The organism is Lactobacillus sp. ESL0260, from assembly GCF_003692935.1.
Classification (GTDB): domain Bacteria; phylum Bacillota; class Bacilli; order Lactobacillales; family Lactobacillaceae; genus Lactobacillus; species Lactobacillus melliventris.
Genome location: NZ_REHO01000007.1, coordinates 57,672 through 115,342, shown reverse-complemented (window position 1 = coordinate 115,342; position 57,671 = coordinate 57,672). Strand labels below are relative to the sequence as shown.

General features: G+C 35.4%; 61 protein-coding genes, 1 tRNA gene, 2 pseudogenes and 1 other annotated feature (2 of these 65 cut by a window edge). Of the genes and pseudogenes, 18 read left to right on the top strand and 46 right to left on the bottom strand.

Annotated features, from left to right (window positions below; all coding sequences use genetic code 11):
- Positions 1-170 carry the 5' end (the start) of a GTP pyrophosphokinase family protein gene (locus F5ESL0260_RS03240; RefSeq protein ID WP_122025831.1) on the bottom strand. Its footprint begins 460 nt before the window's first position, so only the first 170 of its 630 coding nucleotides appear in the window; it begins with the start codon at positions 168-170; its stop codon lies off the left edge, out of view.
- A gap of 337 nt (positions 171-507) precedes the next feature.
- Here F5ESL0260_RS03240 and F5ESL0260_RS03235 point away from each other — a divergent pair, with 337 nt between their 5' ends.
- Positions 508-1,131, top strand: a complete 624-nt coding sequence (locus F5ESL0260_RS03235) for a CYTH domain-containing protein (protein ID WP_122025830.1) — start codon at positions 508-510, stop codon at positions 1,129-1,131.
- A 71-nt stretch (positions 1,132-1,202) separates the two neighbouring features.
- A complete protein-coding gene (locus F5ESL0260_RS03230) occupies positions 1,203-1,823 on the top strand; it encodes a DsbA family protein (RefSeq protein ID WP_122025829.1) in 621 nt (206 codons plus the stop codon).
- Here F5ESL0260_RS03230 and F5ESL0260_RS03225 read toward each other — a convergent pair.
- The 6 genes from F5ESL0260_RS03225 to F5ESL0260_RS03200 all read right to left on the bottom strand — a co-directional run bounded on the left by F5ESL0260_RS03225 (position 1,809) and on the right by F5ESL0260_RS03200 (position 6,444).
- A complete protein-coding gene (locus F5ESL0260_RS03225; RefSeq protein ID WP_122025828.1) occupies positions 1,809-2,651 on the bottom strand; it encodes a competence protein CoiA in 843 nt (280 codons plus the stop codon). The two genes, F5ESL0260_RS03230 and F5ESL0260_RS03225, sit on opposite strands and share 15 nt — an antisense overlap.
- A 74-nt stretch (positions 2,652-2,725) precedes the next feature.
- Positions 2,726-3,448, bottom strand: a complete 723-nt coding sequence (locus F5ESL0260_RS03220) for an adaptor protein MecA (RefSeq protein ID WP_122025827.1) — start codon at positions 3,446-3,448, stop codon at positions 2,726-2,728.
- Positions 3,449-3,554: 106 nt separating this feature from the next.
- On the bottom strand, positions 3,555-3,953 hold the full coding sequence (gene spxA, locus F5ESL0260_RS03215; RefSeq protein WP_046324575.1) for a transcriptional regulator SpxA: 399 nt from the start codon (positions 3,951-3,953) through the stop codon (positions 3,555-3,557).
- Positions 3,954-4,148: 195 nt separating this feature from the next.
- Positions 4,149-5,882 carry a phosphoenolpyruvate--protein phosphotransferase gene (ptsP, locus tag F5ESL0260_RS03210; protein ID WP_122025826.1) on the bottom strand — a complete coding sequence of 578 codons (1,734 nt, stop codon included), beginning with the start codon at positions 5,880-5,882 and terminating at the stop codon, positions 4,149-4,151.
- Complete coding sequence (locus F5ESL0260_RS03205) at positions 5,882-6,148, bottom strand: phosphocarrier protein HPr (RefSeq protein WP_110445835.1); 267 nt, start codon at positions 6,146-6,148, stop codon at positions 5,882-5,884. The genes ptsP and F5ESL0260_RS03205 overlap by 1 nt, the downstream gene beginning before the upstream one ends.
- A 113-nt stretch (positions 6,149-6,261) precedes the next feature.
- Positions 6,262-6,444: a hypothetical protein gene (locus tag F5ESL0260_RS03200; RefSeq protein WP_046324572.1), complete on the bottom strand. Its 183-nt coding sequence runs from the start codon at positions 6,442-6,444 to the stop codon at positions 6,262-6,264.
- A 169-nt stretch (positions 6,445-6,613) separates the two neighbouring features.
- On the opposite strand from F5ESL0260_RS03200, the gene F5ESL0260_RS03195 reads away from it, so the two are divergent.
- Both F5ESL0260_RS03195 and F5ESL0260_RS03190 read left to right on the top strand, forming a co-directional pair.
- Positions 6,614-8,818, top strand: a complete 2,205-nt coding sequence (locus tag F5ESL0260_RS03195) for an ATP-dependent Clp protease ATP-binding subunit (RefSeq protein WP_122025825.1) — start codon at positions 6,614-6,616, stop codon at positions 8,816-8,818.
- Positions 8,819-8,943: 125 nt separating this feature from the next.
- Positions 8,944-9,225 (top strand): DUF1827 family protein, encoded by a 282-nt coding sequence (locus F5ESL0260_RS03190; protein WP_110445832.1) that lies wholly within the window; start codon positions 8,944-8,946, stop codon positions 9,223-9,225.
- A gap of 35 nt (positions 9,226-9,260) precedes the next feature.
- On the opposite strand, the gene F5ESL0260_RS03185 is transcribed toward F5ESL0260_RS03190, so the two are convergent.
- Both F5ESL0260_RS03185 and F5ESL0260_RS03180 read right to left on the bottom strand, forming a co-directional pair.
- Positions 9,261-10,832 carry a peptide chain release factor 3 gene (locus tag F5ESL0260_RS03185; protein ID WP_122025824.1) on the bottom strand — a complete coding sequence of 524 codons (1,572 nt, stop codon included), beginning with the start codon at positions 10,830-10,832 and terminating at the stop codon, positions 9,261-9,263.
- Entirely contained in the window at positions 10,832-11,704 is an 873-nt protein-coding gene (locus F5ESL0260_RS03180; protein ID WP_046324568.1) for a hemolysin family protein, read from the bottom strand. The genes F5ESL0260_RS03185 and F5ESL0260_RS03180 overlap by 1 nt, the downstream gene beginning before the upstream one ends.
- A 99-nt stretch (positions 11,705-11,803) precedes the next feature.
- On the opposite strand from F5ESL0260_RS03180, the gene F5ESL0260_RS03175 reads away from it, so the two are divergent.
- Positions 11,804-12,265 carry a hypothetical protein gene (locus F5ESL0260_RS03175; protein WP_046324567.1) on the top strand — a complete coding sequence of 154 codons (462 nt, stop codon included), beginning with the start codon at positions 11,804-11,806 and terminating at the stop codon, positions 12,263-12,265.
- A 4-nt stretch (positions 12,266-12,269) separates the two neighbouring features.
- Here the strand turns inward: F5ESL0260_RS03175 and F5ESL0260_RS03170 are convergent, their stop codons facing one another.
- Positions 12,270-12,749, bottom strand: a complete 480-nt coding sequence (locus tag F5ESL0260_RS03170) for a hypothetical protein (RefSeq protein ID WP_110445830.1) — start codon at positions 12,747-12,749, stop codon at positions 12,270-12,272.
- A gap of 8 nt (positions 12,750-12,757) precedes the next feature.
- Entirely contained in the window at positions 12,758-13,573 is an 816-nt protein-coding gene (recX, locus tag F5ESL0260_RS03165) for a recombination regulator RecX (protein WP_046325186.1), read from the bottom strand.
- Positions 13,574-13,696: 123 nt separating this feature from the next.
- On the opposite strand from recX, the gene rlmD (F5ESL0260_RS03160) reads away from it, so the two are divergent.
- On the top strand, positions 13,697-15,073 hold the full coding sequence (gene rlmD / locus F5ESL0260_RS03160; RefSeq protein WP_122025823.1) for a 23S rRNA (uracil(1939)-C(5))-methyltransferase RlmD: 1,377 nt from the start codon (positions 13,697-13,699) through the stop codon (positions 15,071-15,073).
- A gap of 238 nt (positions 15,074-15,311) precedes the next feature.
- Here the strand turns inward: rlmD (F5ESL0260_RS03160) and F5ESL0260_RS03155 are convergent, their stop codons facing one another.
- On the bottom strand, positions 15,312-16,268 hold the full coding sequence (locus F5ESL0260_RS03155) for an alpha/beta hydrolase (protein ID WP_122025822.1): 957 nt from the start codon (positions 16,266-16,268) through the stop codon (positions 15,312-15,314).
- Positions 16,269-16,341: 73 nt separating this feature from the next.
- On the opposite strand from F5ESL0260_RS03155, the gene F5ESL0260_RS03150 reads away from it, so the two are divergent.
- Complete coding sequence (locus F5ESL0260_RS03150; RefSeq protein ID WP_122025821.1) at positions 16,342-16,626, top strand: hypothetical protein; 285 nt, start codon at positions 16,342-16,344, stop codon at positions 16,624-16,626.
- Positions 16,627-16,662: 36 nt separating this feature from the next.
- On the opposite strand, the gene F5ESL0260_RS03145 is transcribed toward F5ESL0260_RS03150, so the two are convergent.
- From F5ESL0260_RS03145 to map, 6 genes are all read right to left on the bottom strand, one after another.
- Positions 16,663-17,826, bottom strand: a complete 1,164-nt coding sequence (locus F5ESL0260_RS03145; protein ID WP_122025820.1) for a hydroxymethylglutaryl-CoA synthase — start codon at positions 17,824-17,826, stop codon at positions 16,663-16,665.
- Positions 17,810-19,036 (bottom strand): hydroxymethylglutaryl-CoA reductase, degradative, encoded by a 1,227-nt coding sequence (locus F5ESL0260_RS03140; protein ID WP_122025819.1) that lies wholly within the window; start codon positions 19,034-19,036, stop codon positions 17,810-17,812. Before F5ESL0260_RS03140 ends, F5ESL0260_RS03145 begins: the two co-directional genes overlap by 17 nt.
- The gene (locus F5ESL0260_RS03135) at positions 19,037-20,185 is read right to left on the bottom strand and encodes a thiolase family protein (protein ID WP_122025818.1); all 1,149 of its coding nucleotides are present in this window, start codon (positions 20,183-20,185) and stop codon (positions 19,037-19,039) included.
- Between the two features lie 147 nt (positions 20,186-20,332).
- Positions 20,333-21,226 carry a UTP--glucose-1-phosphate uridylyltransferase GalU gene (galU, locus tag F5ESL0260_RS03130; RefSeq protein WP_122025817.1) on the bottom strand — a complete coding sequence of 298 codons (894 nt, stop codon included), beginning with the start codon at positions 21,224-21,226 and terminating at the stop codon, positions 20,333-20,335.
- Positions 21,227-21,290: 64 nt separating this feature from the next.
- Complete coding sequence (locus F5ESL0260_RS03125; RefSeq protein ID WP_046324558.1) at positions 21,291-22,208, bottom strand: YihY/virulence factor BrkB family protein; 918 nt, start codon at positions 22,206-22,208, stop codon at positions 21,291-21,293.
- A gap of 5 nt (positions 22,209-22,213) precedes the next feature.
- Positions 22,214-23,041, bottom strand: coding sequence for a type I methionyl aminopeptidase (gene map / locus F5ESL0260_RS03120; RefSeq protein WP_046324557.1), 828 nt, complete (start codon positions 23,039-23,041; stop codon positions 22,214-22,216).
- Between the two features lie 137 nt (positions 23,042-23,178).
- On the opposite strand from map, the gene F5ESL0260_RS03115 reads away from it, so the two are divergent.
- Positions 23,179-23,625: a flavodoxin gene (locus tag F5ESL0260_RS03115; RefSeq protein WP_122025863.1), complete on the top strand. Its 447-nt coding sequence runs from the start codon at positions 23,179-23,181 to the stop codon at positions 23,623-23,625.
- Complete coding sequence (locus F5ESL0260_RS03110) at positions 23,618-24,163, top strand: GtrA family protein (protein WP_199700500.1); 546 nt, start codon at positions 23,618-23,620, stop codon at positions 24,161-24,163. The genes F5ESL0260_RS03115 and F5ESL0260_RS03110 overlap by 8 nt, the downstream gene beginning before the upstream one ends.
- Positions 24,164-24,186: 23 nt before the next feature.
- On the opposite strand, the gene wecB is transcribed toward F5ESL0260_RS03110, so the two are convergent.
- Positions 24,187-25,329, bottom strand: coding sequence for a non-hydrolyzing UDP-N-acetylglucosamine 2-epimerase (gene wecB, locus F5ESL0260_RS03105; RefSeq protein ID WP_110445821.1), 1,143 nt, complete (start codon positions 25,327-25,329; stop codon positions 24,187-24,189).
- Between the two features lie 570 nt (positions 25,330-25,899).
- Between wecB and F5ESL0260_RS09520 the strand changes: the two genes are divergently transcribed.
- The 6 genes from F5ESL0260_RS09520 (at position 25,900) to F5ESL0260_RS03075 (ending at position 30,575) form a co-directional block, all read left to right on the top strand.
- The gene (locus tag F5ESL0260_RS09520) at positions 25,900-26,253 is read left to right on the top strand and encodes a CAT RNA binding domain-containing protein (RefSeq protein ID WP_233557706.1); all 354 of its coding nucleotides are present in this window, start codon (positions 25,900-25,902) and stop codon (positions 26,251-26,253) included.
- Entirely contained in the window at positions 26,240-26,755 is a 516-nt protein-coding gene (locus tag F5ESL0260_RS09515) for a PRD domain-containing protein (protein ID WP_233557705.1), read from the top strand. The genes F5ESL0260_RS09520 and F5ESL0260_RS09515 overlap by 14 nt, the downstream gene beginning before the upstream one ends.
- Before the next feature lie 105 nt (positions 26,756-26,860).
- On the top strand, positions 26,861-28,429 hold the full coding sequence (locus F5ESL0260_RS03090; RefSeq protein ID WP_199700499.1) for a PTS transporter subunit EIIC: 1,569 nt from the start codon (positions 26,861-26,863) through the stop codon (positions 28,427-28,429).
- 11 nt (positions 28,430-28,440) lie between these two features.
- Positions 28,441-29,634, top strand: coding sequence for a MalY/PatB family protein (locus tag F5ESL0260_RS03085; protein WP_122025815.1), 1,194 nt, complete (start codon positions 28,441-28,443; stop codon positions 29,632-29,634).
- Entirely contained in the window at positions 29,609-30,133 is a 525-nt protein-coding gene (locus tag F5ESL0260_RS03080; protein WP_122025814.1) for a PTS glucose transporter subunit IIA, read from the top strand. Before F5ESL0260_RS03085 ends, F5ESL0260_RS03080 begins: the two co-directional genes overlap by 26 nt.
- A gap of 205 nt (positions 30,134-30,338) precedes the next feature.
- A complete protein-coding gene (locus tag F5ESL0260_RS03075; RefSeq protein WP_046324549.1) occupies positions 30,339-30,575 on the top strand; it encodes a DUF2188 domain-containing protein in 237 nt (78 codons plus the stop codon).
- Positions 30,576-30,884: 309 nt separating this feature from the next.
- Here F5ESL0260_RS03075 and F5ESL0260_RS03070 read toward each other — a convergent pair.
- The 13 genes and pseudogenes from F5ESL0260_RS03070 to F5ESL0260_RS03010 all read right to left on the bottom strand — a co-directional run bounded on the left by F5ESL0260_RS03070 (position 30,885) and on the right by F5ESL0260_RS03010 (position 41,421).
- A tRNA-Arg gene (locus tag F5ESL0260_RS03070) sits at positions 30,885-30,957 on the bottom strand.
- 53 nt (positions 30,958-31,010) lie between these two features.
- Positions 31,011-32,339, bottom strand: coding sequence for a PTS sugar transporter subunit IIC (locus F5ESL0260_RS03065; RefSeq protein WP_122025813.1), 1,329 nt, complete (start codon positions 32,337-32,339; stop codon positions 31,011-31,013).
- 2 nt (positions 32,340-32,341) lie between these two features.
- Positions 32,342-33,571 (bottom strand): DEAD/DEAH box helicase, encoded by a 1,230-nt coding sequence (locus tag F5ESL0260_RS03060; protein ID WP_122025812.1) that lies wholly within the window; start codon positions 33,569-33,571, stop codon positions 32,342-32,344.
- A complete protein-coding gene (locus tag F5ESL0260_RS03055) occupies positions 33,568-34,275 on the bottom strand; it encodes a GH25 family lysozyme (protein ID WP_110445816.1) in 708 nt (235 codons plus the stop codon). The genes F5ESL0260_RS03060 and F5ESL0260_RS03055 overlap by 4 nt, the downstream gene beginning before the upstream one ends.
- A 135-nt stretch (positions 34,276-34,410) precedes the next feature.
- Positions 34,411-35,412: an NAD(P)-dependent oxidoreductase gene (locus F5ESL0260_RS03050; protein WP_122025811.1), complete on the bottom strand. Its 1,002-nt coding sequence runs from the start codon at positions 35,410-35,412 to the stop codon at positions 34,411-34,413.
- A 110-nt stretch (positions 35,413-35,522) separates the two neighbouring features.
- Positions 35,523-35,666, bottom strand: a pseudogene (locus F5ESL0260_RS03045) (pyridoxamine 5'-phosphate oxidase family protein); the annotation flags it as partial.
- A 92-nt stretch (positions 35,667-35,758) separates the two neighbouring features.
- On the bottom strand, positions 35,759-36,943 hold the full coding sequence (locus F5ESL0260_RS03040; RefSeq protein WP_122025810.1) for an amidohydrolase family protein: 1,185 nt from the start codon (positions 36,941-36,943) through the stop codon (positions 35,759-35,761).
- 48 nt (positions 36,944-36,991) lie between these two features.
- Positions 36,992-37,231: a binding site (T-box leader), on the bottom strand.
- 968 nt (positions 37,232-38,199) lie between these two features.
- Entirely contained in the window at positions 38,200-38,685 is a 486-nt protein-coding gene (locus F5ESL0260_RS03035; protein WP_122025809.1) for a prolyl-tRNA synthetase associated domain-containing protein, read from the bottom strand.
- 41 nt (positions 38,686-38,726) lie between these two features.
- Positions 38,727-38,867, bottom strand: coding sequence for a type II toxin-antitoxin system YafQ family toxin (locus F5ESL0260_RS09610; RefSeq protein WP_122025808.1), 141 nt, complete (start codon positions 38,865-38,867; stop codon positions 38,727-38,729).
- Between the two features lie 4 nt (positions 38,868-38,871).
- On the bottom strand, positions 38,872-39,051 hold the full coding sequence (locus F5ESL0260_RS03025; RefSeq protein ID WP_122025807.1) for a hypothetical protein: 180 nt from the start codon (positions 39,049-39,051) through the stop codon (positions 38,872-38,874).
- Positions 39,048-39,329: a hypothetical protein gene (locus tag F5ESL0260_RS03020; protein ID WP_122025806.1), complete on the bottom strand. Its 282-nt coding sequence runs from the start codon at positions 39,327-39,329 to the stop codon at positions 39,048-39,050. Before F5ESL0260_RS03020 ends, F5ESL0260_RS03025 begins: the two co-directional genes overlap by 4 nt.
- Before the next feature lie 54 nt (positions 39,330-39,383).
- Positions 39,384-40,268: a restriction endonuclease gene (locus F5ESL0260_RS03015; RefSeq protein WP_122025805.1), complete on the bottom strand. Its 885-nt coding sequence runs from the start codon at positions 40,266-40,268 to the stop codon at positions 39,384-39,386.
- A gap of 31 nt (positions 40,269-40,299) precedes the next feature.
- Positions 40,300-41,421: a DNA adenine methylase gene (locus F5ESL0260_RS03010; protein ID WP_122025804.1), complete on the bottom strand. Its 1,122-nt coding sequence runs from the start codon at positions 41,419-41,421 to the stop codon at positions 40,300-40,302.
- 573 nt (positions 41,422-41,994) lie between these two features.
- Here F5ESL0260_RS03010 and F5ESL0260_RS03005 point away from each other — a divergent pair.
- Both F5ESL0260_RS03005 and F5ESL0260_RS03000 read left to right on the top strand, forming a co-directional pair.
- Complete coding sequence (locus F5ESL0260_RS03005; RefSeq protein WP_122025803.1) at positions 41,995-42,429, top strand: LytTR family DNA-binding domain-containing protein; 435 nt, start codon at positions 41,995-41,997, stop codon at positions 42,427-42,429.
- On the top strand, positions 42,426-42,884 hold the full coding sequence (locus F5ESL0260_RS03000) for a DUF3021 domain-containing protein (protein WP_233557704.1): 459 nt from the start codon (positions 42,426-42,428) through the stop codon (positions 42,882-42,884). Before F5ESL0260_RS03005 ends, F5ESL0260_RS03000 begins: the two co-directional genes overlap by 4 nt.
- A 115-nt stretch (positions 42,885-42,999) precedes the next feature.
- On the opposite strand, the gene F5ESL0260_RS02995 is transcribed toward F5ESL0260_RS03000, so the two are convergent.
- From F5ESL0260_RS02995 to rlmD (F5ESL0260_RS02960), 8 genes and pseudogenes are all read right to left on the bottom strand, one after another.
- Positions 43,000-43,434: a hypothetical protein gene (locus F5ESL0260_RS02995; protein ID WP_233557703.1), complete on the bottom strand. Its 435-nt coding sequence runs from the start codon at positions 43,432-43,434 to the stop codon at positions 43,000-43,002.
- Between the two features lie 293 nt (positions 43,435-43,727).
- Complete coding sequence (locus F5ESL0260_RS02990; RefSeq protein ID WP_122025802.1) at positions 43,728-44,510, bottom strand: DUF3883 domain-containing protein; 783 nt, start codon at positions 44,508-44,510, stop codon at positions 43,728-43,730.
- Positions 44,511-44,963: 453 nt separating this feature from the next.
- Positions 44,964-45,330 (bottom strand): annotated as a pseudogene (locus tag F5ESL0260_RS02985) (TIGR02328 family protein).
- A complete protein-coding gene (locus F5ESL0260_RS02980; protein ID WP_122025801.1) occupies positions 45,327-45,707 on the bottom strand; it encodes a YbgA family protein in 381 nt (126 codons plus the stop codon). Before F5ESL0260_RS02980 ends, F5ESL0260_RS02985 begins: the two are co-directional and overlap by 4 nt.
- A gap of 592 nt (positions 45,708-46,299) precedes the next feature.
- Positions 46,300-47,874 (bottom strand): SIR2 family protein, encoded by a 1,575-nt coding sequence (locus F5ESL0260_RS02975; RefSeq protein ID WP_122025800.1) that lies wholly within the window; start codon positions 47,872-47,874, stop codon positions 46,300-46,302.
- 708 nt (positions 47,875-48,582) lie between these two features.
- Complete coding sequence (locus F5ESL0260_RS02970) at positions 48,583-48,912, bottom strand: type II toxin-antitoxin system PemK/MazF family toxin (protein ID WP_122025799.1); 330 nt, start codon at positions 48,910-48,912, stop codon at positions 48,583-48,585.
- Complete coding sequence (locus tag F5ESL0260_RS02965) at positions 48,912-49,178, bottom strand: AbrB/MazE/SpoVT family DNA-binding domain-containing protein (RefSeq protein ID WP_122025798.1); 267 nt, start codon at positions 49,176-49,178, stop codon at positions 48,912-48,914. The genes F5ESL0260_RS02970 and F5ESL0260_RS02965 overlap by 1 nt, the downstream gene beginning before the upstream one ends.
- A 369-nt stretch (positions 49,179-49,547) precedes the next feature.
- Positions 49,548-50,900 carry a 23S rRNA (uracil(1939)-C(5))-methyltransferase RlmD gene (rlmD, locus tag F5ESL0260_RS02960; RefSeq protein WP_122025797.1) on the bottom strand — a complete coding sequence of 451 codons (1,353 nt, stop codon included), beginning with the start codon at positions 50,898-50,900 and terminating at the stop codon, positions 49,548-49,550.
- A gap of 173 nt (positions 50,901-51,073) precedes the next feature.
- Between rlmD (F5ESL0260_RS02960) and F5ESL0260_RS02955 the strand changes: the two genes are divergently transcribed.
- Entirely contained in the window at positions 51,074-51,784 is a 711-nt protein-coding gene (locus F5ESL0260_RS02955) for a Bax inhibitor-1/YccA family protein (RefSeq protein ID WP_122025796.1), read from the top strand.
- 67 nt (positions 51,785-51,851) lie between these two features.
- Here F5ESL0260_RS02955 and F5ESL0260_RS02950 read toward each other — a convergent pair whose 3' ends face one another.
- The 6 genes in view from F5ESL0260_RS02950 to ligA are tightly spaced (at most 30 nt apart) and all read right to left on the bottom strand, a layout consistent with a single transcriptional unit that may run on beyond the window.
- Positions 51,852-52,772, bottom strand: coding sequence for a diacylglycerol kinase family lipid kinase (locus F5ESL0260_RS02950; RefSeq protein WP_046324530.1), 921 nt, complete (start codon positions 52,770-52,772; stop codon positions 51,852-51,854).
- Positions 52,773-52,802: 30 nt separating this feature from the next.
- A complete protein-coding gene (gatB, locus tag F5ESL0260_RS02945) occupies positions 52,803-54,233 on the bottom strand; it encodes an Asp-tRNA(Asn)/Glu-tRNA(Gln) amidotransferase subunit GatB (RefSeq protein WP_034977233.1) in 1,431 nt (476 codons plus the stop codon).
- Positions 54,234-54,236: 3 nt separating this feature from the next.
- Entirely contained in the window at positions 54,237-55,676 is a 1,440-nt protein-coding gene (gene gatA, locus F5ESL0260_RS02940; protein ID WP_122025795.1) for an Asp-tRNA(Asn)/Glu-tRNA(Gln) amidotransferase subunit GatA, read from the bottom strand.
- Positions 55,676-55,978, bottom strand: a complete 303-nt coding sequence (gene gatC / locus F5ESL0260_RS02935; RefSeq protein WP_110445796.1) for an Asp-tRNA(Asn)/Glu-tRNA(Gln) amidotransferase subunit GatC — start codon at positions 55,976-55,978, stop codon at positions 55,676-55,678. The genes gatA and gatC overlap by 1 nt, the downstream gene beginning before the upstream one ends.
- A gap of 14 nt (positions 55,979-55,992) precedes the next feature.
- Positions 55,993-57,132 carry a CamS family sex pheromone protein gene (locus tag F5ESL0260_RS02930; protein WP_122025860.1) on the bottom strand — a complete coding sequence of 380 codons (1,140 nt, stop codon included), beginning with the start codon at positions 57,130-57,132 and terminating at the stop codon, positions 55,993-55,995.
- A gap of 13 nt (positions 57,133-57,145) precedes the next feature.
- Positions 57,146-57,671, bottom strand: partial view of an NAD-dependent DNA ligase LigA gene (ligA, locus tag F5ESL0260_RS02925; RefSeq protein ID WP_122025794.1) — the end only. Its footprint extends 1,487 nt past the window's final position; 526 of the gene's 2,013 nt are visible here — the last part of the coding sequence; its start codon lies beyond the right edge, outside the window — the gene reads right to left on this strand; its stop codon occupies positions 57,146-57,148.

The following is a 57,671-nucleotide window of genomic DNA, read 5'->3' as shown; positions in this document are numbered from 1 at the left end:
TGCATCTTTTCTTTAATTGAGTCGACAGTTTTAACCCTGCCAACTACAAATTCTATTGGGGAATGTTCCCCTTTCGTTAAAAAACTTTGTCTTAAAGAACGAAATTTCACTTTCAATTCTCGGACGGCCTCTTCATAAGGCCATAAAAAATTATCCCAATCATTATTCATAGAAATAACCCTTTCTCAAACAGCATATCCATTTTAACATAAATTATATGATAGCAATTTCATATGGCTAATAGCTTTAATAAAAGAAGCCGTTTTTTTCGATACAGCATATATAATCCCTTGTTTGATAAAGTTTTTTCTTGCATATTAAAGCTTTTAAGATTATGATAATTTTATTAATTCAGTATAGCCTATATCTTGATAGTTTTGCTGTCTTTTCTATAATTACGCAGAAACAGCAATTTTGACAATATGTCAATAAAAAAACTATACTTTCTTAATTAGTAGCATGGAACAAAAAGTAAATTCTATCACTGAATTTGGATGGGGAATTATTATGTCGAAGAATAATGAAATTGAAGCAAAAATTATCCTGCCAAAGACAATCTATCACAAGCTTTGCCATGATTTTGCTCCAAAAAGCTGTTTTAAACAGGAAAATTATTATTTTGATACCAAAGATGGTTTGCTAAAACAAAATCAGATCAGTTGCCGCATTCGTCTTTTTGCTGATCATGCAGAACAAACACTTAAAGTTCCAAATAATGATCCCGTGCAGCACCAGTTTCATGAAGCAATCGAAATTAATGATGAGCTAAAACTAGCTGAAGCTAAAGCGCTGGTAAAAAAGGGGAGCAAAAATTTGCCAATCACTTTTAAATATACCATAGGAGACTACCTAAGCGAGCACTTTTCAGACCAATTAAAGCTCAACTTGCAAACTTTCAGTAAAACTAAGCGTATTTTAGCAAATGGTCCTGAAAATTGTGAATTAACATTTGATGATAGTACCTATCCTGACAACTATGAGGACTTTGAAATAGAGATTGAAAATCCTCATCCCCAATTAATTGCCCAAGTTCTGTTAGACTTAAAAAAGAAATATCATTTTACGCAAAATTCTGCTAATACTAATCAAGCAAAAATTGCACGCGCTTACAAGCATCGTGATAAAATATAGTCTAATGAGTAAATTTCTAAAAAGGATAGATAATTAGATTTACAAATAATCAGTATTGGAGGAGTCTGATCATGTTCGAAATTTTTCTCTTTGTCAATCCCGTTGGCATTTACTGCTATAACACAGAAGTTTTAATTCAAGATGCAATCGCTGAGCTTAATATCAACTCTTCTTTTAACTTCGTTCCTATCATTAATTCAAAAGTTATCAAAGAAGATATTATCAGAAGAAAAAAGAGCGGCCAAAGAATACTAGATATCCCGCAGTACACAATTGCTTCATTTCAAGCTTTACGAAATTACCATGCAATTAAGTTCGAATATGGCAACAAAAAGGCTCGAGCCTATCTAGTTGCTTTACAACAAGCTATCAGTGGTGATTTTAATAAATATTCTGAGCAATTACCGCGAAAAATTGCTCAAAATTTAAATTTAAATTTTGATCGTATTACAGATCGCAGGATTGCTCCTTATGTAGATAATTCCATTCGCCAAGATAAGGAACTTGCCCATCAGTTTAATGTTTGTAACATTCCTACAACTATTATTTTTAATGAAAGCGGCAATTACAGTGGAGTAATGCTTGAAGGGATTTTGGCTCATGATAAGTTGATTCGACTTTTTAAAAATACTGGTTGTATTACAAAGGAAGACCAAGATTATTATCCTGCTAGGCACTTACGCCTGATCTAAAAATTTACTTGCATTATCTGGCGAATTAATTTTACGAAAATTGCTAAATACCCAAGGCGGCAAATCATCAATGGTTTGCCGTCTTTTATATAAGTTATTTGCAATCTTCATGCCATTAAGACTTTTTTGCATAAGCTGCATTTTTAGATATTGTTTTTGTTTTGCCGAATCAATATGGTATTTCCGTAAAGCTGGCCTAAAGTGCCACAGCTTTTTTAGTCCCTTGGCATTTATAGTAAAATTCTGTTTCTGCCAATGAATTTTATTAGTCAGCGGCTCAAGCAAAACGTTATATTTCAAACTGATAACTAGCTTATCAGGATTAATTTCCAAATAATAATCATGCCAAGGTTTATTCCTTCGAAAAAAGATAAGTTGCGATTTTTTGATGTATTGTCCTAAAAAATGTCTCTTTCCCACTATCCAGATATCTTTCACGCCTATTTGCCGATATAAAAGATGACGATGACGAAATTCAGATTTGTTGAGCGGAGCACATTGAATTTCAAATGCTAAATTTGGGCTTGCTAAGATATCAGCGCGTAATTGACCATTAGCTAATTGAACCTCCATCTGTGCGTTAAAATGGGCTGCTCTTAAAGCTGTGGTCAATAAGCTTTTACTTTGTGCATGCTCTTTATTTTCTCCACTTAAATTAACTTCACTCGGGATATGCTTAAAATAGGGTGTTTTACTATTATTTATCAGCTGGACTTCTCGATAACACTGAGGACAAAAATATTGCCTTTTTATATTCTTTTCACTTTCACTTATCCGAGCTTCTGCTACAGCTAAAACTAAAACATTATTCAACAATGCCGCGTACATAATCATCACCTAATAATAAGTACGCAAAAGGGGCAGGATTTTACCTGCCCCCTTTTATTTTGCTATCTGGCATTTCAATTAATATCACTAAAATAATCTTGCAGCTTCTCTAAAGCTTCATGCGCTATCAAACATTTGCCATTAATGCGCACACGAGCCATTTCACTAGCTTTAACTTTAATACCATATTCATTTGCAATGGCCCATGCATCTGCCGGCTTTATTTCCAAGTAATCTTGATCAGTAAAGATTAACTCTAAGTAAAATTTACCGCGTTCAAAATAAAGACTGGAAGCCAAATCGTCTGCTTGAAGACTATCAGCCAGTTCAACTACCTGATTGAGGTCATTAAAACTATATGCCTGCTTTTTTTGCAGTTTCCAAAACTCTTTCTTCACCTTGGGGTGACCAGAAATTGCAGAACCAGTTGATTCGTCTTTATCACTTTCATCTTCCTCAGGCTCTAAGTCGAGAAAAGACTTGCGAACATCATTCGTCTTTTTATTATTGTCAGTAAAATTATTATCAAATAACTGGGCCAGGTTATTCTGATCTTTGGCCGTAACTTTAGTGATGAGTAAATCAAGCCCACCATTATTAGGCATTACTTGAAAAGTAACAGGTGCATCTTGACTAAAAGAATGATCTGTATCAATTTCATCTAAAATTGAATAAAAGAAATGCTGGATTTTATTTTTATCACCCAGTAAATCCAAAACTTTAAGACCACGATTTGCTAATTCTTGTTTACCTATTCTCACGCGAATCGTATTTTTGTTTATATGATCTACTTGCATGAGTTCTCACCTCCATCAGATGCTTTGTTCTATTGTAGCGTACTTTACTCATAAAATAAAAGCGTTAGTTTAAAAAACCAACGCTTTTATTTTAAACTTACCTGATTTATAAGTCAGCTATCTTTTGCATTTCTTCAAGTTCGAGACGGCGTACTTTTCTAGGTAAAAAGCGCCTAATCTCATCTTCATTATATCCAACCTGTAAACGACGGTCATCCATAATAATAGGACGTCTTAACAAACTTGGATTCTTTTCTACCAGATCAAGCAATTGATCAATTGACATGTCATCCAGATTAACTTTAAGTTGCTGAAATGCTCTTGAACGAGTTGAAATAATTTCTTCGGTACCATTTTCAGTCATGCGCAAAATTTGCAACAATTCATCTTTTGTTAACGGTTCAGAAAAAATATTTCTTTCCTTAAAAGGAATGTCGTGCTTCTTTAACCAGGCCTTCGCTTTACGACAAGATGTACAGCTTGGAGAGATATATAAATTTACCATATATTTCACGCTCCCTTAATTAGTATCTATATAATTATATCATACTACTTCCTTTTTGTAAGTAGTTTTTTCAACTAATTTTATTATTATAGTATCTTTTAAACGTGAATATTCTGTGAACTTTTTATCAAGAAAAAATAAAGAAATAAAAAAGAATACATAATTTTTTGCTAATGTATCCTTTTTTTATTATTATTAGTTATTTACTTTCTTCATTAAGTCACTAACCAATTTCTCATTTTCTTCAGCAGTTTCTGAAACATAACAAGCTTTATTGGCTAATTCCTTAATATCTGCAGTATTGAGCTTCTTCATTAAGCTTCTAATACGCAAAATTGAAGTTGCACTCATTGAGTACTCGTCTAAGCCCATTGAAAGCAAAATTGGAAACATGGTACTGTCTCCGGCAGCTTCGCCGCACATGCCACACCAAATGTTGTTTTCATGTGCTGCATCAATCGTGTGCTTAATTAAACGCAAAACAGATGGGTTTGCCGGTTGATAAAGGTAAGAAACATTATCATTGCCCCTATCAGCGGCCATTGTATATTGAATTAAGTCATTAGTACCAATTGAGAAGAAATCAACTTCTTTAGCAAATTGATCAGCTAAAACTGCAGCAGCTGGAACTTCAATCATCATTCCCACTTCTAAGTTTGTACCAATCTTAACGCCCTTTTTAACTAATTGCTCTTTTTCTTCACCCAAAATTGCTTTAGCCTTGCGCAACTCATTCAGAGTACCAATCATTGGGAACATAATGCCTAACTTGCCATAAGCTGATGCACGCAATAAAGCACGAAGCTGTGTCCGGAAAATCTGTTCATTTTGCAGTGAGAGTCTAATGGCACGCACACCCAAGAATGGGTTCATTTCTTCTGGTAAATCCCAATAATCAAGGTGCTTGTCACCACCAATATCCATGGTTCTGATAATTACCTGCTTACCATGCATACCTTCAATGACTTCTTTATAGGCTTCAAATTGCTCATCCTCAGTTGGGAAGTCCTTTGAATCCATATATAAGAATTCGGTTCTGTAAAGACCAACAGCTTCAGCACCATTATCGTTTACACCCTTCATGTCATTTGGTGTACCAATATTAGCAGCAATTGTAAACTTTTTACCGTCTGCAGTAACTGAAGGCTCGTTCTTTAATTTTTCCCACTCAGCTTTTTGTTGCAAAAAGTCAGAACTCTTCTGTTTATATTCAGCAACTTGACTGTCAGTAGGCTTAACAACTACATCACCGCTTAGACCGTCAACAGCAATCGTGTCGCCGTTTTCAACATCCTTGGTAATTGAATCAGTACCTACAACTGCTGGCAATTCAAGTGAACGTGCCATAATAGCAGAATGCGCAGTTCTTCCACCGATATCAGTAACAAAACCCTTAACAAATTTTTTGTTAAGTTGGGCAGTGTCACTAGGAGTTAAGTCATGAGCAACCACAATCACTTCGTGATCAATTGAAGCTGGGTTTGGTAATTCCTTGCCCAACAAGTGAGCCATAATTCTCTTAGAAACATCACGCACATCAGCAGCACGCTGCTGCATATAAGTGTTATCAGTCATTCCTTCAAAAATACTGATAAACTTTTGGGCAGTTTCGTCAAGTGCAGCTTCACTGTTAACTTTTTGCTCCTTGATTTCGTTTTCAATGGCACCAGTAAATTCAGGATCGTTCAAGATCATAAGGTGAGCTTCAAAGACTTGAGCTTCGTCTTCACCTAAACTCTTCTTTGCACTATCACGAATTTTTTCAACTTCAGCAGTCGATACTGAAATTGCCTTCTTATAGCGTGCTAATTCACTTTCAACGTCGTTAACAGTGGATTTTGAAAATGAAAGATCAGGTTCAACCAAGAGATAAGCTGGTGCTACAGCAATACCATCACTAGCAGCAATTCCTTTTAATGTCTTGGTCATTATTCAGCTAAGCCCTCTTTTTTCATAGTCTCTGAAATAGCGTTAATTGCATCTTTTTCGTCGTCACCATTAGCACTGATAGTAACATCAGCATTTTTGCCAACACCAAGTGACATAACGCCCATAATTGACTTTAAATTAACTGACTTGCCATTGTACTCCAAATTGATATCTGAACCAAATTTAGAAGCAGCTTGTACTAGCAATGTAGCTGGACGAGCATGAATACCTGTTTCTGCAACAACATGAAAATCGCGTTTTTCCATTATATATATCTCCTTTGAATTCAAAAAATCAAACCGGTAATAAATACCTATTCGCCTACTTAGACTATCATTTTTTTGTGAATTAGACAACATAAATGTAACAGTTTACATCATTAAACTTCAGATTTTGATTTTGAATAAATTATTTTACCACCTCGCAATGCTTTCCCTGTAATATTTTGCCTTTTTTCAAAAGACCTCAATGCTGCTTGAAATTCAAAAGCATTTTTTGGCTCAACTTCATAGTGATCGAGTTCGCCATTCGCTAATTGCACCAGAATTTTTTGAAAATCCAAAATTATCACCACTTTTTAGTCAATCTTGTTTATGCAATCATCTGATATTGCACCCATATTTTATCATATAAGCGTTACTTACAAATAATAAGATTCAGGTTTTAGCACTTGATTATTGCGAGTGCTAATTATATAATTTAGTAAACTGATATGAAAGGCGGTAATACAATTGCTTTGTCAAAACTGTCAAAAACGACCAGCTTCCATTCATCTTTTTGCAAAGGTTAACGGACAAAGTCGTGAAATTAATTTGTGTGGACAATGTTATCAACAACTTAAACAACAAGGAAATATTAATATGAACAATGATAATAACGACTTCTTTGGTGATTTCAGCGACCTGTTTAATTACAACGGCAATGCGGGAAATCCAGGTGACCCCAGGATGGGCAATGGGAATCCAGGAAACGTCAATAACGGCAACAATGGTGCCGGGGGCGGACGCTCACTGCTTGATCAGTATGGAACCGATCTAACCGCTCTAGCAAGAAAAGGGAAAATTGACCCAGTTATTGGCCGCGATAAAGAAATTGCTCGTGTCATTGAAATTCTAAATCGCAGAACAAAGAACAACCCTGTTCTAATTGGTGAAGCCGGTGTTGGTAAAACAGCTGTAGTCGAAGGCTTGGCCCAGCAGATTGTCGATGGCTCGGTACCTGCCAAGCTGCAAGATAAAAGAATAATATCACTAAATGTAGTTTCTTTAGTTCAAGGTACAGGTATTCGTGGTCAATTTGAACAACGAATGCAGCAATTACTTAAAGAAGTACAAGGCCATGATGATATCATCCTCTTTATCGATGAAATTCACGAAATCGTTGGTGCAGGCAATGCCGAAGGTGGAATGGATGCAGGCAACATTATTAAACCCGCTCTTGCTCGTGGTGACCTGCAACTCGTTGGTGCTACCACATTAAAAGAATACCGGGAAATTGAAAAAGACTCTGCTCTGGCAAGAAGATTCCAGCCCGTTGATGTTAAAGAACCTTCTGTTGCAGAAACAATCCGTATTTTAAAGGGTATTCAAAAGCGCTACGAAGATTATCACCATGTTCATTATACTGATGATGCTATCAAGGCAGCAGCAGAATTATCTGAGCGCTACATTCAAGACCGCTTTTTACCTGATAAAGCCATTGACTTGTTAGATGAAGCAGGTTCAAGAATGAACCTGACAATTCCTTATGTCGACAAGGAAAAAATGAAGGAACGAATTGATGCGGCTCAGAAATTAAAACAAGAATCCCTCAAAAATGAAGATTATGAAAAAGCTGCATACTACCGTGACCAAATCGAAAAATATAACAAGATGAAGGATCAAAAGGTTGATCCGGACAAATCTCCTATTATTACCAGCAAGATCATGAACAAGATTGTTGAAGAAAAAACCGGCATCCCTGTTGGTGATTTACAAAAGCAAGAAGAAAACCAGTTACAAAACTTGGCACCAAATCTTAAAGCGCATGTTATCGGTCAAGACAAAGCCGTTGACAAGTTGGCACGGGCAATTCGCCGGAATCGGATCGGTTTTAACAAATCTGGTAGACCAATCGGCTCCTTCCTCTTTGTAGGACCTACTGGTGTAGGTAAAACCGAATTAGCTAAACAACTGGCTCGGCAAATGTTTGGTTCAGAAAATGCCTTAATTCGCTTCGATATGTCAGAATATATGGAATCATATTCTGTTTCCAAGTTAATTGGTTCAGCACCTGGTTACGTCGGTTATGAAGAAGCCGGACAACTAACAGAACGAGTAAGACGTCATCCATACAGTTTGATTTTACTTGACGAAATTGAAAAAGCTGATCCAGCTGTTATGAATCTTTTCTTACAGATTTTAGATGATGGCCGCTTAACTGATTCTCAAGGTAGAACTGTATCATTCAAGGATACGATTATCATCATGACCTCTAATGCTGGTCAAGGCATTAAGAACACCAGTGTTGGTTTCACTGCTGAAAATTCTGCAGATCAACCAGATTCCGCCAGAAGTTCAATGAGTCAATTCTTTAAGCCAGAGTTTTTAAACCGGTTGGATGATGTGATTGAATTCAACGAACTGACTAAGGATGACTTAATAAAAATTGTTAATTTAATGCTTGACGATGTAAACAGCATGGTTAAAAACCAAGGAATGCAAATTAACGTTACCGAGGATGCTAAAAAGAAATTAGTTGATGAAGGATATAGTCCAGATATGGGCGCAAGACCATTGCGTAGAACCATTCAGGAAGAAATTGAAGATAAAGTTGCTGACTATAAACTTGATCATCCTGCAGTAAAGAATTTGCTGGCAAGTGTTTCTGAAGATAAGATTGTTATCAGTGAAGATGAGAACACTATTAATTCTGCAACTGACACAACTAATATTTAAAGACGTCATTTTTAAGCATGATTATTGCAAAATATAATAATCATGCTTTTTATTAAAGAAAAAAGTTTAGTTTAGTTGTATACTTAAATTAAAAAAAGAACTACTAGAAGAAACGGGTGAAATCCATGCATTTAATAGATGTAACCAATAGTTATAAGGACCTAGTTCACAGTCAACTAAATACGACCAACGTAAATTATGTCAAAGTTTACTCTCTAGGCAATACCTCCGTTATCTACACCGAAAGTGATAAAGCAATCGGAATTGTCTTGGAAAATCACAATCGTCGTGTTCGTAAAGATGAAACGGACTTTGTTATTAAGCGACTTGTTAAAGAAAAAAATCCTTCATATATGTTGACATTTGATAAAAGTCAGCATGTAATTGAAATCCATATTGACAAATAAAAAAACTGGCTTAAAGCCAGTTTTTTGTTTACAGTTTACAGTTTTTCAGTCAGTTTAACATCTGGATATTTATCCTTGAAAAAACGCTCTGCAAATTGATTTTCAAACAAGAATAGCGGTTGGCCGTAACGGTCTTTTACTAGTAAATTTCGACTGTTAGCCATAGCCGGATCTAGCTGCTCAGGGTCAATCCAGCGTGCTACTCTGTGACCAATATTAGTCATTTCAACATCAGAATTATATTCATTTTTCATTCTGAATTTAAAGACCTCAAATTGCAGTTGCCCAACAGCACCCAAGATATACTCATCAGTCTGATAATTCTGGTATAACTGAATTGCACCTTCTTGAACTAATTGAACCATACCTTTATGAAATGATTTCTGTTTCATTACGTTCTTAGCAGTAACTCGCACAAAGAGTTCAGGAGTAAATTCTGGCAGTGGCGGATAAACCACTTTATGTTTGCCAGCATAAATACTGTCACCTATTTGGAAATTGCCAGTATCATACAAACCAACAATATCTCCTGCTACCGCATCTGAAACCTGCATTCTCTCACTAGACATAAATTCAGTAGCATTATTGAGACGAATTGGTTTACCAGTGCGAGCCAAAGTTACATCCAGTCCCTTTTTAAACTCGCCGCTGCCAATACGCACAAAGGCAATCCGATCACGGTGGTGTGGATTCATATTAGCTTGAATTTTAAACACAAAACCGGAAAATTCCTCATTATCAGGAGCTAAGTCTTCAGTGTCGTTAACTTTATGACCAGCTGGTGCAGGAGCCATTTTAACAAAACTCTGCAAAAAAGTTTCAACCCCAAAATTAGTTAAAGCGGAGCCAAAGAATACTGGTGTCTGATCGCCTTGAGCAATTTTTTGTAAGTCAAATTGATTTCCAGCTTCTTTAATTAAGTCAATTTCTCCTAATGTATCTTGAAATTGGGGATTCTGACTAAATGGTTCACTAGCCGGCAATTTACCGTCTTTATCTAGAGGCAAAAAGCGATCAGGACCATCCTTGCGATACATTTCAACCTGATTATGAGCAATATCATATAATCCCTGTAAAGTTTGACCTGAACCAATTGGCCAATTCATAGACACACCTTCGATGCCAAGTAAGTCTTCCAGTTCAGCAATCAAATCAAGTGGCGGTCTACCATCACGGTCCAATTTATTCATAAAGGTAAAGATAGGAATGCCTCTTTGCTTCACGACCTTAAATAATTTTTTGGTTTGCGGTTCAATACCTTTAGCTGAGTCAATCACCATGACTGCTGAGTCAACCGCCATTAAAGTCCGATAGGTATCTTCCGAAAAATCTTCGTGTCCCGGGGTATCAAGAATGTTTATTCTTTTTCCCTGATATTCAAATTGCATGACGGAGCTGGTAACCGAGATACCACGTTGCTTTTCAATTTCCATCCAGTCACTAGTAGCATAATGACCACTTTTGCGGGCTTTAACTGTCCCCGCGCTGCGAATTACACCACCAAAAAGAAGCATTTGCTCCGTAATCGTAGTTTTCCCGGCATCAGGGTGCGATATGATAGCAAATGTTCTTCTCTTATTTACTTTATTCAACAGTTCGTTACTCATTAAGTATTTTGTTCTTCCTTCTTCTTAGGTTTTTCTTCTGGCACAGTCAACAAAACCGTCATTAATCTGGAACGCATCATTCTTCTAGTAGTCAATACCATGCCATTATCCAATTTGACAGATAACTTTTCACCTTTTGCCGGTATTATGCCTAACTTTGTAATCATATAGCCGGCAATAGTGTCAACATCTTCCATTTCCAGATCGGTGCCGAATTGCTCGTTAAATTCATCAAGAGGCATTTTACCATATATCACATATTTGTTAGGGGCAATTTGGTGAACCAAAACTTCCGTCTGATCCACTTCATCATCAATATTACCCACTATTTCCTCAATTATATCCTCAATGGTTGCAAGCCCGACAACTCCACCATATTCATCCGTTAAAATAGCCAATTGCTGCTGAGTTTGTTGCATCTCTACTAAAAGTTCTCTGAGCTCCGTTGTTTCCGGTGCAAAAAGTGGCGGATTCATGACATCATCATAAGTAATATTATCAAAGCCTTTTTCCCATGCCTTACGCAAGACAGTTCGAATATGAATAATACCTACTATTTTGTCTTTATCACGTCGATAAACCGGTATTCTGGAATATGGTTCACGCAGTATTTCTTTAAGATGGTCCTGCAAACTTTCCTGGCAATCTACCATAAAAGCATCAATTCGCGGCACCATTACTTCACGTACCATCCGTCCCTGAAAATCCAAAACTGCATTTAACATTGTAAATTCATTGTCACTAAGCTTTTTCTGCTGATGTAAATCTTCAATTTCTGTAATTAAGTGCTCTCTTGTTTCTTCATCATTTGTAGGGGAAAATTTATTTTTGAAACGCTCAAATAAATTCCCCTTGTCGGGGTCGCTAGCCATTTTTGTGCTCTCTTTCTTAAAATAACATATTAAATACCAACATTATATCATGTACGCACACAATATGTTAGAATAGCACGTAAGAAATGAGGTTACCCCATGAAAAAAAGTCATGTCATACTTGTTTTTACATTCTTACTGTTAATTCCTTATCTGTGTAGTCTGACCATTATTGGTATTGGCTATGATGCTCTTGTCTTGCATTCAGCTGATCTTTTCCGGACCACCATTGGCGCTATAGTTGGTGCTTTAATTATGTCTGCCATCAAAGCTACAATTCAAAGACCAGTAGATTTATTAGCGGTTGAAATAGACGATGGTTTATTAAAGCAGTTATTACGCTTTTTCAGTATTAGAAGACGCTATTTTTTACAAATTGCTAATGTCATCTTAGACTTTATTCTTTGTTTTGCTGCCACTTTTGTGGTGCGTGAATTTCTAACCCTTGATCAAATTGTGGGTAAATCTGTTGGAATTGTGATGCTGATTATGCTTTTATCAACTTGTCTTGGTGCATATGTTGAATACGACAACTTATCAATTGACCCTAAACAACATTAATTATTTAATGACTGTCCTCAAGATATAATTCTTGGGTCAGTTTTTTTGTGGCAAAATTTAAAGTTTGCACAACGTAAGGAGTTAAACTATCACCAGGATTTTGGTAAATTTTAATCCCTTCGGCAGCAACTGCAGCTAAAAACTGCGATATAACCATATTTAATGGCTGACTAAAAAAGGAAATATTTTGATTGTCTTTTTCTGTAATTGCCACTTGGGCTTCAGGCAAAACAAATTTCATTAAGCCTTTTGGAACTTCAACCTCGTTGGGTGCAATTACGCCATACCAATACATAAAATTTTCAGGTCCAAAAACAACCATATTGCTACGAGTATTAGTTAAATCATTCTTAGCGATAAAATCCTGAAAAACCTGATTCTGCTCCATTTCCATATTTGATTGATTAAAGGTTTTCTGTTCGTCCATCAATTGATCGGGAAAAGGACGACCAACAAAAGTTACTTTTTTCTGTAGTTTTTTCATAATTTCTCCTAATATTCAGCTAATTCAGCTAAAGGAATAATTTCACCCGCTAGAAAAGCATCAATTTCATTACTGGCAAATCCGTGTGTAAATAAGTAATTGCGTATTTTTTGCTGTCTCTCATTTTCTGGCAAACGGCGAAACCGCTTATAGGCTTTGATCCCTTGCTTTTTTAATGCTGCGATTTGATCTTCATCATTTTGCGGTATATCAATTTGAGCAATTATTGTACTAGCAAGCGCGCTGGAAAAGCCATGACTCAATAATTTACTGGTCATTTTCCGTTCTAGTTCGCGCCGTGCCAATTTGCCCACTTTACTTTTCATTGACTTAAGCACTCTCTTACCTGCATCCAGCCAGTCAGCATCAGCTATTTCCATTAGCGCATTAGCAATTATTTCAGGATCAATTCCTTTTTGTCTCAACTTATTGCTGACACTAACTGGTCCATCAGTACCAATCCGCAAGTTTTGTGCGATCACTAATTGCGTGTACTTAGCATCATCTAAAAACCCCATTTCTGTCAGTTGACTGACAGCAGCCTGTGCAGAGTCATTATCAATGCCATGTTTATTAAGATATTGTAAAACTTCATAAACAGTTCTAGGTTCATAACTTAAATAATTAGATGCAATATTGGTAGCCTTGGCGTCTTGATCAAATTGCTTAATTTCAGCAATTTGTTCTTCAGTCAGTTCTTGCCCCTTTAAAAGCATAAATTCAGCCACAGTTTGCTCAGTAGCGGAGAAAGAATACTTACCATCTAAAAAAATATTAAATCGTCCGGGTCTTTTTTGACTGCTTACTTTAGTAATAATTGGCATCACAATTTCACCTTTCTAGTGCTTAACTCCATGCTAGCAAATTTTGTTTAATCTTGCTAAATACTTTTTTCAGGGAGTACAATAAATTGTTAACATTTACTATTTTATTGTAGAAAGAAAACTATGTACAAGAAATTTAATCAAAATAAACCAAAAGATAAGGATATTATTATTACAATCAAAAGACTGGGCATTAATGGTGAAGGAATCGGCTATTACCGCAAAAAAATCATTTTTATTCCGGGTGCCTTGCCCGCAGAAGTGGTCGTTGCCAAGATCATCAAAGAATATCCCCGTTACATTGATGCGGAACTGGTCCGCATTAAAGAAAAAAGTCCAAACAGAGTATCATTTCCGGCTAAAGTCAATCCGGCAATAGGTGGGCTGGAACTTGCTCATTTAGCTTATCCCAAGCAGCTTGAATTTAAACGAGACAACGTCCTTGAAGCTTTGAAAAAATTTCATCCCCGGGGATACAGTAAGTATAAAGTTAAAAAAACCATTCCGGCTCCAGAAGAATGGCATTATCGTAATAAAGCGCAATACCAAATTGAACAATCTCATGGTCAAATCAGTTTGGGTCTTTTTGCCCCTAACTCGCATGAATTGTTTGATTTACCAGTTATGCCAACGCAAAGCCAGGCCACCCAGGATACTGAACGCAAAATCAAAAGCTTAGTAGAAAAAATGCACGTTAAAATTGCCGACCCCTACCGCCATTTTGATGGTCTAAAAACAATTGTGGTGCGTCAAGCATATGCTACTCATGAAATACAGGTAACTTTAATTACTGTTGGTCGCAACATTAAAAATTTAGGTCAACTTGCAGAACAAGTTTTGCACCTGCCTGACGTAGTTAGTGTCTATCAAAATGAAACTGACTGGCGCAACCCCCAGGTATGGGGTAACAAAACAGTTAAATTGGCAGGAAAAAATCAGATAACTGATGAAATTTTGGGCAAAAAGTTTGCCTTGTCACCGCGAGCATTTTTCCAATTAAACCCGGTTCAAACTATTACGTTATACTCAAAAGCATTAAAATTTTTAGATTTGACACCAACTGAAACTTTAATAGATGCATATAGCGGCGTGGGTACACTCGGAATCTTAGCTGCTGATCAGGTTAAACAGGTTATTGGCATTGAAACTATCCCCGAAGCAGTCGATGATGCTAATCATAACGTAGAATTGAATCATATTAAAAATGCTAATTACATTCAGGGAAGCGTAGAAAAAATTTTACCGGAATTAGTTCAAAATGGTATGCCAATTGATGCTTTGATTGTTGACCCACCACGCACGGGACTGGCAAAAAGCTTGATCAAAACCATCCTAAGCGTGAAGCCTAAAACTTTTGTATACATTTCTTGCAACCCCTCCACTCTGGCACAAGACTTAGTTCTTTTGAGCGAAGCATATAATGTCAGACTAATTGAAAATGTAGATATGTTACCGCAAACGCCAAGATGTGAATGCGTTGTCAAATTAACTTTACGGTAAAAAATAGTTGTCACTTGCTGTGACAACTATTTTTTGTGGGTCAGGTGTAGATTAAAAACTTTTCAGTTTAAATGAAAAATTTCACAGATATAAACATACAAAAATCGAATTTTTTCGCGATAAACTTGTTTTTAAAGATTCAATAACAAACATATTATGGAGATAGAAATTTTGTCAACCTTAACCACAATTTTATAATATCAGACTTATGTAAGCGCTAGCAAATATAATGCACGGCCTACCTGACATATTTAGCTAAAAATGCTGCAACCCGTCTTTTATATTCTTGGCGATGTTTTGAAAAAGACTGGGCATGTTTAGCTTTAGGAGCAACCCATATTTCCTTTGGCCCTCTGGTAGCCTTATAATTAGGGTAGACCATCTTGGTCGGGACAAAATTGTCTTGACTGCCATGAATGAAGAGCATTGGCCTGTGATTTTTATGTAATTGCTGCACGCTGGACGCATTACCCATAAAATAGCCAACTTTGATCTTATTAATGCCGCTCAGAATTTCAACTAAAGGAAAGCGCGGAAAAGCGGGCATATTGTACAGAACCCCTGCTTCGTGTTCGATTTCGTCTTTAACACTGGTGTAACCGCAATCTTCAACAAACGCTTTAACTTGCTGAGGCAATTTCAGTCCGCTAGTCATCATGGCAGTAGCTGCACCCATACTCAAGCCATAAACCACAATTTGCTGCTGATTACCTTTTGTCTGTAATAAGTATGAAATCCACTTTTTCACATCGTTTTTTTCCGGCCAGCCATAGCCAATATAATGTCCTTCACTATGACCTTGTGCTCTTGGATCTGGAGTTAGAGTATTGTAGCCTAATTCGTGAAACAAGGCATCATATTCTCCCATGTCTTCTTTAGTATCCATGTATCCTGGTAAGACTATGGCAGTTTTGTGTGAATTTTTATAAGGAATGAAGTTTGCTTCTAATTTAAACTTTTCATCAGCTGATTCAATGTGCCATTTTTGTTTAGCTGCAGCTTTAAACCACTTTTTTTCATGGTAAAGGGGATCAGTCTTTTTGAGAACCTTACTTGAAGAGCTTAAAAAACTCTTTTTGCCAGGAACACAAGCCACTCTAAAGAAATAGTAACCTGCCCCGGTAAATATTAAAAATACTAATAAAATAATAATAATTGATGAAAGCCACAACTTTTTATGCTTTAATTTTTTCAATTAGTTAAGCCATCCTCACTAAAAATAATATCTTATAGTATAACATTTTTAATTTGTATAGGAAAAATAAAAAATGAGATTAACAGATTTTTTGCAATTAACTAATGACTTAAACAATCAAACCAGCTTCTATTTAACTATTGCTCAAAGAAATGTTCCGTTGGCAAAAGTAAAGATTACTAGTACGGCTTGCCTATTTTTTCCCGGCAAAAAGCCCTTAACAAAAAGCAAATTCAGCAGCTTAGTAAAAAATATTCATGGTCGCAGTATTCCAATATATATTAGTTATCAAAAAGAAAAAATTGCCGTTTACGGTATTCAAATTTTACCTGACCAAAATGCAGTCAGATTAACCTAAAAAATGCTGCTTTTAGCAGCATTTTTATTTGTTTAGTTATTTTTTGCGATATTGACGAATGTGATTTTCAGTACCTGCGAAATACCAAGTACCACTCTGTTCATCACTTTCAAGTGTTAAACCATCTTGCGGGTTTTTTAAAGCTTGATTGAAGATTTGTTCATATTCCGGAATAGTTAACTTTTGTCTGCGTGCAATCAGTTCTTGATCTGCTGCTTGGTTTATTGCTTTTTCGTAGTTCTTAACTATTTGACCAGAATAAAATTCTCCCATAGCACCTGAACCATATGAAAACAAACCCACCTTTGCATTCGCGGGCAACTGAGCATTTTCCAACAAGCTCAAAAGGCTTAAGTATAAAGATGCAGTATAAATATTACCAATTGCTTTACTATAACAAGCACTTGCAGCAAAGTTATCTGCTAGACGCTTTTTAGTTCCGTCATCTTGCTTCTCAATTGCCAATTGGTTAGCCTTAAAGCCCATTTTCACAAATGGTAAATGATAAAGAAGAGCAGTGAAATCGCTGGCTTTTAACCCCGTTTGCTTCTGATAGTCCGTAAATGTATGCCTGAAAAAGTCGAGGTAAACATCTTTAGAATATTTACCATCAACCAGGGCAACTGCAGAATCGTTGGGACGCCAAAAATCATTAATATCTGCGCTATAAGCGCTGTGACCAGCACTTAAAGTCATTATTTGCGGGTCAGCCTTAACAAGCACACTGATACTTCCGGCACCCTGAGTTACTTCCCCACCGGTATTAATACCATAACGAGCAATATCAGCTCCAATCACAATTGCGCTGTGATTGGGATGCAAAAGCACATAATCACGAGCTATCATAATTCCGGCGGTCATGCCAAAACATGCTTCTTTTACTTCGAAAGTTCTCACATTTGGTGGTAGGTTTAATGCGGTTTTGATGAAAAGTGAAGCAGATTTGGATTGATCAACTCCGCTTTCTGTTCCCACTATTAATAAACCAACATTTTCCCTTGCAATATGATCCAAATACCTTAATGTCGCGTTAATTCCCATTGATACCGCATCCTGGGTTTGATCAGCTACACTCATTTTTTGCTGTCCTATTCCAATCAGAAATTTATTCGGATCTTCATTACGAGCATGGGCTAAATCTACCATATCAACATATTTATTAGGCGTATAAAAACCAATTTGATCAATTCCGACTTGCATTGTTTTCCTTTCTAATTTCCTTTAAAAATTCTTGTGCCGCTGTTTGACTATAAAGATTGCTTTTAATTAACATCTGCAATACTTTTTTCTTTTCAGAAGAAGTGGCCTTCAAATTAGCAACAATATTTCTGGCTTGCAACTTCATGTGTCCTTTTTGAATTCCCGAAGTAGCAATCGCCAATAAGGCTGCCAGATTGTTAGCCAATCCAATCGCAGCAATGATGTTCGCTAATTCCTGACTAGTAATTTTTTCCCCTAATATCCGATAGTTTTGCGTAACATCTTTTCTGGATTTAATGGAGCCACCTACAACACCAAGCGGTAAAGGTAGGCTCAGCCTTCCCAGCAATTTTTTATCTTGCACAAACCATTCACTAAGACTGGTATACGAACCACTTTTTACCGCCCAAACGCCGCAGGCAGCTTCAACCGCGCGAGTATCATTACCGCTAGCAAGCAATACTGCCTCAACGCCATTCATAATACCTTTGTTATTTGTGACGGCCCTCATAGGATCAGTTTGACCAATTCTACTTAGTAACGCAATTTTTTGTGCAGTTGCTATTCCACCAATTACTTCTACTGGTATTTCTGCTTCTACCTTAGTTATTTGACTGGGATAGTTAGATAAAATAGCAAATAATTTTTGCTTAATACCCGAAAAGACAGCTAATTGCTCAGCCATATACTCTAAAATAGAATTCACCCTATTGGCGCCCATTGACTCGGCTGGATCAACCAGAACCTTCAGAAAAACTAAGTCTTTTTCTTGTTCTGCGGTAATAGTTTTTACACCACCGCCATGCCTAACTAAACTAGCATATTCATTATTTGCCTGTTTGATTAATTCAGGAAAAAAAGCTTGTAATTTAGCTATTTTAAAATCAGCAGCAGCTTGTAAAACGATTTGCCCCCATATGCCATTGCGTTGACTAACAGCAGTAAAACCGCCAGCTTCCGTCACAATCTTCGCGCCATGATTAGCTGCTGCAACTACCGACGGCTCTTCCGTAGATAGTGGCACTTGATACTTGTGACCATTCACCAACACATTCTGCACTAAACCAACTGGTAATCGCAATTGTCCTATGACATTTTCACTTAATAAATCAAGTTCACGCAAAACCTGCTCATCAATTTCATCTAATTCAATACCGCGCTGACGCAGTAAGGCCCTTCTTTTTGCAGGTGTTAATTCATAAAATTTCATTTAAATTCTCTCAATTTCACATGCAATTGCCTGACCCCCGCCAATACAAAGAGTAACCAACGCTTTTTGACCATTAATATGATTCATAATATTAATCGCTGTGCCGACCAGTCGAGTCCCTGTAGCTGCTAGAGGGTGGCCTAAAGCAATGGCACCACCAAAAATATTTAACTTTGCTGGTGGAATCTGTAATTTCTGCGCTAAAACCACACTGGGCGCAGCAAAAGCTTCATTAACTTCAATCACATCATAATCATTAATTGTTTTGTTGGTTTTTTGCAATAGCTTTGCCACAGCATAGGATGGTGCTATGCCCATATATGCGGGATCATTTCCTGATTCGGCAAAGGCACCAAGCCGAGCCAGAGGCTGTAAATTCAGCTCCGCTACTTTTTCTGCTGTTGCTAAAATAACCATGCTGGCGCCGTCACTTAGAGGAGAAGAATTACCGGCAGTAACGTTACCATCTTTTTTAAAGACCGGCTTTAGTTTACTAAGCGCTGCTAAATTGGTGTCGGGACGAATATTTTCATCTTGGCCAACAGTCTTGCCGTTAATTTCAACGTTAATCATTTCATCTTTGAAAAAATCCTGTTGGACAATTTCAGCAGCCTTATGGTGTGAAGCCACACTGTACTCATCCATTTCAGCGCGGGTTACACCGTATTTTTCTGCCACATTTTCAGCTGTAAGTCCCATATGTGAGCTTGAAAAAGCATCTGTCAGTCCATTCTGCAGCATTTCACTTTCAAATTTGGGCTTTTCTTTGCTTGCCGTCAGGTAAATTGCATTAGACATGCTCTCTGCACCACCAACGGCGACCAGACCGAAATCACCCATTTCCATCTGTCCTTGAGCTAACCGCAAAGCTTTCAAACTCGAGCCACAAACTTCATTAATTGTGACACTGCTGCTTTGCGGACTCATACCGGTATTCAAGGCAACTTGGCGAGCCATGTTTTGTCCTAAACTTGCGCCTAAAACGTTGCCCATAAACAGTGCTTCAAGATTTTCCGCATTTAAATTAATGCTTTTCAAGGTTTCCCTTAATACAATTTCACCTAGATCGATCGCACTTTTTTCCGCCCATAAGCCATGATAACGACCAAAAGGTGTTCTTTTAGCTGCAACAATATATATCTCTTTCATTTTATCTATCCTCCAGCAAAAAGTTCCAAGCAGCATGATACAAAAATTTTCTACCCGAAGACAGTGATTAGCCCGACATTAAGAAAAATTTTATATAAAAAAAACCATTTATTAATGGCTTTTATAATTATTAAAAATGTTAATTGGCTATTTTGTTGATTGTTCTGCCAATTTTTTACCTAAGTTAATAATATATTTACGCAGAGCGTCTTTAGTTTCGGGATGTTTTAGACCGTAAATAATCGAAGTTTCAAGGTAACTTAACTTATTACCAACATCGTAACGATCGCCGTTAAAAACATGGGCAAGTACGCTTTGAGTTTTATTCATCGTGTTAATAGCATCTGTTAATTGGATTTCACCACTCTTATCAGGCTTTTGCTCCGCCAGAATTGGAAAAATTTCTGGAGTTAAAAGATAGCGGCCAATAATTGCATAATCACTTGGTGCCTGATCAATTGCCGGCTTTTCTACAAAAGACTTAACATTAATCAAGCCAGGCTTAATCTCAGTATCCGGCTCTATTATGCCATATTTATAAACCTCTTTATGAGGCACTGGCATAACAGCAATTGTAGAAGCACTAGTTTCATTATAGCGATCAATCAGTTGCTTAGTTAAGGGCACTTTATCCATCATCAAGTCATCACCGAGCATTACCACAAATGGTTCATTCCCCACAAAACTGCGGCCACGAGCAATTGCGTCACCTAAGCCAGCAGGATAAGGCTGACGCGTGTAGTAAATGTTAATACCCAAGTGTGTAATTTCTTGCGACATTTTGAGCAGGCCTGTTTTACCCTTTTCCTGTAAATTCTGTTCAAGTTCAGGATTTGAATCAAAATGATCTTCAATAGGCCGCTTATTTTTACCAGTGACAATCAAGATATCCTCAATACCAGACTTTTTGGCTTCTTCAACAATGAATTGGATTGTAGGTTTGTCTACGATAGGCAACATTTCCTTAGGCATTGCCTTAGTTACCGGCATAAACCTCGTACCAAGGCCTGCTGCGGGAATAATTGCTTTTCTAACTTTCATACCTTTTACACTTTCTATAAAACATAAAACTAATATACCAAAATAAAGCCCATTGTGCCAATTTTTACCGATTGCGCTTTCTTTGAATATATTCTGCCAAGTGCCCTACTGAGTAATGCACCTCGCCGTATTTTATGGTCGCAATTGCAGCATTAACACAAGTCCCCAGTAAAAAGAGAATTGATGAAATATTCAGCCACAACATGAAAATGATAAATGTACCAATAATACCGTAGTTTTCCCAGCTGATACGAAAATGATGCAGATAAAAGCTAAAAAGCCAAGACAATACAATCCAGCCCAATAATGTAGTAAAAACCCCAGGCCAAATAACCTTTTTCTTCAATCTAATATTAGGTAAAAAAGAATTCAGATAATACAAAGAACCAATCATGGTAATAATTATGACCGGATAGCGGTAACTGAATATTTTTTCAATTTCACCAACAGAAAAAGAAAATATTGGTCGTAAAAATTCTAAAACTTGTTGACCAAAAATAAGCGTTAAATTGAGTAGCGCAAAAACAATAATCATTATATTGGTTAACATAATGGTAATCGAACGTGTCCAGACGGTGATCTGCCATTTTTGCTTTAATTCAACAGCGCGTACGCCATATATTCGGTTCATACCGATTCTAATAGCGTTTACCAAAGAAGACACGGACCATAACGCCAAGATAATACCAAATGAAATGTACCCGGTTGATTTGCTTTTTAGCAATGAGTTAATTATCGGCATGATAAATTTAGCAATTTTATCCGGAAAAATTAACTTTAAGTAGCTGGCTATGGGATTAGTATCAATATGAAATAAAGGCAAAATATTTCCGATAATGATTATAAAAGGAAATATGGAAAACAAAATATAGTATGCAATCGCTATCGCACTGGTTAAAACTTCTCCCTGAGAAAATTTCACAGAGACAGTTTTATAAAATAAAAAAGAGCGTTTCCTGATTGCCTCAGCTTTTTTACCCATGCACTTTAATCATCCATTTCATCAAAATGTGGTAAATATTTTTCGTAGCCGTCATAGGGCTTTTGTAAAGTCAAAATCTTAGGACCATCTTTTGTAATGGCAAATGTATGCTCAAACTGTGCTGACTTTGAGCCATCAGGAGTAGCATAAAATACCCAATCGTCCTTTGGATCCGGGACACTTTTTTCAATAATGCGCCAGTCTCCACCGGCTTCGACCATTGGCTCACAGGTAATAGTCATCCCTTCACGCAGACGCAAACCATGACCGGCCTTACCCCAATGTGGTACTTCCGGATCTTCGTGAATGCTTGGTTGAATACCATGACCTACCAATTCTTTAACATCACCATAATGATGCTCATCTTCTACAAAATGCTGAATAGCTGCTCCGATATCTCCAATTCTGTTTCCTAAGACTGCTTGATCGATACCCAAATACATAGCCTTTTTAGTAGTTTCCATTAAATCCTGATCTGCTTGAGAAATTTTGCCGACTGGATAAGTCGTGCAAGAATCTGTTTCAAAGCCGTTTAAATTGCAGGTAACATCAACCTTGACCAAGTCGCCCTCTTTTAAAATGGTGTCCTTACGCGGAGTAGCATGGGCAATCTGATCATTAACGGAAATACACGTACCGTATTTGTAGCCCTCAAATCCCTGCTCTGACAAGCGACCACCACGGCTTTTGACAAAATCCTGACAAAATTCTTCAATTACCCAGGTAGTAATTCCAGGTTTAATCACATCCCGCAGGCCTTCAAACATTGAAGCTAATAGTCGGCCTGAAGCTTGCATACCCTTTAGTTCTCTAACAGATTTAATCGTAATCAAATTTAAATTCCCCTCTGTAAAATGATATTTGATTACATTATAGCGTTTTTTAAAACTTTACTAAAGAATTTCATTAAATGCACAAAATTAGGTATAATGTTTTGGTAAATCAGTTTTGTGTGAAAGGTTTGAGCAAAATGAAGGCTAGAATTGTCTATGCAAGTATGACAGGTAATGATGCTGATATGGCAGATATACTGGAAGAAGATCTCCAAGATTATGGTTTTGAGGTTGAAAGCAGCGAAGCCGAATTTACCGATGCGAGTGACTATTTGGCGGCTGATTTGTGTATTTTTATCACCTATACTTATGGTGAAGGCACCATGACTGACGAAATTGCTGATTTTTACGACCAATTGAAAGACATAGATTTATCTGGAAAATATTTTGCGGTGATGGGAAGCGGAGATAAAGTATATACTGGTCATTTTTGTGAAAATGTTTTTGACTTTGAAAAAATATTTAAGCAGGTGGGTGCTAAAGAAGTTACTAAGCCTGTAACAATTGAAAATGCCCCAGACGATGATGCTATCGCCGCAATCGATAATGCAGCTAAGGAAATGGCTGATAGACTAAATGGCTAAGAACAAAAAATTGGATTCGCAAAAATTTGACTCAATGTCTGACCCCAAAATTCATCATTTAGCACAAAACCTAGTTAAAAGACACCGCAACTTATTTGTTTATATGGTATTTGGCTTTATTGCAGCTCTTATTAATACTATTGTTTTTATGGTGTTGCATAAGTGGTGGCATAGCGCTGTCTTAGTTTCTAATACGATCGCGTTTATAGTTTCAAACCTGGCTTCTTTTGTATTTAATCAGAAAGCCGTATTTATTAATAACGTCGATGAGAAACATTCAACCTGGCAAAAATTGCTGGTCTTTTTTACTTACAGAATCATTAGTCTCATTCCAGACAGCTTAATAATGCTGGTAGGACTGTCCTGGCTCCATTTAGATGCCCTCTTAGTAAAAATCGTTGACCAAATTTTGGTTGGTGTTTTCAATTACCTCACTACCAGATCGGTTTTTCAGGCGCAAGAAACAACTATGATTGCGCGAGCTAAAGAAAAAATTAAAGCTCGTAAAGAAAAAGCAGCAAAAAAAGCCAAGAAATAATTTTCCTGGCTTTTTTATTTGGCTTATTTAAAATCTGCTGGTCTTGCACCTTTATGTTGCGAAAAGTAATAAGCAATATCATCCATTATTCTTTCAGAAGCATGACCATCACCATAAGGATTTCTTGCCTGGGCCATTTGCTCATAAACTGCTTTATTTTCAAGTAATTCCAGCATTGCTTTTTTAACCTGGTCAACCTGTGTTCCTACTAATTTAAGTGTTCCCGCCTCGACACCTTCGGGCCGTTCCGTAGTATCCCGCAAAACTAAAACCGGCTTGTTTAAGGCAGGTGCTTCTTCTTGCACCCCACCGGAGTCTGTCATAATAAAGTAGCTCAATTTAGCTAAATTGTGAAAATCAACTACGTCTAAAGGTGCAATTAAATGAATTCTGGGGTCATTGCCTAAAATTTCGTGGGCCACTTTTTGTACTCTGGGAGAAAGGTGGACCGGATAGATTATTTCGACGTTATCGTGGCTGTCAACAACTTGTTTCATAACTTTGAAAACTCGTCTCATTGGCTCGCCCTGATTTTCCCGTCTGTGCATGGTCACCAAAATTATTTTATTACCCGGTTTGATTAAATCCAATACTTCATGATGATAATCATCCTGCACAGTTTCTGCTAGAGCATCAATGGCAGTATTACCAGTAATAAAGATATTTTCTGAATGATGATTCTCTTTAATTAGATTTTGCTTACTTACTTTTGTTGGGGCAAAATAAAGATCAGTCAAATCGTCAGTCATTTGCCGGTTCATCTCTTCAGGAAATGGTGAATACTTATTCCAGGTTCTCAGACCAGCCTCAACATGACCCAAGGGGCACTGAAGGTAAAAGCTAGCCAAACTAGCAGCAAAAGTAGTAGTTGTATCTCCGTGAACTAAAACAATATCTGGTTTGACCTCTTTCAACACCTTAGTCATATCAACCAAAACTTTAGCTGTTATGCCTTCTAAAGATTGGTTTTTCTTCATAATATTAAAGTCATAGTCGGGCTGAATTTTAAAAATGTTAAGCACCTGATCCAGCATCTCCCGGTGCTGCGCCGTTACAACCGTGACTTCTTCAAATCGCTCATCTTGCTTTAGTTTCTGGACCAAAGGCGCCATCTTTATAGCTTCTGGTCTGGTACCAAAAACAGTCATCACTTTAATTGTTTTCATAAAGTCCTCCATGTTCTATCTTATATTAATATATTAACTACATAAATACAAGTTAATTATGGTTTAATAAATAACAAGTAACTAAGGCTGGTGAAAAAATGGCACATGGATTTAACTTATTATTAATTGCTGGACTTCTGATTGTTCTAGCAACTTTTTGCTTTGTCTTCAGTTTTGATAAGAGAAATAAACCTAAAACCAGAGAAATTCTATTAGGAATATCCCTTCTGCTTTTTTTAATAATCGGATTGCTCATCGCTAAAATTTGGAACTGGCCCTTAGATTAAGAAGTATATTTTGCAATGATTGAAATTAAATTAATAATCTTATAATGCTTTTTGAACATCAGTAAGTAGCAAACTAATAGCTTTATTACTTGTGAGATCAAAGCAAAGTTCAAACAAACAAATAATATATATTAAATAACAAATAATTTTAAAATACAATTATATTGTCAAAATGATAATAGAGCTTGACAAACCAATAATTATTTTTTAGAATTCATCTTGTAAACGTTTACGAAAAAATATAGGATTGACGAATCTGCTATTTTAAAATTAGGAGATTACTTTGCTAATTTCACAAGTATTGAATAATAATGTGATACTCGTGGAAGATGGAGGTAAACAGAAGATAATATGGGGTCGCGGTATTGGCTTTAAAGCTCACGCAGGAGAAAATTACAAATTAAAATCTCAAGATAAAGTCTTTTCTGCCATATCTGATGACAATAAGTGGTTAGCTTCCTTCAAAAAACTTTCTGAGGAAGTACCACGAAAATATTTTGAACTAACTGAAAAAATAATTCAGCTTGCTAGGGAAGAAATTGATGCTAATTTTGATGAACACCTTTTAATTCCTTTAACAGACCACATCTTCTTCGCAGTAAAGCGCTACGATAGATATGGGTATGGAACTTTCTAATCCTATGTTGTTCGACATTAAACGCTTTTTTTCACAAGAATACAGGGTTGGTAAACAAGCTGTCAGTCTAATCGAGCAAGTTTCAGGTGTCTCCTTATCTGATGATGAAGCTGGATTTATTGCAATTCATCTTGTTGAATACAAAATTCAACAATCAGATAGCTCCATTAAAAATTTTTCCAATTTTATGGAAATCTCGAATGGAGTAAATAATATAATTGAAGCAAAGTTTGGTCGGAAATTTTCTGAAAACAGCATTGCTGTTAGTCGTTTGATGAACCATCTACACTATTTGATTCTCAAAACTAATAGCAAAAATAATAAAACTGAAAATGAAAACCAGAATGATTCGGATCTACTGAAATTGCTTTGCCAGCATAATCGTAAAGCAGCAAGTTGTTTAAATGAAGTTGTTTATTATTTACAAGACAAGCTTAATTACAACTTTACTGATTCGGATCGCTTATATTTACTAATTCATATTATTCATGTTACTTCTTAATTAAATACGGGCTTGTTACTTTAAATAGGCAATACCCAATAACTAGTACATTTTTGTGTACAGTTGTTGGGTATTTTTTTATCAAATATTGAGAAAGGAAATTATATGGAACAACCTATCAAAAAGGAAAGCATGAAAACTAGAGTTTATGCTTTCTTGCAAGACTTAGGAAAATCGTTTATGTTTCCAATTGCTACATTATCTGCAATGGGGATTCTAGTAGGAATTGGTAGTGCCTTTACGGCTCCGCCAATGATGGCAAGATTTTCCTTTTTGCAAAATCATATTGTTAACGTCATTTTTGCTTTTATAAATACTGTGGGCAGCTTTGGTTTCACCTATCTTCCAGTAATGTTTGCTATGGCTTTGCCTTTTGGCTTAGCCAAAAGAAACAAAGGGGTCGGTGCCATAGCAGCTCTAGCTGGATATATTTCCATGAACATGGGAATTAATTTTATGCTGGGGCAGCAACATAAGCTTGCCCCAGCTAGCAAAATGCAGGCAATGGGCCAATCTAGCGTTTTAGGAATCCAAAGTCTGGAAATGGGTGTCCTAGGTGGTATCTTGGTTGGTTTGATCACTTATTATTTACTTGAAAAATATCAGGAGATCAAATTACCCGACGCCTTCTCGTTTTTCGGCGGAATCAGATTTGTGCCAATTATCTCGGTAATAGTTGAGTCCTTCGTAGGTTTGATCATTCCTTTTATTTGGCCGACTTTTCAAAGTGGAATCGTTGCTTTGGGACACTTAATTCAAAATGCAGGTGTCTTTGGTCCATTTCTATACGGTATCGCCCTATCCATTTTAAAATTAATGGGTTTACACCACATTTTACTTGCAATGATTAGATTTACGGATGCTGGCGGTACAGCAATTGTTAAAGGTAAAGTTGTAACAGGGGCATTAAACATCTTTTATGCACAACTAAATGCAGGAGTACCAATTTCTCACAAAGCTACAGCCTTCCTTTCACAAGGATTCATGCCAACATTCATGTTTGGTTTACCAGCTATTTGTCTGGCAATTTATGTCACTGCCAAACCAGAAAATCGCAATAGAATCAAAGGCCTACTTCTTTCGGCTACCCTAATAGCCTTTGTTTCTGGAATTTCTGAACCGACGGAATACCTGTTTCTATTTATAGCACCATTGCTATATGTATTTCACACTATTTTACAAGGCTTATCACTTTCAGTAATGATGATTGCTGGAGCATGTATGGGTAACACTGATGGTGGTGTATTAGACTGGATTCTGTTTGGCTGGCTTCAACCTAACTCCAAATGGTGGGTTTTAATTCCAATTGGACTAATCTGGTTTGCAATATACTTCTTCTTCTTCCGCTGGTACATTTTAAAATACAACGTTAAGACCCCAGGTCGTGAAGGCGAAGGTGACGTGGTAATGACCCAAAATAACGGTATTTATGATCCCCAAGTCATCTTAGAAGCCCTTGGTGGTCAAAGCAATATTGTTTCTCTTGACAATTGTGTTACCCGACTCAGACTAGAAGTAAATGATCCGTCTAAAATAGATGAAGACAAACTTAAACAATCTGGTGCACTTGCAGTTATGAAGGCGGAAAAATCTGTCCAAGTAGTTTACGGGGCACAGGTACAAAGTGTTAAAGACGGTGTGGAAAAATTGATGAATAACGGCATAACGGCTTAATGAGGAGAAAAATGGAAAAATATGATTTTGATTCATTAGCAGACAGAACTATTGATAATGCACGAAAATGGGATAATAAAATTGTTCATAGCAAGTTCCCCAAGGTCAGGGATGATTTTATTCCACTTTGGATTGCAGACATGGATTTTAAAGCAGCACCTGAAATTAGAAAATCTTTAGCCAAAGTCGCAAATAATGGGGCTTATGGCTATACCTACTCTACAGAACGCTGGTACCAAAGTGTAATTAATTGGCAACTTAAAAAGCATAATAATCATGTAGAACATGATTGGATTAGCTTAGGCTACGGCACTGTACCGAATATGCATATTATTGTTCAGGCCTTACTCAAACCGACTGATTCCATTTTATTAAACACCCCAGTCTATGGCCCTTTTGCCTACGCTGCAGAACACAATGATAGAAAGGTAATTTGTGTTCCTTTAAAAAACATTAATAACAGATATTACCTTGATTGGGAAAAAATTGAGTATGAAATGAAAGAAAAGCACCCAAAACTAACCTTTTTCTGTAATCCTCATAACCCTTCAGGCAGAGTCTGGAGTAAAGATGAAATTACTCATATGGCACAACTTTGCCAGAAATACAATGTTTTATTAGTTTCAGACGAAGTTCACTCTGAACAAATAATGAAGGGCCCATTTACCAGCTCTTTACAATTAGACAAGCAGTATCTTGATAATTTGGTAATGTTTACATCACCTAATAAAGCATTTAATTTGGGTGGCTTAAAACTTTCATATTCCATAATTCCCAATCCTAAGATCCGTGAGCAATTTCGGCAACAATATGCGCGAAATTCAGTAACATCGCCAAATGTACCGGGTCAAGTGGCTATGGTCACTGCTTATGAAGAGTGTGATGAGTGGTTAAAGCAATGTACCGCTTATATCAAGGAAAATCTTAAAATTACTCAAGAAGCGATTGCCAGTTCTTTTCCTGGCTGGAAAATGATGGATATGGAATCTTCGTACTTACCTTGGGTTGACATTTCCGCAAGTGGAATAGATATGCATACAATTGCGCAAGTAATGGCGGAAAAAGCCGGGGTTGTAGTGGGCATTGGTGATGATTATGTTGCTAATGCAGACAACTTTTTGAGATTAAATTTAGGAACTTCACACGCTGTTATTGAAGAAGCCATGACAAGAATGGCTGATGTATGGCAAACAATGTATCAGTAAAGGTTTAAAAATGGTAAGTTTATTTAAAAAATTATTTACAAAAAAAATTAATATTCAAGCTCCTGTGACGGGTAAGGTAATTCCACTATCTTCTGTTCCGGATGAAGTCTTTTCAACAAAAGTAATGGGTGACGGTTTTGCTATTAAGCCCACTGAGAATAAACTTTATTCCCCTATCAGTGGAACCGTACTTTCTGTCTTTCCCACTAAGCATGCAATCACATTCAACACCGATGACGGAATTCAGGTTCTTTTACATTTAGGAATTGATACGGTTGAGCTAAAAGGTGCTCCGTTCAATATCTTAGTGCATGAGGGAGAACACATATCTGCCGGTGATGAAATTGGAACGATGGATATTGATCAAATAATTAAAGCTGGAAAGTCTACTGAAATAATAATAGTTATTACAGATATGGAAAAACTTAAAAGCATAGACAGAGTATCTAACACCAATGTCAGTCATGGTGATAAAATAGGTGCTTTAAATTTAAGCTGATTTAATATTTAGGTATTTTAAAAAAGTTATAAAAAAGCTGATAGCTCAGTCATGTAATTCATGATTTCACTTTGTCAGCTTTTTTATGTCCTTATTTTTAGACTAGCAAAATGATACTTAATAAATGATATAAATTAAAATGTGTATTCTTTCACATCTACCTTTAATTCGCTGTATAATTATTTTGAAAAGAGGTGAATAAATTATGAGTAAAGAAGAAGTCACTAAAAATGTTTGGGTTACTACTCACGGTGATAAATGGGCTGTCAAAATTGCCGGGAGTGACAAAGTTTCTAAAGTCTTTGAGCGCAAGGCTGATGCTTTGGAATACGCTAAAAATTTGGCTAAAAAAGAAAAAACCGAACTAATTAGTCAAAAAAGAAATGGCCGCATTAATCTAAAAAATTCCTATGGTCATGATAATCCGAACACTCCAGGTTAGCTTTTATTATCATCATTTATCTTAAATCATTTGCATATTTTATCTAGATCTGACATTATAATTTATCTTTATTTTTCAAACAAAAATATAAATTTTCATATTTACTTAAATAACAAATTTTTCAAACTTTAGTCTGATTGTCTTCTTGATAGTCAGACTTTTTAAATGTTGTTGATTACAGTTAATAGTAGCCTCTATTACCGTGATACTATTTTCACTACTTGTGATATAAAAAAATAACTTTGATAAGTCAGTTAACAACTGAGCCCAAAGTTATACAACAAATATCAGTAATCACTGATGTATCTATGACCCCGGTGAGATTCGAACTCACCTCTACGGTTTAGGAGACCATTGTTCTATCCAGATAAACTACAGGGTCGCAACAAATTAACTTTACCAAATTTGAGCGCTAAAAGCCAATTTTTTTAGTAATTAATATTGACGGGTAAAATATGGTTGCGGCGTGTTAGAATCAGCGATTTTATCAGCCGCAAAAACAAATGGCGTCCATATTGCCAAAGCTATTAACATGTTAATAATAGAAAGAACAATTGCACGCCAATCATAATTGCACGCTAAAAATGGTCCAATAATTGGTGGTACTACTGTCGGCACTGCCACTTGTACCGGATTAACTAAGTTCATCATACTTACACCGTAGGCAAAAGCCACGTTAACTAGAGGTGCAACCACAAATGGGATAAAGTACACAGGATTGAGCACTACGGGCAGCCCAAAAATAATTGGTTCATTGATATTAAAAATTCCTGGAGCCAGCGCAACTTTGGCAATCGTGCGATAATCACTGCGTTTTGAAAAAAGCAGGATAGCTACAATCAACATTAATGTACCACCTGCTCCACCGAACCAGGCAAAAGCATCGAATGAACCCCGAACCCAAATAAAAGGCGCTTCTTTTCCCGCGCGAGCAGCGGTAACATTGACATTTTGTGCAGTCAGCCAGATTGAGTCTAAAATCGGTGCCCAAACGCTTAGGCCATTAAAACCAAAAAAGCTGAAAATTTGCACTAACAAGGTCACAAGCATTACCATGCCAAAGCCTTGGCCTAATTTTACCAGTGGAGTTTGAATTGAATTAAGGAGCCAATTGCCAAAGAAAGTGCCCGTAATTGTCTGAAAAACAAAGTTAATCATACCAACACAGAAAATGGCAATGATAGCAGGAACAAGTGAATCAAAAGCCATTTGTTCCGCATAAGGCAAATTGGCTGACAGGTGAAGCTTGATTCGCGCTCTAAAGCAAATTGCAAAAATTGTTACGCCAATTGTTCCAAATAAAATAGCGGTAAAAATTCCCGTAGTTGAAAATTGAGAGATATTAAAAGCTTTGTGAACGGGGATAATTTTGCCGTTAACTTTAAGTTTGGTTAAATTGGCGATGCTCATTGCTAAAGATGATAATGAAACAATTGCCCCAGCAACCGGATCAACTTCCATACTTTTAGCTAAGTGATAACCTAAAGACATTGACAAAAAGAGCGCAAATAAGGCAAATGTCCCCCGCCAGACAACGTTGCAAACTAAAGAAAGAGGCTGCATTACCCACGCAAAAGTTTTCCAGCCTAATTCGGTTTTGGCGGCAGCTATTAAACTCTTAATCAGGACGGCCACTGAACCAGCAATAGTGATCGGCATTACGGAAACAAATGCATCCCTTAATGCTACCAGCCAGTGAGTTTGCCCTAATTTATTTGCTAAAGGCAAAATATAGTCTTCCAGCCAAGCAACTAATCGACTCATTTTTACCCCTTTCTTTTTAAATAATGAGGATGATACCCCTTATTTTTATTTTTACGCTTTTTATGTTTTTCTTTTGGAGCTGCATTTTGCTTTTTTTCATTTACGTCCCGCTTTTTATTTTCCTTTTTACGTGGCATTTTAGTAGACAAATGAAAGCCGGCAAAATATACCCGTTCAATTTTAACACTTCGAGCGAGTAACTTCTTCAGATCACGAAAATCGTGGTCGTCACCTATGCTTACAATAAATCCCTTTGCCCCCATGCGGCCAGTTCGACCAGCACGGTGCATATATGTGTTAAATTCACTAGGAATATCGTAATTTACCACATAAGTAACACCAGGAATATCTAAACCACGAGCCGCTAAATCCGTTGCTAACAGTAACTTGATTTTTCCGACTTTAAAATCATTCAGTGTTGCTGCTCTGTTTTGCTTGCCAAAATCATTAGCCAAGATACCAAATTTAGTTTTAGTGTGTGCTAAAATGCCTGCAAAGCGCATCATAGTTTGGTTGGAATCAAAAAACAAAATTCCTTTAAAACCATCAAGACGCATTAAACGCTGAATAAAATCAATTTTATGAGCATTGTCTATTTGCAAAAAATAATTTGCTACGGTTGATTTCTGCTCCGGTCTGACATCAATTGTAATAAACGTACGGGCAAAAATATCTTCTGCTTGCTTGGTTATTTCAGATTCTGTAGCCCCAAAAAGCAAGATTTGCGCATCTGCGGCCAAGTTTTGTCCTAAAGAACTTAATAATTCCATTTTATTAAACTCTAAAACATCGTCAGCTTCGTCGATAATTAAAATTTTTATCTGATTAACTTTAATACGATTAGCCGAAAAGAAATCGAAAAAACGTCCTGGTGTGGCAACTACTACTTCAGGGTGTTTTTTCTTCAAGTTGTCTTCCTGCCGCTTGCGATTACCAGCACCTACAAGCGTTATGCCCGTTAAATCAAGGGCATTAATAAATGGGTTAATAGCGTGGCGAATTTGTACCGCCAGCTCTGTTGTGGGAGCAATAATCACTAAACTATTGGGTTTGCCTTTTTCCAGCTTTTCTAATGATGGCAATGCATAAGCCAAGGTCTTTCCCGTACCCGTCTTAGCAAGAGCTATACAACTTGCACCATTTAAAATAGGGGTGCGTGTTTCTTGCTGAATCAAAGTTGGTTCAGTCATTTTTAATCTGGTTAAAACTGCTTGAATTTCTTTTTTCATTATTGTGTTAACTGTCCGTATTTTTCTTTATATTGAGTAACCGTACCATTGTATGTTAACATAACTACCCCATCTTCTAAGTTCTTAACTGATTTTACCCGTCCGTTATTGGTATAGCGCCAAAATGCATACTGCATTTTATCTGGTGCTTTTCTACCACCAGTAATAAATTGCACATCATATGGAAAATACTTTTTGTACTTCACAGCAACATCTACTATAACGCGCTTATTCAATCTTAAAAGCATACTGGTAAATTGCGCCATTTGCTTGATATATGCAATATCATAGTTATCAATTGCTGGTTCAATCCAGATTGGCAAACTACCGGTATCAGTGCCTACTTTTTTCAAAAAATATTGATAATGCTGCGTGGGTGTAGATTCATTACTGTATGCAATAACTGTCCCAAAAGCTAATTTTGTTCCTAATACTTGATCCCGATATAATAAATAATCATCGTCAAAGTATGACCGCCCCTGTGTGCTTCTCAAATAGACAAATGAAATGCCGTTGGCTTGCAACTCATGTAAATCAATATAGCCATAATCCTGATTTAATTCCACACCGATCGCACTCGCATTACCATTTGGCGGCAAAGTAGTTTGATTGCGCATATTCGCTATACCCGTGAGAAGAAGGACGATTGCAACGATGAGCAAAATTAAAATCGCGGGTAACGTAAACTTATGATGAAACCTTTTCATCTTTTTCTCCGATAATTTTTCTACACCTGTACATTATAGCAATTTTTTTGCTATACTTGCCAACTACAATCTTAACAATAAAAAAGTGACCGGCTTTACAGTCGGTCAACTTTTAAACTAAAAATAAACTATGAGCTATTCTTCAACCAAGTAAACTGGTTTTTGACCATTTAATACTCGTTTAACGTCCGTCATACTGTGTTCAATCATGTTTTTGACAGATGTCTTCGTGTAGTAGGCGGAATGGGGCGTAAAGACCACGTTAGGCATTTTGGCTAATTCCTGATACTCAACTGGCAATTCGGAAATATCCTTAAATTTTTTCATGACAATTGCTTCTTCACCAGTCATAACATCCAATGAAGCTCCAGCAATTTCTTTATTCTTGAGCGCTGCAATCAAATCTTGTGTGTTAACCAGGGGACCTCTAGCCGCATTAATCAAATATGCAGTATTCTTCATTTCTTTAAACTGCTCGGCACTAATCATATCTGCCATTGAAGGCTCAAGAGGTGTATGCAATGTCAAAATGTCCGCATTTTTAACCACAGTATCAAAATCGGTATACTCTAAAAATGCCTCATTAGCAGGATTTTCAACCAAGTCGTAGCCAATCACTTTAGCGCCCAAGGCATGAAACATTTCTGCCACACAAGACCCGATGCGTCCAACACCAATGATACCTATAGTCTGGTTATAGATTTCGTCACTCATTAAGTTCTCTTCACGAACAAAGTTAAGGTGTTCCTTTTCATTGTTTAAAATAGGACCCCATTTTCTTAACAAGTACATTGCAGAAGTCAAAGTATTTTCAGCCACTGCACGGGGAGAATAAGCTGGTGTATTAGTAACGATCATATGATATTTATGAACAAAGTCAAAATTGATAATATTATAACCCACAGACCTTAAGGCAATCTGTTTGATACCATAAGAGCTCAATTTACGATAGACCTCTTCCTCATCTATATCAAAGACCTGCAAAACGCTGACAACATCATAACCTTGCGCCATCTCCACAGTCTTAGCATCAAGCTTGTCATCAGTTGTTACTAAATCATCTTCCGGATGATTTTGGTTCCACTTATCTACATAGACCTTCTGCTCCGGGGTCATATTGTAAAGTAAAGCTTTCATTATTAATCCTCCTTTTGGATAAAAATTATATCTCTTATTGTATATAAAATTAGGATAAAATTAAAGATAAATTTTAAAAAAGAGCGAATAATAATTTTTATTTAAAAATAAGCTGGAATATATAGCCAGTACTTTTTCCTGTCGATTTTAATGTAGGACATCCAACTGTTCACTACGCTAGCAGGTTTTGCATTAATAGTAACAATGGTGACAGGCCCCTCATCCTTCATGACGTCTAAAAATTTTTGATTCATTTTTTCTCCCCCCATAATAAAAAAGCTACTTTTTCAGTAGCTTCTTTTATTATGGAACACTTGTTCGAAATTGCAAAATCATTTGCTGATGTTTAGTAAGCTCTCTTACCCTTTTTATAAACTGCCTTATCTTTTTGCACAACCGCACTGATTTTCTCTAGCGGATTTTCATCAAGTACCAAAAAGTCTGCGTATTTGCCCTCTTCTAGCGAACCATATTCGTCAGCAATTTTAAGTAGTTTGGCAGAATTATAGCTAGTTTCTAAAGCTTCAAAATTAGTGAAACCTTGTTCTACCAGTAAAGGCAGTTCTTGCGGAGTCATCGTAAAGTCATTAAATGGAGTGCCCGCATCAGTACCCAAAGTAATTTTGACACCAGCATTTTTAGCTTTAGTAATGTTGCCGCGCAAGTCTTTCCAAGCTGCAGCTATTTTATTCATTTCCCAGTCTGGAATTTTACCCGGTGCATATTCGATAAATGCCCAAGCGCCAACAATTGTTGGGGTCAAGTATGTTCCTTTTTCAATCATCAGTTTAATTTCTTCATCATTAACGTAGAAGCCGTGTTCAATACTGTCAACGCCGGCCTTGATCGCATTCAAAATTCCCGGGTTGCCTTCAGCGTGCGCTGCCACAGTTAAACCCTTGTGGTGAGCTTCTTCCACTGCAACGTGCATTTCAGCTTCACTTAATTGAGGATCATCAAGAGAATCGTTTTCAGTCATTACGCCACCTGTGGCCATGACTTTAATTGCTTTGGCACCCGCCTTAATTCCCTGGCGCACAGCTTTACGCATTTCATCTGGTGAATCAACCAACACACCAAAATTAGGCAAATCACCGTGACCACCAGTCATAGAAAATGGGTGGCCAGCTGGCACGATTTCCGGGACCTTGGTTAACTTATTTTTCTTAATTAAATTATTAAGAGCAATATCAATATTGTACGTGCTGCCGCATTCACGAATATAGGTGACACCGGATTTCAATAAATCATGCAAATGTTTTACTGCACGAACCGTAGAAGATACCACATCAGATTCACTACCACCATCAGGAGTTAAGGGATCCATAATAATATGTGTATGGCAATTGATTAGACCAGGAATCACATATTTATTTTGTAAATCTACCGTCTGATCAGCTTCAGGTGCTATACCCTCACCTATTTTGGTAATCTTGCCGCTTTCATCATCAACCACAAACGTGGTATTAGATTGAATTTTATCATCAATCCCGTTAAACAAATTAACGTTAGTATAAGCAGTTTTAGTCATCTAAAAACCTCCATATTTTTGTATAAAAAAAGCACTCATCCTTTTCTACTTAAGGACGAGTGCTCGCGTTACCACCTTTTATTCATTTATTACTCACGTAATAAACCTCATTAACTATCAAACAATAGCTTGCAAAAATAACGGATGCAACTCCGCTATTGGCTGATTATCACCAATAGACATCAATTAGAAGCCCATGTTCACTACATATCGCTAGCTGACTTTCACCCAACTATCAGCTCTCTTTATTAGTAATAAAATAGTTACTCTGCTTTGCAAGATGTTTGCTATTTAATTGACTTTTAATCTATCATTTTTTCTTAATTATGTCAACTCCATAAAAGAAAAATAAAGATTAGGCAGTACTCTTCGGGGGGTATAGCATAAATAACTTTACTAAAAAGCAGTAAAAATTATTCGCTAAAACGACTTTTCGTTTTAGTCATGCTTTACTGATGCTTTTAAAATCATAGTCTCGTTTAACATGATGATATTGCTTTTATTTAGTTTATTGCTAAGTAATTAATAACTCCTTTACTACTCGCACCTCCAAATACGATTTTAAAATTAGTTATTAATACTCCTATTTTGATGTTCAGTCAGAATGCTAATAATTAATCTATCCCTACTCATATGCGTTTTTTATAAAATTAGTTCCTAACCAGCTTTTCCCGAGTGATTAACTAACAATCCTTTTTCCTGAAAGGGGGTAAAATATAGCCTCAACTTTTTGCTACAATCAATTGCTATTTTATTTCAACGGTAATGAGATATTAGCAGATTTATCTATAAATGACTTAAAATTTATATTAAAAATCATTGACTAAATAAATATCTTTTATTCCAACTTAAACAACAGTTTTTGAGAATTTAGGTTTATACACAAGAAAGAAAGATACTATAAATAATACAAGATAAAGTTACATATTTTGAATCATTATCACAGTTAAACGTATAACTACTTTTTTAACATCAGCTTTGTTACCATCATTAGCTGCGTTCAGGTCTTTAATTCTTTGTGCATTTAAAGCAATATCATAGTCCTGATCAGAGATTAACGGCAACGAAAAAGATTTTACAATGAAAGAGTAAATAATTTAACCAATTAAATTCACAAATAAAAATATTTACCTTTTGTTAATAATTTAATGGTATTTATTTAATAAATATATACAAACAAATAACTCGTATGTCTTTAATATAAAAAAGACGCAAATTGCTAATTTGCGTCTTAATATTCACAGTTATTGGTTAGGCTACATTTTCACTACTTTGACGGGATTGCCCAAGTCCTTTATGACTTTAAGCAAATCTTGCGGATCTAGCCAAATAGTAGCTGTATTATCGTTGGGATGAATAGCGATTCTAGGCTGGTCACTAAAATATGAATCTAAGTAAAAGGGGATTTCGTGGTGAGAGTCATTTAACAACCCCAAAGGTGTGACGGAGCCTGGTACCAAATCCAATTTTTCTTTTAGGTCTTGCGGTGAGGCAAAACTAAGTCTGCGTGTGCCATTTTCCTCACGAAATTGCTGTAAGTTGACTCTTTTATCGCCCTTAATCGTCAAAAGGTAGTAGTCACGTTTCTTGTCATCCCTCACAAACAGATTTTTTGCATCTGCTTCAGGGTGTGGCAGAACAATTTTTTCCATTTCTGCCATATTGTAGACAGCTTGGTGCTCCACTATCTCATATTTAATTCCATGTTGATTAAGGTAATGTAATGTTTCGTTTTTGTTCATTTGGTGTTATTTTCTTAAAAGATGCTATTTTGAATCTTACTTCATAACTTACTAGTAGAAAGTTCCTTATGATTGGTGATAGTTACCATCCTTAAACGCTTTTTGGCATCCACCTGATAATAAATTACTAGTAAATCATTAAGAACATGAAATTCGTGGTATTCACTCCAGAGTTTTTTCAAAACTTTATGAACAGTATATTTTTCCCATAGCTAGGATTTCAACTGCATCTATAATTGTCATCCTTGCATCCATTGTATCAACAGAAGAAAGATTAAACATACTTTGTAAATTATCCATTCTTTTTACAAAAGATTTTTCAAAACGCACTTCATATTTTAATTTTCTGTTCACCGCTTTTTTCAATCATCTAGATTATCTACTTTAATACTACTATCCTTAATCAATCCTAACTCTTCAGCTTTAGCTATTACTATAGCCTTTTCAACTTCGGAAGGTAAATTTGTATCTGATATATTATCCTCTTTACGATTTACAGGATAACTAAATCCTTTATCATGGTTAAACTGAGAGATAAGCATTTTAACTGCCGTAGCAGCCGTCAAGCCGATTTGCTTGGCATTATCATCTAATTCTTGCTTTTCTTTCTTATCTAATCTAATTCCAAATTGTATAGTCGACATAGTATCACCTTATCTGTAAAGCAATAACGATAAATCAGTTAACATAAAGGTTGTTTAATCTTTATCAGTATAAAATGATTTCAACCGATACGTAGTCACAGGCTCCACGTAATAATTATATTTTGCTACCAGGTCACAGATTTCCTCACCATCAATCAAAGTGATAATTCTTGTGCCCTGACGTGCTGTCTTAATTGCACCGCGAGTAAAATCAGAATTCGTAATAAAAATACCAAATTCCGCGTTGTATTTATCCATTGCTCCGCGAAACTTATCTATTTCAGGAGCGGGCACATTGGATTGCCAGCGCTTTGCCTGCAATGCCACTCTGGTAGTACGGTAATCATTTGAACGAACATAGCCAAAACCATCAAGGCCACCATCAGCAATATAGCTAACGCCTATCGTCTTATCAACATCAATCCCCATTTTTGTAAGTAACCCGCGGCAAAAGAGTTCAAACTTTTTCGGACTCATTTTCAGCAGAGCATCTAGCAAATCTTGTCTCCATTGTTCTTCTTCTGTATCTTCATCCGTTGAATCCTTAGCAGAATCAATTTCAGCCAAGTTCTTTTTCTTTAATTCCTGAGAATCATTATCTTCTAAGAATGGCCGTACATCCTTTTCTGGATCAAAAGTATCAAGATCAACTTTACGCCCTTTTTCAGTTAATTCTACTTGATGACCGTCTTCAGCTAAATAGCCTGTTCTCACCAAATAGATAACCGCATAATTCAGCGTATAGTCAAAAGGTTTATATTTATTACCCGTTTTCTTAGACACTTTAATTTTATCTACTTCTTGTTCTGAGATTGCAGTGGAATTGTCACGAATATCTGAACTAATTTTTCGTCTTGTAACTTGACCACCCAAACGACGCATCGCAATCAAAATTTCTTTCATAGTTACATTCTGAAGATTAATTTGTCGATTAGCCATTCACTTCATTCTCCTCACACGCTTTATAAACTTATTTAATTTCATAATTTGTTATCATCAAGTGCCTCGTTTTTTTTATATTTCTGTTTCTGAAATTTACATTATAAGTCTTTTCGAAATTATTGATATAAATCTGACCGTTATTTGCTGTTTTTTGTCCAATGGGATAAATCTCTCGAATTAATTGTGTATCTTTAATGACAATCATCCAATTTGCAATAGTTTTTTCAATTAAAAATCTTGATAATTTTTTTTGTTCCTTTGCATCAAAAGACAAGTTATCATATTTTGAAAAATCACTATCATATGGTGGATCAATAAATAAAAAATCATTTTTTTGAGGAGGATACATATTTAAAAAAATTTCAAAGTCAGTGTTACCTATAATAGTATCATTTAACGTTCTGATCAATTCACTTTTTTTATAATACTTTATCTTTGTTTCTAGTCTAATATTGTTATAACTTTTTCCGCCATAAGGAACATTAAAATCACCATTTTTTGAAAAGCGAAACATTGAACTATAAGCATATTGCCTTAAAAACAAATATAAAGCAGCCCTTTCACCTTCTGCTATTTGACCTTTTTTGCTTATATTATATAAATATCTATATTGCATATAAATAGATGATTTATATGCAGTAAGAATTATATCGTTAAAGTCTTGATTCTTTATGTTTACGCAATTCCGTTTCTGCTTCAATAAATAATTAAACTTTCTTTTTAAATTAGCACATAAAAATCTCACTGGTAAATCAGAATATGGAAAACTCTTATCCATACCTTGAATTATTATGTGTTTGTCAAAAATAGAATCATTTTTAATTTCTTTATCCATGGAATTAAAAATCTCCCAGAGAGACGGAATCGCATTAAGTACATACCCTTCAATATTTACCCATATTTCATCTATTTTCGTTAACAACTGGAAAAATGAGTGATCCTGATTTTTTATAGAATAATACAAACGTATTAAATCCTCCGATTTATCATTAATATACTTTTTATTAATTAAATCCGAAATAGCAAAATATACTGCTCCAGCCCCTACAAAAGGTTCGTAATATGAATTAATTTTGCTTGGTAAATTTGGAAGAATATATTTTAATTCTTTTTCTTTGCCTCCCGGATATTTTACTAAAGGAGTCAACATATTAATTTAAATAGCCTACTTTCTTGCCCTTTCCAGATTTGCAATAAACTGATTATTATTACTGCCCCCAACTAAAGTGTTTTTCTTTGAAATATAAAATTATGTGACCTTCACAATAAATCGTTTTTAAATTTTTTAACTTGAATTTTAACAATTTTTCAAAAGTACTCAAGATCAGCAATATTATAGTAGCTTCCTTTCTAGGACATTATTGTGATTAGAAATAAAAATTTTTAATCTATTGTATCATTAATTATAAATAATATAAATATGTTTAAGATTTTTATATTCATTTTATTTTTTTATAGCTTTTTAGAGCACAATCTAATCTTAATTCATCAATTTCTTTCATCATCTTTATCCTTAGTCGGGTAATTTAATTAAAACAACTTTTCTTTAAATTATACTTTAGTATATTCATGTACTCAAACTCTCTTTTAATTAAAAAAGCAAAATTTTAACCAGAAAAACAGGCTTTGTAACCATTAATGACATTTATTCCATCATTTGCAGTAATCTAGGATAAAAATAAAGTTCATCTACTATACTTATTAACAGAAAGGAGCGCTAGGAATGAAAATTAATTGTCACATCGATCCTAATATTAGTGAAGAACACGGTGAATTATGGATCAAAAAAATGACACCAGCAATTAATGAACTTTTGCTAAAATTAACACAGTCTGAAAACTCATTATGGTGCCATTATCAATCTCAAATTTATCCAATTCTATTTGAAGACATTTATTCACTTGAGGTTGCTAATAGAGATATTAATGTTTATACAGAAAAGCAGCAGCTTATATATAATGATCGTTTATCAAATTTGAAAGCAGATCTACCGAACTATTTTATTGAAGCTTCACGCAGCGCTATATTTAATTATCAGCATATCGACCACCTTGAATTACTTAATAATGGGTTAATCGATGTTGTTCTGACTAATAAGCATCGCGTACAAATATCAAGAAGAAATATTAAGAACCTGAAAGAGAGGTTAGGAATATGAAAAATATGAAAAAATTAATCAACTATACATTTAGGTTTTCAGCTGAAGGAACCCTATATGGACTGACCGCTTCTCTTTTTTACAATTTTTCCAATAAAAACTCAATATATTATCCTTCAGATCCCAGTTTTTCTGCAAAATTTGCTACCCCTTTAAACGCTATGACCGTCTCAGTAATTTTATGGGCCTTAATGGGATTAGTATTCGGCTTTGGTAGCTTTGTCTTTGTTATTAGACAATGGTCCATATTAAAGAGGACAATCGTTAGTTTTATCATTTACTACATCGGGTTTACTCCGCTTGCATTTTTAGCAGGTTGGTTTCCACCAAATATCGTTAACTTTATGATTTTTACTGGACTCTTCATCTTAATTTACGTCACAGCATGGGTTATCAGATCTTACCGAGTTATAAGAGAAATTAGAGAGATCAACAATAAAATAAAAAAGAAATAGTTTTGAGAAGATCTAATAGCGAGACTATTAATTTTTTTAATCATAATTACAAAAAAAGCTGCGTAACCTACTGATTACACAGCTTTTTTTCTTGGAGACATTATCCTATTATTATTTAATACAATCTAGGAGGATTACCTTTATTTTTAGCCACAGTCCTTACATCAGCTTCCCATTCTCTCAGTAATTCCAAAAATTCATCAGAGCAAAAATAGTCACAACCATCTTCCATATTAAAAACTGACATAAAACTCCCTAGAGCTCCCTTTTCCAAAATACCATCTGCAATTACAGATTTATCTCTCAGTATTAAAACAGGCAAGCCTAATTGAAAAGCCATAGCTGGTTCAATCTGACAATATGGACTAGTCAACCATTTATTTTCTACACAATATTTCTTACGTTTATCCTTGTATTGGCACCCAGTTTCAATATGAGTTTTTTTAAGTGCAATAGCTAACAAGCCATTAGATTCCATCATAATCCGCCTGATTCCTTTTAATGGTGCTTTTGTATCATAATCAGTTACACCTAAAGTTCTTGGTTCCAATCCTTCACTTTCCAAAAATATATTTAAACATTTTTAAAAACACTTTTGTTCATCGCAAATTGGAGTCGGCTTACTTAAAAAAATAGGTATTTTCATGGTAACTACTTCTTTCTGGTACACATTAAATTAAAAATAATCATATTTTTACATTTATTAATTATATATTCTTTAACATCTTAATTAAAGCCAAAATTAAAAAGGTGTTCATAAAAAGCACCTTTGGAGTTATTATAAGACATAACTAGACCTTCAAATAATTTCTTAGTATCAAAGGCAAAGTGTCTTATTTGATTCTACTTTTTTGATACTTCATAAGAAGTGGAGTTAAACGAATATTTATTTACCACATCAGCAGCGGGTATAATTTTTATTTTCCCCTTTTTTTTGGTTATATCGAAGTTATACACACGATAAATAAACAAATTCTTATCATTTTTATGCAAGTCAAAATATAGTTTCTCATTTTGTGACATATAAAAAGGGTAATCTAAACCATTATCTGTTGTTTTTACTTCGATATATCTACTAGAACCATCTTTTTCAAGAGAAATGATGTCATATCCTGCCCCATCACCTTGTTCCTGACTGAGATGAATTATTCTATTAATATCTTGTGGTGCGAATTTTGATACTCTTTTTGTTTCACTTTTGAATACATAATCTTCACCCGCAATCCCAATTGATGATCTTTTATTATTAATTTTTTGCCAATCTATTTTCTTAGGCTTGAATTTTCTGCTTAGTTTCTTTCTCTTTTTTAAATCAGCGCTAGAGATTTTTACAAGTGTATTACTAGTTTTTAATCCCTTTAATAAAATCCACTGTGCAGGTTTGTTAGTCTTATCAACCATATAAGAGTTTAAATAAATTTTTTTATTTGTATTTTGATGAGAAACTATGTTACCAATTCTTTGTAAAATTAACATCTCATTTCTCGTTTTACTTTTTCTTTTATCATCGCTGTCAAAGGGAATGACAGTATTCAGCAACTTTTTGACTTCACTGGTATTTAAAGCACCATATTTATTCAGCAATAGTGAAACACCAATCCTAATATTTGCTTCAGAAGTAGCCATGTATAATTCCTTTCTAAATAAAATTTTACACTATCATTATAATTCTTTTGTATGCATGTTGCTAAATGAAAAAGTTGTAAACGTTACTTGATAACATATATTAGCTCTGTTACAAGCACCAATTTAAGACCTTTATTCATGAACCAAAAATTTATTACTAATTTAATGATATTTATAATTTACTTTTTTAAAAAAATATTTTCAAGTAAAAAACCTTAAAATTAAGTTTACTCTATATATTCTTTCTTATAAATTCAAAAACTTATGAATTCCATTTTTAGGGTGTTTAAATAATCTTGTGTAAATGACTATTGAAAAAAGGAATCTCTTCCTCGTATGATTGTCTTGTAAAACATAAAATCAAAAAAAGTAATCTAATTACAATGGCAAAAAAGAGATTTATAAAAATGTCAATATTCAATGATAATCTTCCGTTTTTTTTGCAAACTAAACTTAATACAAATCAATTCCTTTTTGGTGCAAATCATCCAAACAACTTTGTAAATAAGCCTCATCATGTTCTGGATAAATTGGATCAGTCCACGGAATAGCTGGTAAACTTTCGTACTTAGGACAATACTGTCCTCTATAATATGGATCAAACCATTTAAGATCTGGATGATAATGACGACGTTGCATTTCAGCTAATACTAACAAATGAAATTGATACAATTTGTAAGGTGAATGTTGAAAAACATAGTTAAACAGTAACATGTGGTTTGCCCCAGCCACGTCCGCGCAAAGCAGCAATTTCGCGGTGTTGCCCTAATAATTGTTGCCTAGGCAGTCGCCAAATTAAGTCTTGATGCCATAATCTCATGATTTTTCTTTATTCTCCTGAATTAAACGTGAATTTAGTAAATAAGAAACTTGATACTTTTCAGCTAAACGACTTAAAAATGGACCCAATTTATCGTCTTGTGGCGATAATTCTTGCAATAAATGTAAGTAAGTTTGCTTTTCCTCTGGTGTACACATTTTCTTAAAGTAGCCCCAGACATGTTGATAAGCGTTTGTTAAAGTTTTAACCGTTGGTGTTTGCCTGGCTGCTTTTTCTAATAAGTTCTTGAATTCAATATTCTTTTGTTCTGACCATTCGTTGTCTTTAGCTAGCAGCCTAATTTGCTCATAGCACTGTTGCGAATGAGCCATTACCCAATATTTATTGTAGGCCCATTCTTCTTGCCATTTATCCATTTTCATTTGTCCTATTTTTAGTTCTAATTAAAAAGTTATATATTCTCATATTACTAAAAATTGTCTAATAAACTTATATAAAATCAACTTAAATATAACATATATCAGTATCAACCCATTTATTTAACAAAAACTTTTTAATATTAAAACCGTAACTCAAATATATATTTCATCTTTCACTAAAATCGGTTTTATTTTTAGTGAATTTACAAAATTCTTCAAACCAATAAATATAAGCACTACATTTGGTTTACTAATTAATATCATTTACGTGTATTTAATATAATGGCCATAGCAAACTTATTTTGTGGTTTGCCTTCAAAAATGATTTTTAATAATTACTTTCTTGATATTTCTGGAACAAAATAAAGTCTTGGAAATAAAATACTTGATTAAAACTGAACAGTTTCATTAAAAAGTAGCAAGACCTATAGCATATATTAAGTAAAATAGATTTATTAAACTTGACTATAACAGTAACTATTGTTAACATACAAAAGTCAAAAACAATTATGCCATTTGTAATGCTGTTTTTGGTTCAACAAAAGAAGGTCTCACATAGAATGCTATGATTGAGGCTTTTTTTATTTCGTTATATCTTTTCAATTATTTTCTCGTAACGTAAACTGTAAGCCATGAATAATTTTCTACATGCCGTGTCACCAATGAAACTATCTATCTCATTTTCCAAAATATATTTTATTAGGTTTAAAGCATCATTTTGTGAATATTCATTTATGTGTAAACTAAAATAATTTATCTTAGTATAATTTTTTATTTCACTGTTTTTGTCAAGAATATTGTCTATGTCTTTAAAGTCTAACTTTTTCAAGGTCTCCTTATCTTTTTTAGGAGTGTCTTGAATCCGTAGAGACTTAAGTGAAGGAAAACTTTTTAGTCTATTATTTAATTTTTTCTTGTCTCTTTCATTTAACGTGACATTTCCTTTTTTAACTTTAATAACATATTTTGAAACGGGCAAGGTTGATTTAGGTGTAGTTTTTAATATAAACCTTAAGGCAATTTCAAGTGGCATAGTTTCTTTCTCTAGAAAATAATCTTTAACATAATCAGCATATGTTGGATACTTATAAATGAATCTACTATCACCAAATGCAACTACTAGATTTTTACTTTCCAATTCTTCAGGTAGCTTGTTCAAATCTACAAAAGTGGTTAATACCTGTTTTAATTTTCCTTGTTTACCTTTTGTATCAATGATCTGTCTAAATGCGTCCTGATATCTATTAATCTCATATGGAGAAAATCCTTGGTTAACTTTTGCTATGTTGTCGTATATTTTTTTGAAATTATCAGTAGATAATTTCGTATAATATACTCCATATGATGTGTCAGCGATTGTCTCTTTTATTTCTTGAACTCCCTCTTGATAATCAACAACGCCTATTCTTTTAGATGCTTTGTCAATGGGAAATGGCATGTTTAATGCTAAATCTTTTAAAAGCATTTGTATATTTTGATCAGTCATAGAATATCCGAAAAAAATAATAGGGGATACAGTCAATTGACTCAAAATTTTAGCATTGACTATTGCAGATGTTCTTTCTAATTTTTTATAGTCTTTACTAGTTATCACAATTGAATCGACATCATTTACTGATCCATGAATTTTGTATAATTCATTTAACATGTTAGAAGGCTCAAAAAGTCCTTTATTACCTACCCTTACGTTAATTTTTTTCAAATTTTGTTCAATAAATTCATCATAATTTGTTGTAATTATAAGTCTAGCCTTTTTTAACATATTAGAGAAAGCTTCAACTTCTTTTTTTACTCCTTCTTTAGGCTTTAAGTCAGAAAATATTAAAGCTATACGCTTTCTAAAAGGCGAAATTCCATCAGTATGGGCTACGCTAGGTGTTAAGCCTTCAATTGTTAACTTTTCATCAAAAAAATCCTGATTGTAATTTTTCTCTAGTTCATCTGCTAACTTAGTATATGCATCAAACTTATTGTTATATTTTTCCATTAGTTGATTATATTTCGAAAAATAAGTTTGCTCTATACTCGTTTCATTCCAAATCTTGTACAGCAATTTATCCCAAGTTGGTGCATTACTAAAATAACGTTGAGTTATACCCGAGCCAATAAATATAATAGGGAACTCATTATTTTTTTGTAAGTTCTCTAAAAATTCAGTACTCATTTTAATCACTTCCTTAATTCATAAGTTTATATCATATCTTGCTAAATATATATTAAATCACTGAAAATGAAATCTAATACTTTTTGCCCATAATTATCATTTTTCATCAAAATAAATAGCAAATATGACAATAAATAATGTTTAATAAAATTTAATGAACTCTTAAATTTCTTAATTAGATAAAAAGATATGTCTGTTAATAATATTCCGAGTACCTAATTTAAAAATATACATTTTTAAATTAGATAGGCTTTAGCCTATAGAAAGTTTTCTCCAAAGAATACCAAATCTGTTGGAATGGTAATGCAATTCAAAATATAAGATTAATTATTTATTTAGAAATAAGCAGATTTAATATTGAGAAAATTATAGTATTTTTAACAGTATCATATAATTTCTTTGATAAAACATCTCAAAAAAGGTGTAAATCATTTATTTTATGTAATATATTTAACCAATTAGCATAACGACTACAAAAATATGTTTTATATATAGCATTTTGTAATATTAAATCAAAATTTAATTTTTAAATATTTATTTAATAATTATTTCTTAATATTTTTTCAATAGTTTCTAGACTATAACGCAAGATTCAATTCAATAGTTGACGATTAAAATTTAATATAATGATACTTGAGTTTATGATGATTGCTAAGTATTGATACTTTAAACAAAAATGCCACCCTAATTTGGATGACATATAACTTGTTAATTTTGCTGTTGAATAAATCTGAAGAGTCCTAGCCTATCTAGTGCAGTCAATTTACCAATCGGCTTTTGACTAAAAACCAATTTTTTGTTTAGACGATAAAGTTTATGAGTGTCAACATAGGACTGCTTTTTTAACCCTGCTTCTGGCCAGTTTTGAATAGAATAGTACAATTGCTTAATCTGTGCTGACTTATGCTGATATTGGCTAGTAATCTTAAAAACCATGACGTATTCTCGACCAACTTCAATTACTAGAGCTGGGCGTACTTTGCTACCATGTATCTCGTCAAAAGGTACGTTAGCAATATAAATGTCCATTGGCTCCATTAGCCATTAACCATCCAGTCATGAAAATCAGGTGATTTTTTAGGATCATAATGTCCATTTTCATCAATATCAACATTCTCAACTGGTATTTGCTTAACCAAATTAGCCCAATCTAATGCTGTTGGTAGTTTTTTAATAGTAATTGCGCCATTCTCTAATTTGAATGATACCTCACTTCCCCTTTTCAAATCTAGAGCCTTCCGGATTGATGCTGGAATAACAACTTGTCCTTTTTGTGACACTTTGCCAGTTAAAGCATTTTCCATAACAATTTCTCCTTTTCGTTTTACGTCTTACTTCTTACAAATATTTTACTAAAATTATTGATCAATGCCAAGGATTTGAATCAATGAATTTTACTAATAAACTTTTCACACTAACAAAATATCATTCAAAAATTAATTATTTAGTACAAATTTCTCTTGTTTTTAAGCATCTGAACAAATGAGAGAAACTATTTAGTAAAAAGATTTTTATGCTACTTTTTATAATAATTGCTTTTCTCTTATCCAGAAAACACTGTGGTATAGCTCCGAAAACAAAAAACGTCCTAATTTTAGGGTTCACATCAATCTTTAAAATAGAAATTAGGACGCTTTTTTCTATTAAAAATACTATTACACAGGCATTTTTGCTTATTTCCTAGCCCGTTCCAATACCGTCACCGCTTCAACATGCGGTGTTTGTGGAAACATGTCAACAGGATCGATTTGATTAAAGGTGTAGCCTTCATTCATAAATTCCTGCAAATCACGAATCATGGTTGCGGGATTGCATGAGATATAAACAATCTTCTTTGGACTAGTATTTACTGCTGCCTCAATAAATTCAGGTGTTAATCCTTTGCGTGGCGGGTCGACAAAGATGACATCAGCTTTCATCCCCTTAGCTGCCCATCTTGGCATCACTTCTTCAGCCTTACCAGTCACATATTTGGCATTATTGATACCATTCAACTTAGCATTATTATTGGCATCTTTCACCGCATCAGACACGCTTTCAATTCCGCGGACAGATTTAACGTGCTTGGCAACGCTTAAACCAATAGTTCCAATACCAGAATAAGCATCAATCACGATATCATCAGGCTTTAAATCAGCTTTTTTGATAGCTAAATCATATAAACGGGGTGTTTGCAGTGAATTGATTTGAAAGAAACTTTCAGGAGAAATCTTAAATTTAACATCACCTATTTGGTCCGTAATTTGCGGCTTACCGAAGATCAAGTAATCAATCTTACCTAAGATAACGTTGGTCTTCTTCGGGTTATAATTCAATACTAAGCTAGTGACACCAGCAATTTGTTTAATAGCCTCTGCTACTTTTGGTAACTGAGGGAAATCTTTGTGCAAGCAAACCAAGATGACCATAATTTCACCAGTCGCTTTACTGCGGCGAACGTCCAAGTACCTGACTTCACCTTGATTATGAATTTCATCGTAAGCTGGAACACGATATTGTCTTAAAATATCACGCACAGCAACTAAAACGCGGTCAATTTCAGGATCAGTAGTAAAGAAATTGGTCAGAGGCACTAAGTCGTGTGAATGTTTTCTGAAAAAGCCAATTTCAAGCTGACCTTTAACTTCACGCACTGGCACCTGTGCCTTGTTACGGTAGCCTGTTTCTTCAGGACTAGGCAGGGTCTCGCCTACTTTTACATCATCCAAATGTGCTTTCTGCAGTAAATTTACTACTTGATTACGTTTAAATTCCAGCTGCTTATCGTATTTGATGTGTGCTAAAGATGCCAAGCCGGTTTGGACCCACTGGTTAAGTTTAATGTTAACCCGGTCAGGGCTTTCCTTAATAATTTGTTCGATTTTAGCAAAAGCAAAGTGTTTCTTTACTTTTAAAATCTTAGCTTCTACCGTTTCTCCCGGTAAAGCATTGTTGACAAATACTGTCATGCCCTCATAATGAGCTACTCCCATAGCTTCATATGATAAATCTGTAATTTCAAGCTTGATAATTTGATTCTTTTCCATATTTTGTCCTTTTTTACAAACACTAATTAATATCTTTATTTTACTAAAAATCCTAGCAAAAGTAATGCACAAGTCGATTTCTTAACATTGGATTAATTTCAACTTTTTCCCTTCACACTTACTTTAGTCTGTGTTACTTTTATTACTAATAACTTAAAGAAAGGACGTTTTTCATGAATAATTACGATACTAATTCAGATAGGCGCCAAATCCACACCATCTCCGAAACCAATACTTTTTTAACAAAAATGTATGCCTTGATGGCTGGTGCAGTACTTGTTTCTGCGTTAGCAGCTTACTTAACAATGACCGTATTCAGAAGCGCTGTGATGAACATGCCAGTGGCTATGATGTGGCTCATCTTATTTGTACCTTTTGGCTTATCAATGGGTATTAGTTTTAAAGCTGATCGCAATCCAGTTGCCAGTCTAGTAATGTTAACGATACTATCAGCAATTTACGGTTTTGAATTTGCCTTAATTGCAGGCTTTTATACCGGCACCCAAATTACTTCTGCCTTTGTTTCAGCAGCAACGGTGTTCATTGCCATGGCTTTGTTTGGCACTTTTACTAAAAGAGATATGACTAACTGGAATTCATACTTGAGTGCAGCTTTACTTGGCTTTGTTGTTGCCTTGATAGTTAATATGTTTTTACGTAACCCGGCTGTTACTTATGTCTTCTCATTTATTGGGGTCATTCTTTTTACAGGTTTAACTGCCAGCGACGCCAACAAAATGAAAGCCATTTACACTAATTATGGCGACCAAGTTTCAACTAACGGCTTAGCAGTTCTCGGTGCATTGCAACTTTACCTTGATTTCATTAACATTTTTATGTTCTTACTAGAAATCTTTGGTGGCAGTGGCAATAGTCGCAACTAATTGATTTTGTTACTAAACTAAAGAAGCAATTACTCGTGAAAGTAATTGCTTCTTTTTTGTGCTTTATCTATTCGCCAACGAAAAATTCAATTCGTTGTTGTAAATTTTTAAAAGTAACAGGACAATAATCACCAATTTCACCATCAAGGTTAACCGGCAATTTTTCGCCTTTGCTTTTACCCATTAATTCAATTTTTAAACTACGCGTCTTAGTGTAAATAATGTCAGGATCATCAACGTGTTTGCCGTTTAAAGCTAAAGCCATTAATTTTAACAACTTTACTGGTTCAGACGGCTTGACAATTATTAATTGAAACAAGCCATCACTTAGTTCAGCATCAGGCATAATTTGTTCAAAACCACCAATAGAATTAGTCATTCCGAGCAATAGCATAGACAGTTTGCCTTCGTATACGCCCTCATCATAGGTAAGACGAAGTTCATTTTCAGTAAGATGTGGCAACATTTCCGCACCCTTAATTAAGTAGGCAGTATAGCCAAGTGCAGACTTTACTTCCGACGGAACACCATATGTCAGTTCAGTCAATGAACCACAAGCAGCAATATTAACAAAATACTGAATATCCTTGGCAAAAGTTGCCTCACCAATATCCATTTTACGGGTTTTATTTTTGAGAATAACCTTTGTTGCTTCAGCAATATCATCTCGCGGTATATGCAGAGCACGAGCATAATCGTTAGTAGTACCGGCAGGAATAATTGCCATCTTTGGTCTTTTTTCCAAATTTGCAATACCGTTTACTACCTCATTGATGGTGCCATCACCGCCAGCGGCAACAATCAAATCAAAGCCTTCATTAGCTACCCGAGTTGCTTCTTTTTGCGCACTCTGCTTTTCTGGCTTGGTTCTAAATGCACTTGCCTCATACCCAGCTTGTTCCAAAACGTCCAATATATCCGCGACATTTTTAGGCATCTGTTCGTGACCAGATACAGGATTATAGATCAATCTTGCTTTTTCAGTCATAATTTCTACCCTTATTACTTCAAAACTTACTTAACGCTTCTGCAATTCTTCATTCAGCAACTTATTAATTACCTTTGGATTGGCCTTGCCCCTGGTTTGTTTCATCAACTGCCCGACAAGATAACCAATTGCCCGATCCTTACCGTTCTTAAAGTCTTCTACCGATTGTGGGTTGTTATCAACAACCTCTTTAACCATAGGTGCCAAGACGCTGGTATCAGATAACTGCACCATACCTTTGTCTTCAACGTATTTCTTAGGGTCTGTACCATTAGCGATTGTCTCTGCAAAGACCTTTTTAGCTATTTTAGAAGAAATCGTACCATCTTTAATCAATTTAATCATGGCAGCTAAATGCTCCGGTGTCAACTTAATATCAGCAAGTTCAACCCGATTATCATTCAAATAACCATTAACTTGAGTGTTCATCCAGTTAGCAGCAAGCTGGGGATCAGCTCCTGCAGCAACAGTCTGATCAAAGAAGTCTGAACTTTCTTTAGTTTGCAAAAGAACATTAGCGTCATATTCTTTTAAACCAAATTCATTCACGTATTGGTTGTATCGTTCTTCAGCTGAACGTGGCAAAGTTGATTTGATTTCATCAATCCACTCTTGGCTGATATGATCAGGAGCAATATCAGGTTCAGGGAAGTAACGGTAATCAGCATCGCCTTCTTTGACACGTTCCAAAACTGTTTTACCAGTTGCTTCATCAAAGCGGCGAGTAGAAAGTTGCACGCGACCACCAGATAGTAGGACTTGAGCTTGACGCTTTTCTTCATATGCCAAAGACTTACGCACATGTTCAAAAGAGTTCAAGTTCTTCATTTCAACTTTGGTACCCAGTTCCTTTTGACCGGCAGGTCTAATGGAAATGTTGGTATCAACACGCATTGATCCCTCTTCCATCTTAACATCGGAAGCACCGGTAAATTGCACTATCTTACGCAATTTTTCAAGGTAAGCATAGCCTTCATCCGGATCAGCAATTTCGGGCTCAGAAACAACTTCAAGTAAAGGAACACCCTGCCGGTTTAAGTCAACGTAAGAATAACCGTTGGTCCCATGAGTATTCTTGCCGGCATCTTCCTCAATATGCATTTCATGAATTCCAATGCGCTTTTTCTTACCATGAGATTCAATTTCAACATAACCATCACGAGCTAGTGGTTGGAAAAATTGGGTAATCTGGTAAGCCTTAGGGCTATCTGGGTAGTAGTAATTTTTCCGGTCAAAATGAGTTGTTGGCAAAATATGAGCATGTGTGGCTAATGCAACCATAATGCCTAAGCGGTAAACGTCCTTGTTAACGTAAGGTAAAACACCTGGCATCGCCCAATCAATGACATTTGTTTCCGTGTTGGGTTTAGCACCATAACTTACTGGCGAAGGTGAAAAAATCTTACTTTTAGTTTTTAATTCAAAGTGAACTTCGAATCCAATCGTTGATTTAAAATTCATCAGTTAATCCTCCATTCCAGTTGGTGTTTTTTCATAAAACTTATTAGTTCTTTCGATAAAATCAGCTACTTGGAAAATGCTGCCTTCATCAAACCGTTTGGCCATAATCTGCAGTCCTACAGGCATTCCATCAACTAAACCAGCAGGAACACTGGCAGCAGGAATTCCTGCTAAGTTGGCTGAAATTGTCAAGATATCATTATTGTACATTTTAATTGGGTCGGAAATTTCACTACCGATGCCAAAAGCAGGAGTGGTAGTGGTTGGGCCCACAATCACGTCATTCTCAGCAAAAATCTGATCGAATTCGTCACAAATTAACGTTCTCACTTTAGATGCTTGTCTAAAGAAACGATCATAAGAGCCAGCCGAAAGTGCAAAAGAGCCCAGCATAATCCGGCGCTTAACTTCTTCGCCAAAGCCTTCTGAACGCGACTTAACGTAAACATCTAATAGGTTCTTAGTATCTTGAGCACGGTAGCCGTAACGAATACCATCAAATCTTTGCAGGTTTGATGAAGCCTCACTTGAAGCAATAATGTAATAGTCGGGAACTACATACTTGGTTAAAGGCAAAGATACCTCAGTAATGATTGCTCCAGCATTTTCCAAAGCATCAATTTGTTCTTGAATTGCCTTGCGCATATCACCATCAACAGCAGCCATGTATTCTTTAACTACCGCTACATGCATACCCTTAACATCTTGACCAATGTACTTGGTAAAATCAGGCACCGCTCTAGTCGAAAGAGTAGAGTCGTGCTCGTCACTACCCGCAATAACATTTAAAACTTGAGCCGAAGTTTTTGCCCGCTTACTCATCACGCCGATTTCATCTAAGGAAGAAGCAAAAGCAATTAAACCCCAGCGGGAAACTCGGCCGTATGTCGGCTTGATACCAAAAATGCCGTTAAACGCGGAAGGCTGCCTGATCGAACCACCAGTGTCTGAACCCAAAGCAGCAACGACTTGGCCCGAGGCAACAGCAACAGCTGAACCACCAGATGAACCGCCTGGTACTTTGTCCAAATTCCACGGATTGTGGGTAATGCCAAAGTATGAATGTTCCGTAGAAGAACCCATCGCAAACTCATCCATGTTGGTTTTACCCACAAAAGTCACTTGCGCCTTTTTTAATCTTTCAATGACAGTCGCATCATATACCGGAATGTAATTATCTAGAATATGACTAGCTGCCGTTGTTTTAACACCATCAGTAATAATGTTGTCTTTAATGGCAATGGGAATGCCAGCAAGTTTGTTTTGGTCAAAATCAAGATCACTTGCAGGTTTTGCATCTTCTTGAACAGTAATCCAAGCGTTCAACTTGTCATCTGTTTTTTTAATATTATCAATTGTATCTTGCGCTAATTTGTCGGCTGACAAAGTCTTGTGGGCAAGTTTTTCATTTAAAGAGTCAATATCTTCATTTAAGTAATTCATTACTCGTCCTCATCCTTATTAATAATTACTGGAACCTTAATGAAGCCATTGGCCTGTTCAGGAACATTTTTCATTAATTCAGCTCGATCTTGCCAGTGTTCAGGCTCATCTTCTCTGAAAACCGTATCGCGATCAACAACCTGAACGGTTTCTTTCACACCAGTAGTATTAACTTCTGATAATTGATCAGCCATATTAATAATTGAACTCATTTGTTCAGTTACCTTGCTGATATCTTTTTCATCAATCTCAAGCCGCGACAAAGTCGCAACGTGTTTAATTGTATCTTCTGTAATTTCCACGCAAATATACCTCCTTATTCGCCACCATAAATATGGACTTGATAACTACTATCCCCTGTTTCTTTAGCAACTAAAGCCTGGATATCATTAACGGAACCAATCTTAATTTCGATGGGCACGTTATTAGCCAAATACTTCTTTGCGGTTGATAAAACCAGCCTGGTAAAACTTTGAATTTGCTCATACCCATAAAACTGGGTAGTAATTGTAATATTTTCTTGAGCTAACTTACCATTTTCATAGCGTAAAGTTGCTGTTACACCACTGATATTAGGGAAATAATTTTGAATAGATTCTTTAAAACTATTGAAACTGGAAGCATCACTGCTATTAATTGCTTTTTTACCACCAACCGTTGGTAAAACTTCCGCTTGAGTATTAATAGTTTTCCATTTAGTTATTTTACTACTATTAGCGGCCGCTGTCCCGCTCAAAAAGTAAGTTCCAGCCACTAAAGAGTCCTTACTTTCTTTGGCAAAAAGCCCAACCGTAATTGGAATGTTCTTTAAGGCTTTCTTTTTCCGTAAACGAGCCACTACTTTTTGGGCCACTTCTTGTCCGTACTGCTTTTGCTGCGTACGTGAAATTTGTGCCTGGTATTCAGGACCATCTTTTTTCTTTTGATAATAGTCAATTGAATTAAGAGCAAGCCCAATACTAATACCACCTATGTGGTAATTTGAACCGGAACCCGTCAAAAAATCTTGTTCAATTATTTCTTCTAAATAAATTGGTTGGTAATTTTTCTTAGTTCCTATTTTGGGATTAAGGCCAGTGGGATTTGACTTTGACTTTCGTCCCAGCCATTGATTGGCTACAGTGGCAGAAATGTACTGGCCTTCCTGAAAGACATATGAATTTGTTGAATAAACACCTTTAGAAATCTGGACCAAGCCTCGTTCTAATTCTCTGGTGTCAACAGAATTATCATTATCAGTCGCTGTCAGGCCAGATATTGGACTTGTTACATAATGCCCGTTTTTAAGCAAAACAGTATATCCATTATTACCAGTATCAGTAGTTTGATATGTTTTAGGGCTTGAATTCGATGATGTTTTAGCGTTATTCGCCAAGTTGGAATTTTTCAAGTTGCCGCAAGCCGTCAAACTCAATGATATTCCCAAAAGCGTTAATATTTGCAAGTATTTTTTCACTTTAAAAGTTCCTTTATTTAACTTGAGCAATTGCTTCTTCCTCAGTCAATAACGATACACCGAGCTTCTGCGCTTTGGTGTATTTGGAACCAGCGTCCTGACCATAAATTACATAATCGGTTTTCCTTGAAACTGAACCAGTTACCTTAGCACCAAGTGCTTGTAATTTCTTGGTAAACTCACTTCTAGTGTAATGCGCCAGAGTTCCTGTTAAAACGACAGTTTTACCTTTAAAGTAATTGTCAGGGATTGTTGCAGTGTCTGCTGGCTCTGCACCCAGATAATCCATGTTAACACCACTATTTTTAAGTTCATTAACTAGATCTTTAACTTCATCTTGAGCAAAATAAGTGGTTAAAGATTCTGCAATTGTCATCCCTATTGTAGCGATAGCAGCTACATCTTGCACGTCTGCAGTTATAATCTTTGCCATATTTTTAAACTTTTGTGCAATTAATCTGGCAGCCTTTGCACCGACATGATCAATTCCAAGTCCAGTTAACAATAATTCAACGGAATTTCTTTTTGAATTATTGATG

Bases quoted from the DNA above. Each gene is read 5' to 3' on its own strand.
- F5ESL0260_RS03235 (WP_122025830.1), top strand. From the start codon at position 508: ATGTCGAAGAATAATGAAATTGAAGCAAAAATTATCCTGCCAAAGACA.
- F5ESL0260_RS03230 (WP_122025829.1), top strand. From the start codon at position 1,203: ATGTTCGAAATTTTTCTCTTTGTCAATCCCGTTGGCATTTACTGCTAT.
- F5ESL0260_RS03225 (WP_122025828.1), bottom strand. From the start codon at position 2,651: ATGTACGCGGCATTGTTGAATAATGTTTTAGTTTTAGCTGTAGCAGAA.
- F5ESL0260_RS03220 (WP_122025827.1), bottom strand. From the start codon at position 3,448: ATGCAAGTAGATCATATAAACAAAAATACGATTCGCGTGAGAATAGGT.
- spxA (WP_046324575.1), bottom strand. From the start codon at position 3,953: ATGGTAAATTTATATATCTCTCCAAGCTGTACATCTTGTCGTAAAGCG.
- ptsP (WP_122025826.1), bottom strand. From the start codon at position 5,882: ATGACCAAGACATTAAAAGGAATTGCTGCTAGTGATGGTATTGCTGTA.
- F5ESL0260_RS03205 (WP_110445835.1), bottom strand. From the start codon at position 6,148: ATGGAAAAACGCGATTTTCATGTTGTTGCAGAAACAGGTATTCATGCT.
- F5ESL0260_RS03190 (WP_110445832.1), top strand. From the start codon at position 8,944: ATGCATTTAATAGATGTAACCAATAGTTATAAGGACCTAGTTCACAGT.
- F5ESL0260_RS03185 (WP_122025824.1), bottom strand. From the start codon at position 10,832: ATGAGTAACGAACTGTTGAATAAAGTAAATAAGAGAAGAACATTTGCT.
- F5ESL0260_RS03180 (WP_046324568.1), bottom strand. From the start codon at position 11,704: ATGGCTAGCGACCCCGACAAGGGGAATTTATTTGAGCGTTTCAAAAAT.
- F5ESL0260_RS03175 (WP_046324567.1), top strand. From the start codon at position 11,804: ATGAAAAAAAGTCATGTCATACTTGTTTTTACATTCTTACTGTTAATT.
- F5ESL0260_RS03170 (WP_110445830.1), bottom strand. From the start codon at position 12,749: ATGAAAAAACTACAGAAAAAAGTAACTTTTGTTGGTCGTCCTTTTCCC.
- recX (WP_046325186.1), bottom strand. From the start codon at position 13,573: ATGCCAATTATTACTAAAGTAAGCAGTCAAAAAAGACCCGGACGATTT.
- rlmD (WP_122025823.1), top strand. From the start codon at position 13,697: ATGTACAAGAAATTTAATCAAAATAAACCAAAAGATAAGGATATTATT.
- F5ESL0260_RS03150 (WP_122025821.1), top strand. From the start codon at position 16,342: ATGAGATTAACAGATTTTTTGCAATTAACTAATGACTTAAACAATCAA.
- F5ESL0260_RS03145 (WP_122025820.1), bottom strand. From the start codon at position 17,826: ATGCAAGTCGGAATTGATCAAATTGGTTTTTATACGCCTAATAAATAT.
- F5ESL0260_RS03140 (WP_122025819.1), bottom strand. From the start codon at position 19,036: ATGAAATTTTATGAATTAACACCTGCAAAAAGAAGGGCCTTACTGCGT.
- F5ESL0260_RS03135 (WP_122025818.1), bottom strand. From the start codon at position 20,185: ATGAAAGAGATATATATTGTTGCAGCTAAAAGAACACCTTTTGGTCGT.
- galU (WP_122025817.1), bottom strand. From the start codon at position 21,226: ATGAAAGTTAGAAAAGCAATTATTCCCGCAGCAGGCCTTGGTACGAGG.
- F5ESL0260_RS03125 (WP_046324558.1), bottom strand. From the start codon at position 22,208: ATGGGTAAAAAAGCTGAGGCAATCAGGAAACGCTCTTTTTTATTTTAT.
- F5ESL0260_RS03115 (WP_122025863.1), top strand. From the start codon at position 23,179: ATGAAGGCTAGAATTGTCTATGCAAGTATGACAGGTAATGATGCTGAT.
- F5ESL0260_RS03110 (WP_199700500.1), top strand. From the start codon at position 23,618: ATGGCTAAGAACAAAAAATTGGATTCGCAAAAATTTGACTCAATGTCT.
- wecB (WP_110445821.1), bottom strand. From the start codon at position 25,329: ATGAAAACAATTAAAGTGATGACTGTTTTTGGTACCAGACCAGAAGCT.
- F5ESL0260_RS09515 (WP_233557705.1), top strand. From the start codon at position 26,240: ATGGAACTTTCTAATCCTATGTTGTTCGACATTAAACGCTTTTTTTCA.
- F5ESL0260_RS03090 (WP_199700499.1), top strand. From the start codon at position 26,861: ATGGAACAACCTATCAAAAAGGAAAGCATGAAAACTAGAGTTTATGCT.
- F5ESL0260_RS03085 (WP_122025815.1), top strand. From the start codon at position 28,441: ATGGAAAAATATGATTTTGATTCATTAGCAGACAGAACTATTGATAAT.
- F5ESL0260_RS03080 (WP_122025814.1), top strand. From the start codon at position 29,609: ATGTATGGCAAACAATGTATCAGTAAAGGTTTAAAAATGGTAAGTTTA.
- F5ESL0260_RS03075 (WP_046324549.1), top strand. From the start codon at position 30,339: ATGAGTAAAGAAGAAGTCACTAAAAATGTTTGGGTTACTACTCACGGT.
- F5ESL0260_RS03065 (WP_122025813.1), bottom strand. From the start codon at position 32,339: ATGAGTCGATTAGTTGCTTGGCTGGAAGACTATATTTTGCCTTTAGCA.
- F5ESL0260_RS03055 (WP_110445816.1), bottom strand. From the start codon at position 34,275: ATGAAAAGGTTTCATCATAAGTTTACGTTACCCGCGATTTTAATTTTG.
- F5ESL0260_RS03050 (WP_122025811.1), bottom strand. From the start codon at position 35,412: ATGAAAGCTTTACTTTACAATATGACCCCGGAGCAGAAGGTCTATGTA.
- F5ESL0260_RS03040 (WP_122025810.1), bottom strand. From the start codon at position 36,943: ATGACTAAAACTGCTTATACTAACGTTAATTTGTTTAACGGGATTGAT.
- F5ESL0260_RS03035 (WP_122025809.1), bottom strand. From the start codon at position 38,685: ATGAACAAAAACGAAACATTACATTACCTTAATCAACATGGAATTAAA.
- F5ESL0260_RS03020 (WP_122025806.1), bottom strand. From the start codon at position 39,329: ATGTCGACTATACAATTTGGAATTAGATTAGATAAGAAAGAAAAGCAA.
- F5ESL0260_RS03015 (WP_122025805.1), bottom strand. From the start codon at position 40,268: ATGGCTAATCGACAAATTAATCTTCAGAATGTAACTATGAAAGAAATT.
- F5ESL0260_RS03010 (WP_122025804.1), bottom strand. From the start codon at position 41,421: ATGTTGACTCCTTTAGTAAAATATCCGGGAGGCAAAGAAAAAGAATTA.
- F5ESL0260_RS03005 (WP_122025803.1), top strand. From the start codon at position 41,995: ATGAAAATTAATTGTCACATCGATCCTAATATTAGTGAAGAACACGGT.
- F5ESL0260_RS03000 (WP_233557704.1), top strand. From the start codon at position 42,426: ATGAAAAATATGAAAAAATTAATCAACTATACATTTAGGTTTTCAGCT.
- F5ESL0260_RS02990 (WP_122025802.1), bottom strand. From the start codon at position 44,510: ATGGCTACTTCTGAAGCAAATATTAGGATTGGTGTTTCACTATTGCTG.
- F5ESL0260_RS02980 (WP_122025801.1), bottom strand. From the start codon at position 45,707: ATGGATAAATGGCAAGAAGAATGGGCCTACAATAAATATTGGGTAATG.
- F5ESL0260_RS02975 (WP_122025800.1), bottom strand. From the start codon at position 47,874: ATGAGTACTGAATTTTTAGAGAACTTACAAAAAAATAATGAGTTCCCT.
- F5ESL0260_RS02970 (WP_122025799.1), bottom strand. From the start codon at position 48,912: ATGGAGCCAATGGACATTTATATTGCTAACGTACCTTTTGACGAGATA.
- F5ESL0260_RS02965 (WP_122025798.1), bottom strand. From the start codon at position 49,178: ATGGAAAATGCTTTAACTGGCAAAGTGTCACAAAAAGGACAAGTTGTT.
- rlmD (WP_122025797.1), bottom strand. From the start codon at position 50,900: ATGGAAAAGAATCAAATTATCAAGCTTGAAATTACAGATTTATCATAT.
- F5ESL0260_RS02955 (WP_122025796.1), top strand. From the start codon at position 51,074: ATGAATAATTACGATACTAATTCAGATAGGCGCCAAATCCACACCATC.
- F5ESL0260_RS02950 (WP_046324530.1), bottom strand. From the start codon at position 52,772: ATGACTGAAAAAGCAAGATTGATCTATAATCCTGTATCTGGTCACGAA.
- gatB (WP_034977233.1), bottom strand. From the start codon at position 54,233: ATGAATTTTAAATCAACGATTGGATTCGAAGTTCACTTTGAATTAAAA.
- gatA (WP_122025795.1), bottom strand. From the start codon at position 55,676: ATGAATTACTTAAATGAAGATATTGACTCTTTAAATGAAAAACTTGCC.